At 68.3% G+C, this 55,805-nt stretch carries 57 protein-coding genes, 1 tRNA gene and 1 riboswitch (1 of these 59 running past the window's edge); of the genes, 46 read left to right on the top strand and 12 right to left on the bottom strand.

All coding sequences use genetic code 11. The features are described from left to right. A protein-coding gene (gene ligD / locus ACIP5T_RS14735; RefSeq protein ID WP_400864960.1) for a non-homologous end-joining DNA ligase crosses the window boundary here: on the bottom strand, positions 1 to 640 show its start. Its footprint begins 1,346 nt before the window's first position; the window shows 640 of its 1,986 coding nt (coding positions 1-640); it begins with the start codon at positions 638 to 640; its stop codon lies off the left edge, out of view. A gap of 58 nt (positions 641 to 698) precedes the next feature. On the opposite strand from ligD, the gene ACIP5T_RS14730 reads away from it, so the two are divergent. Next, the gene (locus ACIP5T_RS14730; RefSeq protein ID WP_400864957.1) at positions 699 to 1,559 is read left to right on the top strand and encodes a Ku protein; all 861 of its coding nucleotides are present in this window, start codon (positions 699 to 701) and stop codon (positions 1,557 to 1,559) included. Between the two features lie 32 nt (positions 1,560 to 1,591). Here the strand turns inward: ACIP5T_RS14730 and ACIP5T_RS14725 are convergent, their stop codons facing one another. Both ACIP5T_RS14725 and ACIP5T_RS14720 read right to left on the bottom strand, forming a co-directional pair. Next, the gene (locus ACIP5T_RS14725) at positions 1,592 to 2,362 is read right to left on the bottom strand and encodes a DedA family protein (RefSeq protein ID WP_400864954.1); all 771 of its coding nucleotides are present in this window, start codon (positions 2,360 to 2,362) and stop codon (positions 1,592 to 1,594) included. Between the two features lie 67 nt (positions 2,363 to 2,429). Then, positions 2,430 to 2,511 (bottom strand) — tRNA-Leu (locus tag ACIP5T_RS14720). 120 nt (positions 2,512 to 2,631) lie between these two features. On the opposite strand from ACIP5T_RS14720, the gene ACIP5T_RS14715 reads away from it, so the two are divergent. From ACIP5T_RS14715 to ACIP5T_RS14685, 7 genes are read left to right on the top strand one after another with little or no spacing between them, the layout of a single operon-like run. Next, the gene (locus tag ACIP5T_RS14715; protein WP_400864950.1) at positions 2,632 to 3,870 is read left to right on the top strand and encodes a CpaF family protein; all 1,239 of its coding nucleotides are present in this window, start codon (positions 2,632 to 2,634) and stop codon (positions 3,868 to 3,870) included. Next, positions 3,867 to 4,724, top strand: coding sequence for a type II secretion system F family protein (locus ACIP5T_RS14710; RefSeq protein WP_400864947.1), 858 nt, complete (start codon positions 3,867 to 3,869; stop codon positions 4,722 to 4,724). Before ACIP5T_RS14715 ends, ACIP5T_RS14710 begins: the two co-directional genes overlap by 4 nt. Beyond that, positions 4,721 to 5,659, top strand: a complete 939-nt coding sequence (locus tag ACIP5T_RS14705) for a type II secretion system F family protein (RefSeq protein ID WP_400864944.1) — start codon at positions 4,721 to 4,723, stop codon at positions 5,657 to 5,659. The genes ACIP5T_RS14710 and ACIP5T_RS14705 overlap by 4 nt, the downstream gene beginning before the upstream one ends. A 19-nt stretch (positions 5,660 to 5,678) precedes the next feature. Then, a complete protein-coding gene (locus ACIP5T_RS14700) occupies positions 5,679 to 5,891 on the top strand; it encodes a hypothetical protein (protein ID WP_400864941.1) in 213 nt (70 codons plus the stop codon). Positions 5,892 to 5,903: 12 nt separating this feature from the next. After that, a complete protein-coding gene (locus ACIP5T_RS14695) occupies positions 5,904 to 6,314 on the top strand; it encodes a TadE/TadG family type IV pilus assembly protein (protein WP_400864938.1) in 411 nt (136 codons plus the stop codon). Beyond that, entirely contained in the window at positions 6,304 to 6,738 is a 435-nt protein-coding gene (locus ACIP5T_RS14690; RefSeq protein WP_400864935.1) for a TadE family protein, read from the top strand. The genes ACIP5T_RS14695 and ACIP5T_RS14690 overlap by 11 nt, the downstream gene beginning before the upstream one ends. Then, complete coding sequence (locus ACIP5T_RS14685) at positions 6,735 to 7,145, top strand: hypothetical protein (RefSeq protein WP_400864933.1); 411 nt, start codon at positions 6,735 to 6,737, stop codon at positions 7,143 to 7,145. Before ACIP5T_RS14690 ends, ACIP5T_RS14685 begins: the two co-directional genes overlap by 4 nt. A 69-nt stretch (positions 7,146 to 7,214) precedes the next feature. Here the strand turns inward: ACIP5T_RS14685 and ACIP5T_RS14680 are convergent, their stop codons facing one another. Both ACIP5T_RS14680 and ACIP5T_RS14675 read right to left on the bottom strand, forming a co-directional pair. Further along, positions 7,215 to 7,772, bottom strand: coding sequence for an NUDIX hydrolase (locus tag ACIP5T_RS14680; RefSeq protein WP_400864930.1), 558 nt, complete (start codon positions 7,770 to 7,772; stop codon positions 7,215 to 7,217). Beyond that, a complete protein-coding gene (locus ACIP5T_RS14675) occupies positions 7,769 to 9,001 on the bottom strand; it encodes an MFS transporter (protein ID WP_400866972.1) in 1,233 nt (410 codons plus the stop codon). Before ACIP5T_RS14675 ends, ACIP5T_RS14680 begins: the two co-directional genes overlap by 4 nt. A gap of 108 nt (positions 9,002 to 9,109) precedes the next feature. Here ACIP5T_RS14675 and prfB point away from each other — a divergent pair, with 108 nt between their 5' ends. Further along, complete coding sequence (prfB, locus tag ACIP5T_RS14670) at positions 9,110 to 10,219, top strand: peptide chain release factor 2 (protein ID WP_400864927.1); 1,110 nt, start codon at positions 9,110 to 9,112, stop codon at positions 10,217 to 10,219. A gap of 257 nt (positions 10,220 to 10,476) precedes the next feature. Here prfB and ACIP5T_RS14665 read toward each other — a convergent pair whose 3' ends face one another. Beyond that, on the bottom strand, positions 10,477 to 11,892 hold the full coding sequence (locus ACIP5T_RS14665; protein ID WP_400864924.1) for a DUF2510 domain-containing protein: 1,416 nt from the start codon (positions 11,890 to 11,892) through the stop codon (positions 10,477 to 10,479). A gap of 139 nt (positions 11,893 to 12,031) precedes the next feature. Here ACIP5T_RS14665 and ftsE point away from each other — a divergent pair, with 139 nt between their 5' ends. The 3 genes from ftsE to smpB all read left to right on the top strand — a co-directional run bounded on the left by ftsE (position 12,032) and on the right by smpB (position 14,566). Next, complete coding sequence (ftsE, locus tag ACIP5T_RS14660) at positions 12,032 to 13,093, top strand: cell division ATP-binding protein FtsE (RefSeq protein ID WP_400864921.1); 1,062 nt, start codon at positions 12,032 to 12,034, stop codon at positions 13,091 to 13,093. Next, a complete protein-coding gene (gene ftsX, locus ACIP5T_RS14655; RefSeq protein ID WP_400864918.1) occupies positions 13,090 to 14,004 on the top strand; it encodes a permease-like cell division protein FtsX in 915 nt (304 codons plus the stop codon). Before ftsE ends, ftsX begins: the two co-directional genes overlap by 4 nt. Positions 14,005 to 14,089: 85 nt before the next feature. After that, positions 14,090 to 14,566, top strand: a complete 477-nt coding sequence (gene smpB / locus ACIP5T_RS14650) for an SsrA-binding protein SmpB (protein WP_042536531.1) — start codon at positions 14,090 to 14,092, stop codon at positions 14,564 to 14,566. On the opposite strand, the gene ACIP5T_RS14645 is transcribed toward smpB, so the two are convergent. Together ACIP5T_RS14645 and lexA are read right to left on the bottom strand one after the other, a co-directional pair. Beyond that, the gene (locus ACIP5T_RS14645; protein WP_400864915.1) at positions 14,567 to 16,426 is read right to left on the bottom strand and encodes a prolyl oligopeptidase family serine peptidase; all 1,860 of its coding nucleotides are present in this window, start codon (positions 16,424 to 16,426) and stop codon (positions 14,567 to 14,569) included. Positions 16,427 to 16,533: 107 nt separating this feature from the next. After that, complete coding sequence (gene lexA, locus ACIP5T_RS14640; RefSeq protein ID WP_400864912.1) at positions 16,534 to 17,220, bottom strand: transcriptional repressor LexA; 687 nt, start codon at positions 17,218 to 17,220, stop codon at positions 16,534 to 16,536. Between the two features lie 281 nt (positions 17,221 to 17,501). Between lexA and ACIP5T_RS14635 the strand changes: the two genes are divergently transcribed. The 4 genes from ACIP5T_RS14635 (at position 17,502) to hisH (ending at position 20,302) form a co-directional block, all read left to right on the top strand. Next, entirely contained in the window at positions 17,502 to 17,864 is a 363-nt protein-coding gene (locus tag ACIP5T_RS14635) for a LysM peptidoglycan-binding domain-containing protein (RefSeq protein WP_400864909.1), read from the top strand. Positions 17,865 to 17,955: 91 nt separating this feature from the next. Beyond that, positions 17,956 to 19,050, top strand: coding sequence for a histidinol-phosphate transaminase (locus tag ACIP5T_RS14630; protein ID WP_400864906.1), 1,095 nt, complete (start codon positions 17,956 to 17,958; stop codon positions 19,048 to 19,050). Continuing rightward, on the top strand, positions 19,047 to 19,664 hold the full coding sequence (gene hisB, locus ACIP5T_RS14625; protein WP_400864903.1) for an imidazoleglycerol-phosphate dehydratase HisB: 618 nt from the start codon (positions 19,047 to 19,049) through the stop codon (positions 19,662 to 19,664). Before ACIP5T_RS14630 ends, hisB begins: the two co-directional genes overlap by 4 nt. After that, entirely contained in the window at positions 19,661 to 20,302 is a 642-nt protein-coding gene (gene hisH, locus ACIP5T_RS14620; protein ID WP_400864900.1) for an imidazole glycerol phosphate synthase subunit HisH, read from the top strand. Before hisB ends, hisH begins: the two co-directional genes overlap by 4 nt. 83 nt (positions 20,303 to 20,385) lie before the next feature. Here the strand turns inward: hisH and ACIP5T_RS14615 are convergent, their stop codons facing one another. Next, positions 20,386 to 21,453: an AAA family ATPase gene (locus ACIP5T_RS14615; RefSeq protein ID WP_400864897.1), complete on the bottom strand. Its 1,068-nt coding sequence runs from the start codon at positions 21,451 to 21,453 to the stop codon at positions 20,386 to 20,388. Between the two features lie 628 nt (positions 21,454 to 22,081). Between ACIP5T_RS14615 and priA the strand changes: the two genes are divergently transcribed. After that, positions 22,082 to 22,828 (top strand): bifunctional 1-(5-phosphoribosyl)-5-((5-phosphoribosylamino)methylideneamino)imidazole-4-carboxamide isomerase/phosphoribosylanthranilate isomerase PriA, encoded by a 747-nt coding sequence (gene priA / locus ACIP5T_RS14610; protein ID WP_400864894.1) that lies wholly within the window; start codon positions 22,082 to 22,084, stop codon positions 22,826 to 22,828. Then, on the top strand, positions 22,812 to 23,621 hold the full coding sequence (locus tag ACIP5T_RS14605) for an SseB family protein (protein ID WP_400864891.1): 810 nt from the start codon (positions 22,812 to 22,814) through the stop codon (positions 23,619 to 23,621). The genes priA and ACIP5T_RS14605 overlap by 17 nt, the downstream gene beginning before the upstream one ends. Positions 23,622 to 23,665: 44 nt before the next feature. On the opposite strand, the gene ACIP5T_RS14600 is transcribed toward ACIP5T_RS14605, so the two are convergent. Further along, complete coding sequence (locus ACIP5T_RS14600) at positions 23,666 to 24,064, bottom strand: DUF1844 domain-containing protein (RefSeq protein ID WP_400864888.1); 399 nt, start codon at positions 24,062 to 24,064, stop codon at positions 23,666 to 23,668. 232 nt (positions 24,065 to 24,296) lie between these two features. On the opposite strand from ACIP5T_RS14600, the gene infC reads away from it, so the two are divergent. The 24 genes from infC to argH all read left to right on the top strand — a co-directional run bounded on the left by infC (position 24,297) and on the right by argH (position 49,509). Beyond that, complete coding sequence (gene infC / locus ACIP5T_RS14595; RefSeq protein ID WP_079113185.1) at positions 24,297 to 24,947, top strand: translation initiation factor IF-3; 651 nt, start codon at positions 24,297 to 24,299, stop codon at positions 24,945 to 24,947. A 72-nt stretch (positions 24,948 to 25,019) separates the two neighbouring features. After that, positions 25,020 to 25,214 (top strand): 50S ribosomal protein L35, encoded by a 195-nt coding sequence (gene rpmI, locus ACIP5T_RS14590; RefSeq protein ID WP_036278714.1) that lies wholly within the window; start codon positions 25,020 to 25,022, stop codon positions 25,212 to 25,214. 32 nt (positions 25,215 to 25,246) lie between these two features. Then, entirely contained in the window at positions 25,247 to 25,633 is a 387-nt protein-coding gene (gene rplT, locus ACIP5T_RS14585) for a 50S ribosomal protein L20 (RefSeq protein WP_029262486.1), read from the top strand. A 102-nt stretch (positions 25,634 to 25,735) separates the two neighbouring features. Further along, complete coding sequence (locus ACIP5T_RS14580; RefSeq protein WP_400864885.1) at positions 25,736 to 26,548, top strand: TrmH family RNA methyltransferase; 813 nt, start codon at positions 25,736 to 25,738, stop codon at positions 26,546 to 26,548. A 76-nt stretch (positions 26,549 to 26,624) separates the two neighbouring features. Next, complete coding sequence (locus ACIP5T_RS14575) at positions 26,625 to 27,293, top strand: response regulator transcription factor (RefSeq protein ID WP_400864882.1); 669 nt, start codon at positions 26,625 to 26,627, stop codon at positions 27,291 to 27,293. A gap of 6 nt (positions 27,294 to 27,299) precedes the next feature. Further along, complete coding sequence (locus tag ACIP5T_RS14570; RefSeq protein WP_400864879.1) at positions 27,300 to 28,676, top strand: sensor histidine kinase; 1,377 nt, start codon at positions 27,300 to 27,302, stop codon at positions 28,674 to 28,676. Continuing rightward, positions 28,673 to 29,653, top strand: a complete 981-nt coding sequence (locus ACIP5T_RS14565; protein ID WP_400864876.1) for a TAXI family TRAP transporter solute-binding subunit — start codon at positions 28,673 to 28,675, stop codon at positions 29,651 to 29,653. The genes ACIP5T_RS14570 and ACIP5T_RS14565 overlap by 4 nt, the downstream gene beginning before the upstream one ends. Before the next feature lie 352 nt (positions 29,654 to 30,005). Then, a complete protein-coding gene (locus ACIP5T_RS14560; protein WP_400864873.1) occupies positions 30,006 to 30,755 on the top strand; it encodes an amino acid ABC transporter ATP-binding protein in 750 nt (249 codons plus the stop codon). Between the two features lie 46 nt (positions 30,756 to 30,801). Continuing rightward, complete coding sequence (locus ACIP5T_RS14555; protein WP_042536552.1) at positions 30,802 to 31,710, top strand: glutamate ABC transporter substrate-binding protein; 909 nt, start codon at positions 30,802 to 30,804, stop codon at positions 31,708 to 31,710. A gap of 60 nt (positions 31,711 to 31,770) precedes the next feature. Further along, the gene (locus ACIP5T_RS14550) at positions 31,771 to 32,427 is read left to right on the top strand and encodes an amino acid ABC transporter permease (RefSeq protein WP_042536554.1); all 657 of its coding nucleotides are present in this window, start codon (positions 31,771 to 31,773) and stop codon (positions 32,425 to 32,427) included. Then, positions 32,424 to 33,350, top strand: a complete 927-nt coding sequence (locus ACIP5T_RS14545; protein ID WP_400864868.1) for an amino acid ABC transporter permease — start codon at positions 32,424 to 32,426, stop codon at positions 33,348 to 33,350. The genes ACIP5T_RS14550 and ACIP5T_RS14545 overlap by 4 nt, the downstream gene beginning before the upstream one ends. A gap of 21 nt (positions 33,351 to 33,371) precedes the next feature. Further along, entirely contained in the window at positions 33,372 to 34,007 is a 636-nt protein-coding gene (locus tag ACIP5T_RS14540) for a hypothetical protein (protein WP_400864865.1), read from the top strand. A 50-nt stretch (positions 34,008 to 34,057) separates the two neighbouring features. Further along, the gene (pheS, locus tag ACIP5T_RS14535; protein ID WP_400864862.1) at positions 34,058 to 35,098 is read left to right on the top strand and encodes a phenylalanine--tRNA ligase subunit alpha; all 1,041 of its coding nucleotides are present in this window, start codon (positions 34,058 to 34,060) and stop codon (positions 35,096 to 35,098) included. After that, a complete protein-coding gene (gene pheT, locus ACIP5T_RS14530) occupies positions 35,098 to 37,602 on the top strand; it encodes a phenylalanine--tRNA ligase subunit beta (protein WP_400864859.1) in 2,505 nt (834 codons plus the stop codon). Before pheS ends, pheT begins: the two co-directional genes overlap by 1 nt. Before the next feature lie 128 nt (positions 37,603 to 37,730). Next, positions 37,731 to 38,447 (top strand): DUF402 domain-containing protein, encoded by a 717-nt coding sequence (locus tag ACIP5T_RS14525; protein WP_400864856.1) that lies wholly within the window; start codon positions 37,731 to 37,733, stop codon positions 38,445 to 38,447. Between the two features lie 64 nt (positions 38,448 to 38,511). Continuing rightward, positions 38,512 to 39,477 (top strand): NAD-dependent epimerase/dehydratase family protein, encoded by a 966-nt coding sequence (locus tag ACIP5T_RS14520; RefSeq protein ID WP_400864852.1) that lies wholly within the window; start codon positions 38,512 to 38,514, stop codon positions 39,475 to 39,477. Between the two features lie 23 nt (positions 39,478 to 39,500). Beyond that, positions 39,501 to 39,594, top strand: a riboswitch (TPP riboswitch). Next, complete coding sequence (gene thiM, locus ACIP5T_RS14515; protein ID WP_400864849.1) at positions 39,585 to 40,433, top strand: hydroxyethylthiazole kinase; 849 nt, start codon at positions 39,585 to 39,587, stop codon at positions 40,431 to 40,433. (Overlaps the previous riboswitch by 10 nt.) Continuing rightward, a complete protein-coding gene (locus tag ACIP5T_RS14510) occupies positions 40,430 to 42,580 on the top strand; it encodes a bifunctional hydroxymethylpyrimidine kinase/phosphomethylpyrimidine kinase (protein ID WP_400864846.1) in 2,151 nt (716 codons plus the stop codon). The genes thiM and ACIP5T_RS14510 overlap by 4 nt, the downstream gene beginning before the upstream one ends. Positions 42,581 to 42,824: 244 nt before the next feature. Next, positions 42,825 to 43,877: an N-acetyl-gamma-glutamyl-phosphate reductase gene (argC, locus tag ACIP5T_RS14505; RefSeq protein ID WP_400864843.1), complete on the top strand. Its 1,053-nt coding sequence runs from the start codon at positions 42,825 to 42,827 to the stop codon at positions 43,875 to 43,877. Then, positions 43,874 to 45,031 (top strand): bifunctional glutamate N-acetyltransferase/amino-acid acetyltransferase ArgJ, encoded by a 1,158-nt coding sequence (gene argJ / locus ACIP5T_RS14500; RefSeq protein ID WP_400864840.1) that lies wholly within the window; start codon positions 43,874 to 43,876, stop codon positions 45,029 to 45,031. Before argC ends, argJ begins: the two co-directional genes overlap by 4 nt. Beyond that, positions 45,028 to 45,945, top strand: coding sequence for an acetylglutamate kinase (gene argB, locus ACIP5T_RS14495; protein WP_400864837.1), 918 nt, complete (start codon positions 45,028 to 45,030; stop codon positions 45,943 to 45,945). The genes argJ and argB overlap by 4 nt, the downstream gene beginning before the upstream one ends. Next, positions 45,942 to 47,153: an acetylornithine transaminase gene (locus tag ACIP5T_RS14490; protein WP_400864834.1), complete on the top strand. Its 1,212-nt coding sequence runs from the start codon at positions 45,942 to 45,944 to the stop codon at positions 47,151 to 47,153. Before argB ends, ACIP5T_RS14490 begins: the two co-directional genes overlap by 4 nt. Then, the gene (argF, locus tag ACIP5T_RS14485) at positions 47,150 to 48,079 is read left to right on the top strand and encodes an ornithine carbamoyltransferase (RefSeq protein WP_400864831.1); all 930 of its coding nucleotides are present in this window, start codon (positions 47,150 to 47,152) and stop codon (positions 48,077 to 48,079) included. Before ACIP5T_RS14490 ends, argF begins: the two co-directional genes overlap by 4 nt. Next, on the top strand, positions 48,079 to 49,509 hold the full coding sequence (gene argH / locus ACIP5T_RS14480; protein ID WP_400866970.1) for an argininosuccinate lyase: 1,431 nt from the start codon (positions 48,079 to 48,081) through the stop codon (positions 49,507 to 49,509). The genes argF and argH overlap by 1 nt, the downstream gene beginning before the upstream one ends. A 127-nt stretch (positions 49,510 to 49,636) precedes the next feature. Here argH and ACIP5T_RS14475 read toward each other — a convergent pair whose 3' ends face one another. Then, positions 49,637 to 50,224 (bottom strand): DUF1349 domain-containing protein, encoded by a 588-nt coding sequence (locus ACIP5T_RS14475; protein WP_400864828.1) that lies wholly within the window; start codon positions 50,222 to 50,224, stop codon positions 49,637 to 49,639. A gap of 59 nt (positions 50,225 to 50,283) precedes the next feature. Here ACIP5T_RS14475 and ACIP5T_RS14470 point away from each other — a divergent pair, with 59 nt between their 5' ends. From ACIP5T_RS14470 to ACIP5T_RS14455, 4 genes are all read left to right on the top strand, one after another. After that, entirely contained in the window at positions 50,284 to 50,928 is a 645-nt protein-coding gene (locus ACIP5T_RS14470; RefSeq protein ID WP_400864825.1) for a SatD family protein, read from the top strand. Beyond that, positions 50,925 to 51,815: a hypothetical protein gene (locus ACIP5T_RS14465; RefSeq protein WP_400864822.1), complete on the top strand. Its 891-nt coding sequence runs from the start codon at positions 50,925 to 50,927 to the stop codon at positions 51,813 to 51,815. The genes ACIP5T_RS14470 and ACIP5T_RS14465 overlap by 4 nt, the downstream gene beginning before the upstream one ends. Positions 51,816 to 51,868: 53 nt before the next feature. Continuing rightward, complete coding sequence (tyrS, locus tag ACIP5T_RS14460) at positions 51,869 to 53,170, top strand: tyrosine--tRNA ligase (RefSeq protein WP_400864819.1); 1,302 nt, start codon at positions 51,869 to 51,871, stop codon at positions 53,168 to 53,170. 93 nt (positions 53,171 to 53,263) lie between these two features. Then, positions 53,264 to 54,061 carry a DUF4184 family protein gene (locus tag ACIP5T_RS14455; protein WP_400864816.1) on the top strand — a complete coding sequence of 266 codons (798 nt, stop codon included), beginning with the start codon at positions 53,264 to 53,266 and terminating at the stop codon, positions 54,059 to 54,061. Here ACIP5T_RS14455 and ACIP5T_RS14450 read toward each other — a convergent pair. Continuing rightward, positions 54,046 to 55,374: a CoA transferase gene (locus tag ACIP5T_RS14450; RefSeq protein ID WP_400864813.1), complete on the bottom strand. Its 1,329-nt coding sequence runs from the start codon at positions 55,372 to 55,374 to the stop codon at positions 54,046 to 54,048. The genes ACIP5T_RS14455 and ACIP5T_RS14450 overlap by 16 nt on opposite strands. Positions 55,375 to 55,805 lie beyond the last annotated feature (431 nt).

The raw sequence follows: 55,805 nt of genomic DNA, 5'->3' as shown, positions 1-55,805 counted from the left end.
GATGCTCGGTCTCGATGAGTCGGGCGATCTCCTTCACGACGGCGGAGATCTCGTCGCTGGTCTGCTGACCGGGAAGAGCGGCGTACAGGTGGATGCCCTTACTGCCACTGGTGACGGGCACCGGGTCGAGGCCGATGTCGGTCAGCAGGGCGCGGGCGATGCGGGCGACCTCAGCGCACTGCGCGAGTCCGACGCCGGGCCCCGGGTCGAGGTCCAGCACGAGGCGGTCGGGCATGCCGGGCAGTCCATTCGGAGCGAAGCGCCACTGGGGCACATGAAGCTCGATCGCTGCGACCTGCGCAAGCCAGACCAGAGTCGGCACGTCGTCGACGAGCGGATACTCTTTCGGGCCGTCGGAATGCTGGATCTCGTGCCGCGGGATCCAACTCGGCGCGCCGGGCTCCAGCTGCTTGGTGAAGAAGGAATCGGCGGGGGCGCCCGCAGTTCCCACCCCCTCGACCCAGCGCTTGCGGGTGACCGGGCGACCCTCGAGGAGGGGGAGGATGTGGGGCGCGATCGCCGTGTAATAGGCGATGATCTCGCCCTTGGTGGTGCCGGTCTCGGGGTAGACGACCTTGTCGAGGTTGGTGATGCGCAGCCGACGGCCGTCGATCTGCACGTTCTGCGCCTCCGGAGCCATAGCGCCAGCGTAGTCAAGGTACTGGCCCCCACCCGGGCGGCTGGTGTTCACTGGGGTCATGAGAACGATCTGGAAGGGCGCGCTCACCTTCGGCCTCGTGAACGTGCCGGTCAAGGTGTACTCCGCCACCGAGGACCACGATGTGCCGCTGCATCAGGTGCATGAGAAGGACGGCGGGCGCATCCGGTATCAGCGCACCTGCGAGGTGTGCGGCGAGACCGTGGCCTACGCCGACATCGACCGCGCCTACGTCGACGAGGGCCATACGGTCGTTCTCACCAAGGACGACCTGGCGGCACTCCCCGCGGAGAAAAGCCGCGAGATCGACGTCGTCGAGTTCGTGCCCTCCGACCAGGTCGATCTGCTCACTCTCGACAAGCCCTACTACCTCGAGCCCGACTCGAAGTCGCCCAAGGCCTACGTGCTGCTGCGCAAGACGCTCGAGCAGACCGACCGCACGGCGATCGTGCGGTTCACCCTGCGGCAGAAGACTCGCCTCGCGGCACTCCGCGTGCGCGGCAAGGTGCTCGTGCTGCAGACGCTGCTGTGGGCCGATGAGGTGCGCGAGGCGGCGTTCCCGGCGCTGGACGAGGACGTCCGGATCTCGAAGAAGGAGCTCGAGCTCTCGGCATCCCTGGTCGACAGCTACTCGGCCGACTTCGACCCCGAGTCGTTCGTCGACGAGTATCAGAAGGAGCTCCGCACGCTGATCGACGCGAAGATCGAGGCGGGCGACACATTCGACGTCTCGGAGACGTTCGGTGAGGCCGACGGCGAAGGCGATGCCAAGAGCGGCGAGGTCATCGACCTGATGGAGGCGCTGCGTGCCAGCGTCGCTCGCACGAAGGCCGCGCGATCGGAGTCGTCAGACGAGAAGGCGAGCACCAAGAAGAGCCCGAGCAAGAAGAAGGCGGGCTGAGTCCTCAGCCCGCCTTTCTCAGTCGTTCGAGATCAGTGCTTGCCGTCGCCGTCGAAGTCGGGAGCGCGGTCGAAGACCTCACGGTCGAGAGCGAGCTCTTCGGCCTCGGCGGCGTCGGTCTCTCCCTCGCCGGCCGCCGCCTCCTTCTTGGCCTTGTGACGCTCTGAGAAGTAGTGCCAGACGGTGATCAGCGCCGTGCCGCCGACTGCGGCGAGCAGGATCAGATCGATGTAGCTCTCGACGAAGTGCGCGACCGGCGGGATGAACCCGATGGCGTAGCCGAACATGGTCAGACCGAAGCCCCAGAGGATCGCGCCGATCAGGTTGTACAGCGTGTAGCGGCGCCACGGCATGTGGCCCACACCGGCCGCGACCGGCGCGAAGGTGCGCACGATCGGCACGAATCGGGCGAGGATGACGGTGATGCCCCCGAAGCGCTCGAAGAAGGCGTTCGTCCGCTCGACGTTCTTCTTGCTGAAGAGCCCCGATTCCTTGCGCTCGAAGACCGCTGGTCCGCCCTTGTGACCGATGAGATAGCCGACTTCACCGCCGACGAATGCCGAGAGGCCGATGAGCAGGGCCACGATCCACACGTTGATGCCGAAGACCCCGTGCTCCGAACCCGCGAGCGGGTGCGACAGCAGCCCCGAGATCACGAGCAGCGTGTCGCCGGGGAGCAGGAACCCCACCAGCAGACCCGTCTCGGCGAAGACGATGAAGCACACCACGAGAAGCGCCCACGGCCCGGCCGATCCGATGATGGTGGCGGGGTCGAGCCAGGGGATGAGAGCGGCGTGATGCATGGAATTCCCGTCGTCGTGCGCTGTGCGGCGGTCAGGTCGTCGGTCGCGTGGGGATGCGACAGATCGGTGCGGAAGGTGGGACTTGAACCCACACGCCCTAGGGCACAGGAACCTAAATCCTGCGTGTCTGCCAATTCCACCACTCCCGCGCGGTGAGATAAGTCTACTGATCGGGGCATCCGCCGATGCTGGGGATCCGCCCGCAGACCGCGCCCCGTTGCTGTGGATAACTCCGACGGGCGGGGTTCGATCCTTGCGAGGATGCTCGGGTGATCCAGCCTTCCGTCCTCGTCGCAGAGCGCGTTCGGCAGCGACTCCGCGCTGAGGGCACGGATCCGACCTTCGACTCGGCGGCGGCGCGCACCGTCACGCTGGCCGAGGTGCGCAAGTTCAACGATCTGGCGCTCGCGCGCGGTGCGGCGATGATCGACGACGAAGCCGCATGCGTGCGCGACGTGCTCGCAGCAGTGAGCGGCTTCGGTGCATTGCAGTCGCTGCTCGACGACCCGGAGATCGAGGAGATCTGGCTCAACGGACCCGAGAGCATCCACATCGCGCGAGGCGGAGTCGCCGAACACATCGAGCTGCGTCTCACCGATTCGGCTCTGCGCGACCTCGTCGAGCGGATGCTGCAGTCCACCGGCCGCCGTGTCGACATCAGTCAGCCGTTCGTGGATGCATCCCTTCCCGACGGGTCGCGCCTGCACGTCGCCATCGCAGATGTGGTCCGCGGATCCTGTTCGGTCAACATCCGAAAATTCTTGCCCCGCTTCCGCACCCTCGACGCGCTGGTCGAGCACGGTGCTCTGCCCGCAGAACTCGGCGACGCACTGCGCCAGGCGATGCTCGCCGGCAAGAGCGTCGTCGTGTCGGGCGCCACCCACGCGGGCAAGACCACCTTCCTCGGCGCGCTGCTCGCGTCGTGCTCCGACCGCCAGCGGATCATCACAGTCGAGGAGACCTTCGAGCTCGCTGTGCAGGGACCCGATGTCGTCTCGTTGCAGGGGCGTCAGGCGAGTCTTGAGGGAACGGGAGAGATCACACTGCGGAGACTGGTGAAAGAGGCGCTCAGGATGCGGCCCGATCGTCTGGTGGTGGGCGAGGTCAGAGACGCGGAGGCGCTCGACCTCGTCCTCGCACTGAACACCGGTGTGCCGGGAGCAGCGACCGTGCACGCGAACTCCGCCGCAGAGGCGCTTGACAAGCTCACCCTGCTGCCGTTGCTCGCGGGGCGGAACATAGATCGTTCGTTCATCGTGCCCGCGCTCGCGGGAGCGGTCGATCTCGTCGTGCACTGCGTGCGCGGTGACGACGGAGTCCGGCGGGTGCACGAGGTCATAGCGCCGACGGGAGAGGTGAGAGACGGGCGGATCGTCTCGCGAGAGGTCTACACCCGGGACGGCGTGCTGACCCGGGACGGCGGGCGCACCCGGGACGGCGTGCCGACCGTCTCAGACGGGACCGCATGGCGACGCGGCGAGCGGCATCGTGCGGGAGGCACTCGGTGACGGTGCTGCTCGGCGCGATGTTCGCCGCCGGCGTGCTGCTGTGCGGGTCGCCATGGCTGTGGCCTCCCCGTCCGGAGGAAGAGAAAATCAGGCGCCGCGGGTATCTGTCTCGACTGCTCGAAGAGGGCGGCTTCGGATCAGTCAGTCCGCGCACGCTCCTTGTGGTGATGGCGACGGTCGCGCTCGCCGCGGCCTCTCTCGTCTGGCTCCTCACAGCCATTCCGGTCCTCGTCGGCCTTGCGGGCGCGACCGCCGCTGTATCGCCGATCGTCTTCGTACGCTCCCGCCGCATGCGGCTGCGCAAGCTGCGGCGACAGCTCTGGCCCGACGTCTGCGATCTTCTGATCGCTTCCATTCGGGTCGGACTGTCGTTGCCCGACGCCGTCGCGAGCCTGGCCGAGTCCTCGCCTTCTATGATCCGGCCCGCCTTCGTGGTCTTCGCCAAGGATCTGCGTGCCACCGGCCGATTCGACACGAGCCTCGATCGGCTGAAGTCCGCGCTGGCCGACCCCATCGCCGACCGGATCATCGAAACGCTGCGCATGGCGAGACAGGTCGGCGGAACCGAGCTCAGCGGCGTTCTGCGCGCGCTGTCGTCATCGGTCCGTGCAGACGCCGTGCTCCGAGGTGAGGTCGAAGCTCGGCAGTCCTGGATTCGCGGCGCGGCCGTGCTCGGGGCTGTCGCGCCCTGGGTGATCCTCGGTCTGCTCGTGCTGCGCCCCGAGGGAGCTGCCGCTTACGGCACAGCGGAGGGCATGCTGGTGATCTGCCTCGGGGCTGCCGTATCGGTGATCGCGTACCGCGTCATGATCCACATCGGGCGCCTGCCCGAGCCGGGGAGGTGGTTCGGATGAATCCCGTCTCCGCGGTGGCGGTCGCGGTTCTCGGCGGTGTCGCGCTCGGATCTGGCGTGCTCTGCATCCTCGCCGCACTGCCGCACTGGTCGGCATCGTCGCTGGCGCTGCGGATCGCACCATACGTACGGGACGTCGTTCCGGATGGCGACCTGCCTGACGGAGCACTCCCACGGGTCGGAGTGCTCTCCGCAGGGGACAGGACGGTCTGGCTCCGATCGCTGACGGCCTTCGAGCGTCTGCTCGGCGGTGGCGAAGCGCTGAGCCGCCGTATCCAGCAGGCCGGGCTCAGCCTGGAGCAGGGCGCTTTCCGCGGGCGCCAGCTCGGCTGGGTGCTCGCAGGCATCGTGGCCGGCGCGATCGCTGTCATCGTCCTCGCCATCGCGGGACGGATGTCTCCGCCGATCGCCTTGCTACCCGGCATCCTGGGTGCCGCTGCGGGGTTCGGATACGACATGCAACTGACGGCGCGAGTCTCGTCCCGTCGAGCTCGATTGACCGACGAACTGCCGACGACGCTCGAATTCCTCGCTCTCTGTCTGTCGGCGGGTGAGGGCTTCCTCGACTCGCTGCGGCGGGTCGCCGCAATCGGCTCCGGAGAACTCACCGGTGAGTTCCGACGCGTGGTACTCGCCGTTGGCACGGGATCACCTCTCGCTGACGCCCTCGCCGAGATGGGCGTTCGACTGCAGCTTCCGGGCCTCTCCCGCGCGATCGACCAGGTGATCGCCGCGCTCGAGCACGGCGCCCCGCTCGCTGCCGTTCTGCACGCGCAAGCCGGCGACGCGCGCGAAGACGCCAAACGGATCCTCATCGAACAGGCCGGTCGCAAGGAGATTCTGATGCTCCTGCCACTGGTGTTCCTGATCCTCCCGCTCTCGGTGCTCTTCGCCATCTACCCGGGCCTCTTCATTCTGCGACTCGGCATCGGCTGAGCGATCACGAAAGGACGACATGAACACTTCTCCGCTCGGGAGGGCGCGCTTCGCGACCTCGCGCCCTCACGATCTTCTCCAGGATCTCGTCGACGACGAATCCGGAGACGTTCCAGGATGGGTGCTGGTCACATTGATGACGGCCGGACTTGTCGTGGTGATCTGGGCGGTCGCCGGCCCCGCGCTCAGTGCGCTGTTCGAGCAGGCCATCCAGCGTGTGTCGGGGCTCTGACTGGCGTTCCCGATGCCTGATGCATCTGTACGAATCTCCCTCGCGGACGACCGCGGATCGAGCCCGGTCGAGTTCGTGCTCGTGGGCACGCTGCTCACTCTCCTCACCCTCGGTGTGATTCAGCTCGCGCTCGCCGTCTACGTGCGTAACGTCGTGCACGATGCGGCGATCGACGGTGCCTATTACGCCGCTCTGGCAGACACGAGCCCAGAGGAGGGGGCCGAGCGGGCACGGCAGGGCATCATTCGCGCAGTCGGCGAGGCATACGCCGAAGATGTGACGGTCGTTCGCTCGATGTCGCTCGCTCAGCCGACTATCGAGGTTCGCATCCGCACGACGCTTCCGCTGATCGGGCTCCTCGGCGTGCCCTTCGCGCTGGAGGTGCAGGCGCATGCACCGGAGGAGTCCTTCGATGATGGATGACGACGGGTCAGCGGCCCTCGAGTTCATCGCCGTCGGCGTCATCCTGCTCGTGCCGCTCGTGTATCTCATCATCGCGCTCGGGGCCATCCAGGAGCAGGCGCTGGGAGTCGAGGCCGCTGCACGGCATACCGCGCGAGCGATCGCGCTCGCTCCGGATGCCGCCGCGGCCGCCACCCGGAGCGAACGAGTCCTCGCGAGCATCTCGGAGCAGTACGGCATCGATACCGAATCGATCGACGTGTCCGTGACCTGTACGCCGATCGAGGTGGCGTGTCCGTCCGCGGGGGCGACCATGACCGTCGTGGTCGCGACGTCGGTCGCACTGCCGCTCATCCCGCCGATCCTCGGACTGGACGAGACCGCATCGATCGGAGTCGAGGGTTCGGCGGTGCAGAAGATCTCTCGTCTGTGGGGCGGCGGATGAGGCGGGCAGACGACGACGGAAGCGTGCTGCTCCTGACTCTCGGCTACGCGCTGCTCGCACTCGCCCTCATCTTCGTGAGCGTGTGCGCGACCGACCTCGACATCTCGCAGCGGAGACTCGATGCCATCGCCGACGCAGCAGCGCTCGCCGGAGCGGACGGATTCACGCTGGCAGTCGACGACGGGACTGCGCGCGCCGATCTCACCGATCAGGGCGTCCGAGATCAGGCCGAGGCGCTGCTCGCAGCGCTCCCCGCAGCGGTGACTCTGGAGTCCGCGTCGAGCCCGGACGGCCAGTCCTCGCGGGTGAGAGTCGCCATCGTGTGGAAGCCGCCGCTCGTGGCACCGTTCGTTCCCGAAGGGATACGCCTGGAGTCGACAGGGACGAGCAGGACCGCTCTGCGCTGACCGTGCCTGACCGCGCCTTCGCGAGCCAGCGGTGCGGAAAGGTCGTGAGCACGCGAGACCGTCAGGTCGTCAGAGTCGGCTCACCAGTCGGTCCCGCAGCCGGCGCACTCGCCCCGGAAATCCATCAGGCACCTGCGCGGGCAGCCCTTCGATCGGCCACCAGCGCACGTCCTCCGACTCCTCGCTCACGATGAGGTCGGCGTCGTCCCCGACGACCACCGCCACCCCGATGTCGAGGTGCGAGGCGCAGCGTCCGAAGGCCGATGACAGGGCGTGGTGATCGAGGTCGCACACGAGGGGCTCGACGAGAGCGGGCACGTCGACACCGGTCTCCTCCCGCAGCTCACGCAGAGCGGCCTGCGCGATGGACGTATCGTGGGGCTCGAGATGCCCGCCGGGCTGCACCCAGAACTGCCCCTTGGCGTGGAAGACCAGCAGCGTGCGGGTGAGCGACGGGTCGAACACGAGCGCCGACGCCGTGGCGTGGCGCGGGCCGTCGTCTCGGGAGACGGGTCCGTGATCGTCGGGAAAGCGGCGCGCGAAGTCGACCTGGCTCGCGCGCTCGCGCTCGGAAGACACCGCGGCACCCAGAACGAGGCGGTGCACGTCGGCGCCGAGAGCGCTCACGAGGGGTCCTGTTTCGTGCGGGGCACGAACCGCGGGATCCAGCGGATGAACCCGCCCGCACCGACGAGGCCGATCACTCCCATGGCCGCTGCCGCCACCGGCAGGGAGGCGATCGCCACGATCGCCGACACCATCAGGGGAGCGACGGCTCCTCCCGCATCCGTCAGGGTGCGCCACGAGCCGAGGAACGCAGCAGGCTCGCTCTTCGGGGCGACGTCGGCCCCGAGCGTGAGCAGGATGCCGCTCGAGAGCCCGTTGCCGACCCCGAGCACGGCGGCGAACATGCCGAACCACAGCACGGCGGCATCGAGATCATGCGTGAAGGAGAGCGCGAGGAACCCCGCACCCATCAGCACCATCGCCGGCATCGCCGCCCAGAGGCGTCCGAACCGGTCCATCACCTGGCCGCTCGCATAGAACAGTGCGAAGTCGATCGCCCCTGAGATCCCGACGACCAACGCGATCGTCGAGGCGTCGAGACCGAGCGAGAGGCCCCACAGCGGCAGCACGACCTGTCGCGCCGACCGCACAGCCGACAAGGATGCGGCGGCGAGGCCGAGGCGGCCGAGCACGCCGCGCTGCTGCCACATGGTGCGGAAGATGCCCGCGCGGGCGGCCGTGGGAATCGAGCCCGTGACAGGCTCGCCCGAATCATCCGCGAGCGCCGCGGTGCGCACAGCGGTCGTCGGCGCGATCGTCTTCTCAGGATCGGGACCGAGCAGCACGAGCAGCACCATCACGACGAGACAGCCGAGAAAGAACCAGATCGCCGCCGACTCCGAGCCGAACAGCTGCAGCAGTCCGGCCGCGACGAAGGGTCCGATGAAGATCCCGAGGCGGAAGCTCCCGCCGAGCAGTGAGAGGGCTCGAGCGCGGAAGGCGATCGGCACCCTCGTCGTCATGAAGGCATGACGGGCGAGTCCGAAGGCCGCCGCGCAGAAGCCCAGGAGGAAGACGGATGCCGCCAGCACGCCGAGCGTGGGGGCGAAGACCATGCCCACGCCGGCGCCGATCGCGATCACGCCGGCGATCACCATCGTGAAGCGCTCGCCGATGCGTCCCACGGCCCAGCCGGCAGGGAGGTTTCCGCAGAGCTGGCCGACCACGAGCGCGGATGCCACGAGTGCGGCGAAGGCGATATCTGCGCCCATTCGAGCGGCGATCACCGGAATGAGCGGGATCACCGCGCCCTCGCCGAGCGAGAAGAGCACGGTCGGGAGGTACACCATCGGCCCGAACCGCCTCAGGACCGTGGATGCGCTGCTCACACGTTTCACGCTACTCCCGTTCGAACGCCGTACCCGCCCGCACAGGCGGCACGTTAGGCTGGACGCGACATGCTCGAACTCGATCTCTCCGCCGACATCCAGGCCCTGCGACTCACCTACGGTGACATCCGCGAGGTCATCGATGTCGAGACCCTCCGCTCCGACATCGCGCGTCTCAGTGAGGAAGCCGGCGTGCCGGACCTCTGGGACGACCCCGAACGAGCCCAGAAGGTGACCAGCGCGCTGAGCCACCGCCAGTCGGCGCTCGCGAGGGTCGAGGGCATCGGTCGTCGACTCGACGACCTCGAGGTTCTGGTCGGCCTCGCGAACGAGATGGGCGACGAGGAGTCGGCTGTCGAGGCTCGCGCCGAGCTCAACGCGCTCACCGACATCATCAACCAGCTCGAGGTCCAGACGCTGATGGATGGCGAGTACGACGAGCGGTCCGCCATCATCACGATCCGCTCGGGTGCCGGAGGCGACGACGCCACCGACTTCGCCGAGATGCTCATGCGCATGTACCTGCGTTGGGCCGAGCGTCACAAGTATCCCGTCAAGGTGCTCGACACCTCGTACGCCGAGGGAGCGGGCATCAAGTCGGCGACGTTCGAGATCGACGCACCCTACGCCTTCGGCACCGTGTCGGTCGAGGCCGGCACGCACCGCCTCGCGCGCATCAGCCCGTTCGGCTCCGCCGACAAGCGTCAGACGTCGTTCGCGGCGGTCGAGGTCATCCCTCTCATGGAGGAGGCGACCGAGGTCGACATCCCCGAGAACGACATCCGCGTCGACGTGTTCCGTTCGTCGGGGCCCGGTGGCCAGTCGGTCAACACGACCGACTCCGCAGTGCGCCTGACCCACCTGCCGACCGGCATCGTCGTGTCGATGCAGAACGAGAAGTCGCAGATCCAGAACCGCGCGGCGGCCATGCGCGTGCTGCAGACCCGCCTTCTGCTCCTGCAGAAGGAGGAGGAAGCTGCGAAGAAGAAGGAGCTCGCCGGCAACATCACGGCGAGCTGGGGCGACCAGATGCGCTCGTACTTCCTCTACGGCCAGCAGCTCGTGAAGGACCTCCGCACCGGGCACGAGTCCGGCAACCCGGCCGCCGTGTTCGACGGCGATCTCGACGGGTTCATCTCGGCCGGCATCCGCTGGCGCAAGCGCAAAGACGAGGACTGAGCGAACGCTCCACTCTCAGCGGGCAGCCTCATCGAGGCGGCCCGCTTTCGCGTCTGCCCCCACGGCGATGCACGGGCCCGCTCGACCCTCCATCCCGAGTGGATCGAACTCCGACCGTTGCACGCGGCAACCCGGCAACGCGGCAAACGTGATCGGAACAGAAGCGGGCCCGTGCCGGATGCCGAAGCATCCTGGCACGGGCCCGCCGGCGATACGAACCGCCCGGCACCGCCGGCCGGTTTCGCCCTGCGCCGCGTCTAGCCGGCAGACGGGGTGACGGTGATGCGCGTGACCTCCTGCAGGAGCTCGTCGGTGAAGATCACGTCGTAGGACTCGCTCTGCGCGACGTCGAAGGTGATCTTGCCGTCGACCGTGTCGCCGGGCTCGAGTTCTTCCGCCACGATCCCGTCGACGTAGTAGTCGTACGTCCCTTCGACGCCCTCAGCGGTCTCGATGCCGAAGTTGAACGCGCTCAGGTAGCTCGTGCCCGAGACGCCGGTGAAGGTGACGTCGAGGATCACGTAGCCGCCGTTGGTCGAGGGGATGCTCGAGCCGTCGCTCGTCGCCCACGTCGCGGAATGGATCGTGACCTCGCTCGTGGCGGACATCTGAGTGATCGGCACGGGGGAGCCCATCTCGCCTTCGGCGACCTCGGGCGTGCCCGTGCCCTCCTCAGTGCCGGGGTCCGTTTCGGTGCCGGTGCCGGTGTCGCTCGAGGGCGGTGCGGTCGGCAGATCGCGGACGGCCTCGGACACCGTCGCGAAGACGATGACGAAGAACATGACGACGGCGATGATCGCACCGATCACCGAGAGGATGAGGCCGGAGATGCCCGGCCACTTCTTGCCCTTGAGGAACAGGGAGATCAGGGAGACGATGAATCCCACGCCCAGCAGGAGCCAGCCGAGCCAGAAGATCACGGGGATGCACGACAGGATGGTGCCGAGCGCCGCGAGCCCGAGCCCGACGAGGCCGAGGATCGATGGACCCGACGGCGCCGCGGGTGCCGTCGCCCCGTAGGCGGGCGGGTAGCCTGCGGGGGCGCCGTACTGCTGTCCGGCGGGCGCGTAGGCTGCGGCGCCCGGGTAGCTCGGCGCTGCGGACCCCGGGTAGCCGGCGGTGACGGGGTACTCCTGGGGCTGAGCAGGAGCAGCGGCACCGGGGTACGAGGGTGCGCCCCCGCCATACGGCTGCACGGCGTCCTCGGCAGGCGTCGCGCTGCCCGGTGCGGTGAACTCCGACTCCTGCGCGCTTGCGGGCTCGTCTGCGGAAGCCGGGGAGACCGACCAGGAGGATGCAGGCTCAGGATCCACGACCCCGTCAGCAGGCGCCTCCGCCGGAGCCTGGGCCTCCGACTCGGAGTCGGACGGCGCGGGGGTGTTCCAGGACTGGCTCTCGACGGCAGCGACCGACCCGATCGACGCGGCGGTCTCGGCATCGGCCGCGGACTCCGGGAACCCGACGGACGAGCCATGAACTGCGCTCTCCGCGGAGTCGGAGTCGGAGGTGGAACCGGCGCTCGTCGCCTCGTCGCCGGTCGAACCGACGGTCGATTCGCCCGCGGCGGATTCGGCGGATTCGACGATCGGTGCGAAATGCTCGGTCCACTGGGTGCCGTCCCACCAGCGCTGGCGTCCGGATCCGTCGTCGTACCAGCCTGCAGGCGTCGTCATGGTTTCCCCCTCGAGTCTCGTCCACGCTGATCGCATGGATCGGCACCTCCATGTATAGCAGTGCGGTGCGACACCCAGGGGGCTCCCGCGGGGTGTCGCTCGCGAGCAGACGAACGGGCGCGCTTAGGCTCGAATCGCCATGATTCGGTTCGAGAACGTCACGAAACGCTATCGCGGGACCTCACGGCCCGCTCTGTCCGATGTCGACTTCGAAGTGCAGCGCGGGGAGTTCGTCTTCCTCGTGGGCGCTTCAGGGTCGGGCAAGTCGTCCTGCCTGCGGCTGATCCTCCGAGAGGACGTGCCGACGACCGGTCGTGTCGCCGTGCTCGGGAGGGACCTGCGTTCGCTCGCGAACCGCAAGGTGCCGTACTTCCGCCGCCACATCGGATCCGTGTTCCAGGACTTCCGACTCCTGCCGTCGAAGACCGTCTATCAGAACGTCGCCTTCACGCTGCAGGTGACGGGCTCGTCGCGCGGTTTCATCCAGCAGGCCGTCCCCGAGGCGCTCGCCCTGGTCGGGCTCGACGGCAAGCAGAAGCGGATGCCGCACGAGCTCTCCGGTGGAGAGCAGCAGCGCGTCGCGATCGCTCGAGCGCTCGTCAACCGCCCCCAGGTCCTGCTCGCCGACGAGCCGACCGGAAACCTCGATCCGGCGACGTCGGTCGACATCATGCAGCTTCTCGCGCGGATCAACGCGGGCGGTACGACCGTGCTCATGGCGACTCATGAGGCAGGCTTCGTCGACCAGATGCAGCGGCGAGTGATCGAGCTCCGCGATGGCGAGATGGTGCGAGACGAGGTGCACGGCGGATACGGCGACACATCGAACATCCCGCGCCTCGTCCCTGAGGAGGTTCGGGGTGCCGCAGCTGCCGCCGCCCTGACCGCCGTGCAGGAGGTACAGCGCCAGACGGCCGACCTCTCCGTCGTCCGTGCGGCGCTCGCGGAGGAGCTCAGTGCGCAGCGCAAGGCCGCGGGAGCATCCGCTGACGCCGTGCCGACCGCATCCGAGACCCCGGAGGCCCAGGCAGCGCCGATCGAGCCGCCCGTCGCCGAAGAGCAGCCCATCGTCGTCCAGCCGCCGGCCGCGCCTCGGACGCATCCCATCGTGATGCCGCAGGTCGACGTCGCCGAGCTCGGCGTGGCCGACCGCCTCGGCCTCTCCGACGAGGGCAACGAGGAAGTGGGGCCGACATCATGAGAATCGGACTCATCCTCACAGAGGCCCTCGGGGGTCTTCGGCGAAACATCTCGATGGTCATCTCCGTCGTGCTCGTCACCTTCGTGTCTCTGACGTTCGTCGGCGCCGCGATCCTGATGCAGGCGCAGATCGGCACCATGCGCGGCTACTGGACCGAGCGGGCCCAGGTCGCGGTGTACATGTGCTCCGACATCTCCGAACAGGACACCTGCGTCGATGGGGGAGCCTCGGAAGAGCAGGTGGACGCGGTCCGAGCCCAGCTCGAGGGCGAGGCGCTCGCTCCTCTGATCAGCGAGGTCAGCTTCGACTCCAAGGAAGACACCTACGCCAAGCTCGTCGAACAGCTCGGCGAAGACCAGGCGAGCGTGATCACCCCTGAACAGGCGTTCGAGGTCTTCTTCGTCACCATGAAGGACCCCGGCCAGTCGCAGGTGATCTCCGAGGCGTTCAACGGCGTCGCCGGTGTCGAGCAGGTGCAGGACCAGTTGCAGTACCTCGAGCCGCTCTTCTCGGCCTTGACGGTCGCGACGTACATCGCCGTGGGCATCGCCACGCTGATGCTGATCGCTGCGATCCTGCTGATCGGCACGACCATCAGACTCTCCGCCTACGCCAGGCGCAAGGAGATCGGGATCATGCGTCTGGTGGGTGCATCCAACCGCTTCATCCAGACGCCGTTCGTGCTGGAGGGCGTGTTCGCGGCTTTCCTCGGCTCCGCTCTCGCGAGCGCGGCGGTCGTCGCCGGTGTGCATTTCGGCGTCGACGGATACCTCCGAGGACGTGTCCCGTTCATCACGACCTGGGTGTCGATGCAGGATGCGATCGTCGTCGTCCCGGTGCTGATCGGCATCGGCGTCGTGCTGGCCGCACTCTCCGCGGGCTTCGCGATCCGGCGCTGGCTTCGCACCTGACCGGTTCGCCGGTATAGACTGACAGGCTGTCGTGCGCCCGGATCGGGCTCTGAAATTACCGCACGACACGGATCAGGAGAGAATCATGCCCAGGGAACGCGGGGAGAAGGTCATCGCGACCAATCGTCGCGCACGTCACGACTACAACATCGAGAAGTCGTACGAGGCGGGGATGGTGCTCACCGGCACCGAGGTCAAGTCGCTGCGCCAGGGGCGCGCGAACCTCAGCGACGGGTATGCATTCGTCAAAGGGAACGAGGTCTTCCTCGATTCCGTGCACATTCCCGAGTACTCGCAGGGGCATTGGACCAACCACTCCGCCAAGCGCGTCCGCAAGCTGCTGCTGCACCGCGAGGAGATCGCGAAACTGCAGCATGCCGTGTCCGCGGGCGGATACACGCTGATTCCACTCAAGCTGTACTTCTCCGACGGTCGCGCGAAGGTCGAGATCGCGCTCGCCAAGGGCAAGAAGGAATACGACAAGCGTCAGACGCTGCGTGAGCGTCAGGACACCCGCGAGGCCGACCGCGCCATGCGCCTGCGCAACCGCGTCGGCGAGTGATCAGCGCGCGGGCGTGAAGCCGAACACGCGTCCGAGAAACGCCAGCTCCCGCTCGAGGGCGTCGACGATGGTCTCGCTCGCGCGGAAGCCGTGGCCTTCACCCGGGTAGAGGACATACTCGTGTTCGACGCCTCGGCGCGCCAGCGCATCGCGGATCGCCTCGGACTGCGACGGAGGCACGACACGATCCTCCGCTCCCTGCATCAGCAGCACCGGCACGTCGATCCGATCGGCGTGGGTCAGGGGCGAACGATCGACATACACAGCCTCGGCTTCGGGCAGCGGCCCCACCAGTCCCTCGACGTAGTGCGCCTCGAAATCGTGCGAGTGCTCGCTCAGCATCCGCAGGTCGGCCACGCCGTACCCGCTGATGCCTGCGGCGAACGTCCCGCCCCGCACCAGCGACGAGAGCACCGTCCAGCCTCCGGCCGAGCCACCGCGGATCGCGATGCGATCGGGGTCCGCGAGCCCTGCGCCGGCGAGGCCCCGCGCGGCGGCAATCACGTCGTCGACGTCGACCACACCCCACCCGCCGTCGAGGCGCGCTCGGTACGAGCGTCCGTAGCCGGTCGATCCGCCGTAGTTGACGTCGAGCACGCCGATGCCACGGCTCGTCCAGAACGCGATGGCTGCTGATGCTGCGCCCGTCACATGGGCGGTGGGGCCGCCGTGCACCAGCACGATGTACGGCGGGAGTTCGCCTTCCGGCGCTGACTCCGATGGATTCGTCGGCGGGTAGACGAAGGCGTGGACGCGGCCGTGCGCGCCATCGACCAGGAACTCGGATGCTGCGGGCATCCATGCCGGATCCGCCGCAGCCCCTCCCGTGACCACCTCGACATCGCCGGATTCGACGTCGACGCACCAGACCCCGGGCGTCGTCGTCGAGCTGTTGCCAGAAAGCAGAACACGGGAGTCCGCGACATCGTCGACGCTGACATGGCCGTCGGCGGGGACGAGGATGCGGCGGGCGCTGCCGTCCCGTTCGATGACGACCACCTCGTCGCGTCCGTTCGTGCGCACCGCCACGATGCGGCCGTCCGCGAGAGGCCGGTACCAGCGATTGCCGAGCACCCAGAGTCCGTATCCCGTGTCGGCGTCGGTGTGATCGATCTGCTCCGCGCGACCGAGAGCGTGCAGACCGTCCACGCGCTGACGGTGCAGCGCCCACCGACCAGAGGGGTCATCCGCGTACAGGATCTCGCCGTCATCCGTCCACTCCGGCTGGAGCGCAGCCCGCGTGGCCAGTTCCGTGCGCCCGAGACCGTCGGAGAGCACCAGCGAGGCGTGCTGCCACGGCATCCTCTCGCCGGTCCACTCGACCCACGAGGCGCGAGTCCCATCCGGAGACAGCGCCGGATGTGCGTAGAAAGACTCTCCCTGCACCAGCAGCTGCAGCAGCGCCGGATCGTCCGACGCCGATCCATCGGTCGGGATCTCGACGATTCCGCGCTGGTGAGGATCGACGGAGAGGTCCTCCCGGACGGCGAACAGCCGACCGTTCTGCAGGCGCAGGCCGCCATGTGCCGGTCCCGCGGGAGTGAGGGGCTCCGGGGCGCCCCCGCGTGGCATTCGGTGCACACGCTGGTCCTTGGCGTCGACGAAGTACAGCGTGCCGTCGGCATCCGCCGTCCACGCTCCGCCCCCGTACTCGTGCACCCGCGAACGGGCGCTCCAGGGTGCGGGAAGGATCTCGGCGCCGCTCGAGCTGCGCACGGTCAGGCGCCCGCCCTCGGAAGGCACCGACTCGCCCCACCAGATCTCATCGCCGACGAACGCAGCGCCGTCGATCCTCGGAGAGGATGCGGCGATCCGGTCGGGAGTGAACGGAGAGGGCCAGGTACCGAACGGCGACGACATGCTTCGAGCCTATGGTGCACCGGCGCGCAGCGTCATCCATGGCGGACCGAGGCGGCATTGCCGGAGTTTCCGGGTGCGGCCGATTCGCGGGACCCGGGTGACGGGGTTCAGACGGCCCTGAGCACCGCGACGATCTTGCCGAGGATGACGGATTCGTCGCCGAGGATCGGCTCGAACGCTGAGTTCCGGGGGAGCAGCCAGGTGTGGCCGTCGCGTCGGCGGAGCACCTTGACGGTGGCCTCGCCGTCGAGCATGGCGGCCACGATCTCGCCGTTCTCAGCGCTGCTCTGCGAACGGACGACGACCCAGTCGCCGTCGCAGATCGCGGCGTCGATCATCGACTCGCCCGACACCTTGAGCATGAAGAGGTCGCCCTTGCCGACGAGCTGACGGGGGAGCGGGAAGATCTCCTCGACCTGCTGGTCGGCCGTGATCGGGACGCCGGCGGCGATGCGGCCGACGAGAGGAACGAGCGCGGCGTCTCCGACGGGCGTCGCCACGTCAGCGGGGTTCTCACCGCTCGTTCCGGGAAGGTCGATCAGGACCTCCATCGCGCGGGTCTTGCCGGGATCGCGCCGCAGATAGCCGCTGAGCTCGAGCTGACCCAGCTGATGGGTCACGCTGGACAACGACTTGAGCCCGACGGCGTCGCCGATCTCGCGCATGCTCGGCGGGTACCCATGCCGGCTGATCGACGTCTGGATCACTTCGAGGATCGCCATCTGCTTGGGGCTGAGGCTCTTCCGGCGGCGAGTGCGCGGAGCCTCGGACTCGGTGGCGGAGTTGTCGCTCATGGTGCTCCTCAGGTGTGCGATCCGGCGTCTCAGTTCGAATGTCGGAGGCCCGTGGTGGGGTGTTCTCATCGAAACCGTATCCGAGAATCGCGCCGAAGTGGAAGATCTGTTCGAGCGTGTCGGTCGATTCCCGCACTTCTGTTTCGAAGAACGCTTGACAGATGTTCGAATTCGAAGATAACTTCGGAACGTAGCTTCGCATCCACGGCTCCCGGCCGAGGCGCGGATGCGAACGCTACGCCAACTTCACCGCCCACGCGGTAGATGCAGAGGAGCACGACATGAGCACCATCACCTTCAGCAGCGCAGCAGTCCTTCCGGTTCGTCCGGCGACGCGGCTCCGGCTGACGGCGCGTGGTCGACGCGTCGTGCTCTCCGTCGCCGCGCTTCCCCTCGCCGTGGGAATCGCCTTCGCAGCACTCAGCGGGGGCAGCGCGATGGCGTCGGGTGAGCAGGCCGCCACGGCGTCGTTCGCGACCGTGACCGTGATGCCCGGCGACACACTCTGGTCGATCGCAGAGGGCATCGCACCCGAGGCCGATCCGCGCGAAGTGATCGGTGACATCACGCGTCTCAATCTGCTGCGCGGCGGAGAGCTGCAGATCGGTCAGGAGCTCGCGATTCCGGCGCAGTACTCGGAGTGAGGCCCGCGGCAGCCGGTCGGTCGAGCGACGCGGGTGAGGTCAGCTTCATACTCGGGTGCCACGGGCGTCCACAGAGCGAAGGCGGCCTACCATGGGAAGGGTGACTGCATCACTCGACGACCTGCCGCTTCGCGACGACCTCCGGGGGCTCACGCCATACGGAGCGCCTCAAGCGCCTCTCCCCATCGCACTGAACGTCAATGAGAACACGCATCCGGTTCCGGACGCCGTAGCGAGCGACATCCTCGACGACATCGCGGTCGCCCTCCGCGACGTCAACCGCTATCCCGACCGCGAGTTCACCACTCTGCGCGAGGGCTTTGCCGAGTATCTCGGCCACGGGCTCGAGGCCGAGCAGATCTGGGCGGGCAACGGGTCGAACGAGGTCCTGCAGCACATCCTCCAGGCTTTCGGGGGGCCGGGTCGTACCGCGTTCAGCTTCAGTCCGACGTACTCGATGTACCCGCTGATCGCGAAGGGGACCGGAGCGCGCTGGGTGGCCGGCACCAGGCAGCCCGACTACACGATCACTCCCGAAGAGGCGGCGGCGCAGGTCAGGGACGTCGACCCCGATGTCATCCTCCTGTGCTCCCCGAACAATCCGACGGGCACGCCTCTCGGCCTCGACGTGGTCGAGGCTGTGTACGAGGCATCGACGGGGGTCGTGGTCGTAGACGAGGCGTACCAGGAGTTCGCACCGCGCGAGGCGGCATCCGCTCTCACTCTGCTCGATGGGCGCCCTCGTCTCGCGGTGTCGCGCACCATGAGCAAGGCGTTCGCGTTCGCGGGTGCGCGCGTGGGCTATCTCGCGGCCGATCCTGCGTTCATCGACGCTCTGCGGCTCGTGCGTCTGCCTTATCACCTCAGCGCTCTGACTCAGGCGGCGGCGGTGGCGGCACTGCGGAACTCCGGCGTGATGCTGGGCATGGTCGAGGAGATCGTCGAGCAGCGCGACCGCCTCTCTGCGACGCTCGAAGCCCTCGGCTACACGCCGCACGAATCCTGGTCGAACTTCGTCCTGTTCGGCGGGGTCGCAGAGCCCGCGAAGGTCTGGCAGCAGCTCTATGAGCGGGGAGTCCTCATCCGCGACGTCGGGATCCCCGGTCACCTCCGCGTCACAGCGGGCACCGAGGCCGAGACCACCGCGTTCCTCGATGCTCTCGCCTCGATAGGATCGGCTTCATGAGCACCCCCGCCCAGAACCCGCGCACCGCCACGCGTGTGCGCAGCACATCGGAGTCCACCGTCGAGCTGGAACTGAACCTCGACGGCAGCGGTGCAAGCCGTATCGACACGTCGGTGCCGTTCTTCGATCACATGCTGACGGCGTTCGCGAAGCACTCGCTGACGGACCTCACCGTCCGCGCTTCGGGCGACACCCACATCGATGCGCACCACACGGTGGAAGACGTCTCGATCGTGCTCGGCCAGGCGATCCTCGAAGCACTGGGCGACAAGTCCGGTATCTCCCGCTACGGCGACGCGCTCGTGCCGCTCGACGAGGCGCTCGCGCAGGCGGTCGTCGACATCTCGGGCCGCCCGTACCTCGTTCACACCGGGGAGCCGGCGGGCTTTGAGCACCACCTGATCGGCGGCCACTTCACCGGGTCGCTGGTGCGCCACTCCTTCGAGGCGGTCACTTTCAACGCAGGGCTGACGGTGCACGTGCGCGTGCTCGGGGGCCGCGATCCCCACCACATCGCCGAAGCCGAGTACAAGGCGTTCGCTCGGGCATTCCGTCAGGCCAAGGCGCTCGATCCGCTGGTCGACGGCATCCCGTCGACGAAGGGCGCGCTGTGAGTTCGGCACCCAGGGTCGCCGTCTTCGACTACGAATCCGGCAACGTCCACTCCGCAGTGAAGGCTCTCGTCGCAGCGGGTGCTGACGCGGTGCTGACGCGCGATCGCAAAGAGGCGCTCGAGGCGGACGGTCTCGTGGTGCCCGGTGTCGGTGCATTCCAAGCTGTCCGGGATGCGCTCTTCGCGCACGGTGGCGACGAGATCATCGACCGCCGCCTCGCAGGAGGGCGCCCCGTTCTCGGCATCTGCGTGGGGATGCAGGTTCTCTTCACTCATGGTGTCGAACGAGGACACGACTCCGAGGGCCTCGGCGAGTGGCCCGGCGCTGTCACCGAGCTGAACGCGCCTGTGCTGCCGCACATGGGATGGAACACGGTCGAGCCCGGAGCTGATTCCGTGCTCTTCAAGGGCATCGAGAACGAGCGCTTCTACTTCGTCCACTCGTACGCCGCGCAGTCGTGGGAGCTCGACGTCATTCCGCCGTTCCCGCAGCCGGTGCTCACGTGGTCGACGTACGGGGATCCGTTTCTCGCCGCCGTCGAGAACGGGCCGCTCTCGGCGACCCAGTTCCACCCCGAGAAGTCGGGGGAGGCCGGAATCCAGCTGCTCCGCAACTGGGTCGACAGCCTGCGAGCCTGACGGGCGCACCAGAACACTCCGTTCCGATGGGTCGAGCGCGCGACAGGTGACGCCGCGATCGGCGATCAGCTGTCGCGCGCCGCTCAGAAACCGCGTGCGACTGCGGCGGCGGCCGAGAGCCAGGATCGCTGCGTCGGCGCCGCGAGTGCCCGGAGACGAAGGTGGCCGTCGACCATCTCCCGGTCGAAGGGGATTCCGACGACTTCGCGCGCGAGGGGCTGGTAGCCCGCGATGACATCCGTGACCTCTGCGGGGGATGCCTTCGGATCCGCCTGGCTGACGACGACCACTGACTCTCGGGCAAGCCGCGCCGATCGCTCATCGCGGTCCTCAAGCGCCTCCAGCAGCAGAGCACCGGCCTCGGCGTGGTCATCCCGCGTCGTCGTCGCGACGACGATCTGGTCGGCGAGGTCGATCATCCGCAACCACATGGGGTCGGATTCGTCGTTGCCGGAGTCGATGATGATCAGACGGTAGAACTTGGCCGCGATGGCGTGGATGGAGTCGACATCAGTGGGACGGAGTCGATTCTCGTGCGCGAGTCGGATCGGCTTCGACCGCAGGACGTCGTACTTCTCCTGCGGCTGGTGGTGCACGAAGTGCGCGAGATCCGCGGACTGTCCCTGAGCTCCCAGCAGACGCTGCGTCTGGGGGAGGAGCTCGAGCAGCGTGCGGTCATGAGACCCGGTCTCGGTGCGCCAGCCGAGCGTGCCGCGCGTCTGGTTGTTGTCCCAGGCCAGCACCCCGGCTCCGCCGTATTGAGCGAAGACCGCTGACAGCAGCACGGTGGCCGGCGTCTTGCCTGCCCCGCCTTTACCGTTGACGACCGCGACCGTGCGGGGCCCCGGCCAGTGACGGCTCACCGCGTGCTCGTCGTCCCGGACGGCTCGCTCGCGGGCGTTCGGTCCGAGGGAGAATCCGACGCGATTGAGCAACCCTCGTCCGCCCTGACGCGCGGGCTCTTCGCGGCGCTCTTCCTGCAGGAAGGAACGGCGTCCCACGCCTTGCTCACGCTGCTGGCGACGCGATGATGCCGAGGACGCCGACTCGGCGGCGGCGGCGTTCGGAGCCGACGGAGCCACGGTGGTCGAGAGTGGCAGCGGCGGGGTGGGCGGCACACCGGGGGCCTGGTTCTGCGGTGCGGTGCTCACGGGCGCCGTCGCAGGCGGGATGCTCGGGAGCGGGGCCGGAGCCGGGTTCGCGGTTCTCGGCGCAGGATGTGGCGCGGCAGTGGCGTCAGGGGCGCCGGCGCCCGGAACGACGGTGGCCGGCGGCTCCGACCACGCGGCGGAAGAAGGGCGGGGAGTCGAGGGTGCGGCCGGTGCGGCCGGTGCTGCCGGTGCTGTGGGCGGGCGGGAGACAGGAGCCGAGGGGCTGGCCGGTCGTGGAGCGCCGGTCGGCGGAGTCGCGGCGGAGGCTGCCGCCCACGCGGCCGCTGCTGCTGCGCGTGTGCCCGGCACGGGCGGGATCGATGGTTCGTCTCCGGTCACCGCCCGGGGCCGTTCGTCGACGGGCACCGCGTCTGGCGTGACCGGCAGCTGTGCGCTCTCATCCGGAGTCTCGGGAGGCAGCGAATTCCCGCGCCGCAGGGGTCTGCCTCCTCGCGCTTCCGCATCGCGCACCATGCAACATCTCCTCACCGACCGAACAGGGGCGTCATCGAGGCTACCGCGTGGCACACGATGTTCTCAGCCGTCATCGTTTTGGAGCGGGCGGATGCGCGGGCTAGTGTCGATTCTCGTGCCGGTGAATCGGCTATCCATCTCACCTGAGGATGTCATGAACGACTTCGCGCAGTCACCTTCTCTCACTCTGCTTCCCGCCGTCGATGTCGCCGGGGGTAAGGCAGTCCGTCTCACCCAGGGTGAAGCCGGCACCGAGACCAGCTACGGCGACCCGCTGGACGCTGCGGGGGAGTGGGTCGAGCAGGGCGCGAAGTGGATCCACCTCGTCGACCTCGATGCGGCCTTCGGTCGCGGCAGCAACGCCCCGATCCTGCGCAAGGTCATCAAGCAGTTCAAGAACGTCAGCGTCGAGCTGTCGGGAGGCATCCGAGACGACGCGACGCTCGAGGCGGCTCTCGAGAGCGGAGCGACCCGGATCAACCTCGGCACGGCCGCGCTGGAGAACCCCGAGTGGGCCGCCGATGTGATCGGCCGCTTCGGCGAGGCGATCGCCGTCGGCCTCGACGTCCGCGGCACGACGCTTGCCGCGCGCGGCTGGACGAAGGAGGGCGGCGACCTCTGGGAGGTGCTCGAGCGCCTCGAGGATGCCGGCTGCAGCCGTTACGTCGTGACCGACGTCACCAAGGACGGAACCCTCAAGGGCCCGAACCTCGAGCTTCTCCGCGAGGTCACTGCACGCACTCCGAAGCCCGTCGTGGCTTCCGGGGGCATCTCGAGCCTCGACGACATCGCCGCGCTCCGCGAGCTGGTGCCGCTGGGCGTCGAAGGTGCGATCGTGGGCAAAGCGCTCTACGCCGGCGCCTTCACGCTGGCTGAGGCTCTGGATGTCGCAGGAGACTGACGACGCCTGCGGCCACGGCTCGCAGGGCCACGGCGCGCCGGAGCAGGGCGACTCAGCGGGGGTGCCCTGGGAGGGGCGCAGCTTCGAGCCGAATCCTCATGCGGCGGACGATGGCTCCGCCGACCCCGCGCTTCTCGACGCCCTTCTGCGCTTCCGTGCGGGGGAGGGCGCTCAGACGGAGGTCGTGGACGCCTTCCGCACGGCCCGGGTGCTGATCCCACTCATCGCCGAGAAGGGAGAGGAGGGCGTCGCCCCGAACGGTCTCTCGGTCGACAAGACGCAGGAGCTCTCCATCGTGACCGTCGCCGCGCCGGACGGTCGTCGGGTGCAGCCGGTGTTCTCGTCCGTCGAGGCGATGCAGCGCTGGGACGCCACAGCCCGACCGATCCCGGTCGAAGCTACGCGCGCCGCACTCGCAGCATCCGCAGAGGACACGGACCTCATCGTGCTGGATCCTACGTCCGACACGGAGTTCGTCTTCCGTCGTCCGGCCGTGTGGGCGATCGCGCAGGGGCATCGCTGGGAGCCGAGTTTCCTCTCTCCCGAGGTGTTCGTCGCCCTGCAGGAGAGCGTCGCACACGAGCTCGCCGTGATCGACGTGGCTGTCGCAGCGGGCGACCCCGATGCCCGTCTGCGGGGCCCGGAGCTGATCGTCGTCCTGGAGCTGGTCGACGGACTCGAGCGCGGAGTGCTCGATTCGGTCCTCGCGCGTCTCGCGCAGCGGTGGGCGGCAGATGACCGCATCGCCGTGCTCGCGGACTCGCTCACGGTGAAGCTGCGCCGCTCGGCCTGACCGGCTCGGCGATGTCGCCGGCCGGCCCCAGCCGTGCGGAGTCGCTAGTTGACCGGCCCGGTCCACTTCTCGCCCGGCCCCTTGCCGATCGGGTCGGGGATGGTCGAGGCCTCGCGGAACGCGAGCTGCAGCGAGCGGAGTCCGTCACGCAGCGAACGCGCGTGCATGTCGCTGATCTCGGGCGCTCCGGCGGTGATGAGACCGGCGAGAGCGTTGATCAGCTTGCGGGCCTCGTCGAGGTCGAGCTGTTCTGCCGCGTGGGGGTCGTCGGCGAGCCCGAGCTTGACCGCCCCTGCGCTCATGAGATGCACGGCCGCGGTCGTGATGACCTCGACCGCAGGCACATCTGCGATGTCCCGAGTGGCGGAGGACGCAGCCTCCTCCTGTCGTGCCCAGCGCTCTTCGCGCTCGCGTGCAGCCTCATCCGATGCCTGGTTCGTCACTTCGCCTTGCCTTCTGTTAGACTGTGTCGGGCTCCGGAGCGTCATGCTCCGGTACGAAAGAGGATTCACTTCCCACCCGCGCTTGCCGTTCCAGGCTACCGGGTCTTGCACTCCACCGGATCGCGTCGTCAGACTCATCCGGCAGGCAGGGTGCGGAGCCGGCGTCTGAATGCCGGTGGGTGGGGGACGATTCTGATTTCGCCCGGGATGCTGACTGCGTCCTGGTGGCTGAATCCCATCGTCTAAGGAGTTACGCATCAGCGATCCCCGCACCAATGAGCGCATCCGCGTCCCCGAGGTCCGCCTCGTCGGTCCCGCGGGTGAGCAGATCGGCGTCGTCCGCATCGAGGCGGCGCTGCGCCTTGCGCAGGAAGCCGACCTCGACCTCGTCGAGGTCGCACCGAACTCGAAGCCGCCCGTGGTCAAGATCATGGACTACGGCAAGTTCAAGTACGAAGCCGCCCAGAAGGAGAAGGAAGCTCGCCGCAACCAGGCGAACACCATCCTCAAGGAGGTTCGCTTCCGCCTGAAGATCGAGGCGCACGACTACACGACCAAGCTCAAGCGCGCCGAGGGCTTCCTCAAGGCCGGTGACAAGGTCAAGGCAATGATCCTGTTCCGCGGTCGCGAGCAGTCGCGGCCCGAGCAGGGCGTCCGCCTCCTCCGCAAGTTCGCCGAGGATGTCGCCGAGCTCGGAACCGTCGAGTCGAACCCGACCATCGACGGTCGCAACATGGTCATGATCGTGGCTCCGCTCAAGAGCAAGTCCGAGGCCAAGCAGGAGCAGAACGCGGTTCGCGACGCGCAGCGCGCAGCGAACAAGCAGGCCGCCCGCGAAGCCAAGAGCGACACTGACGCACCGGCCGAGGCCGCAGCGGAGTAACTCCCGCCCCCAGACTCCCGCACCGCGGGTTGACACCGTCGCCTGAGAAGGCGCCATACGAAGGAAGAGAAGATGCCGAAGCAGAAGACCCACTCGGGTGCTAAGAAGCGCTTCAAGATCACCGGCAGCGGCAAGCTGAAGAAGCAGCAGGCCGGCATGCGCCACAACCTCGAGCACAAGTCGAGCCGGCGCACCCGTCGTCTGAACCAGGACCAGGTGCTCTCGAAGGCCGACACCAAGACGGCCAAGAAGCTTCTCGGCCGCTGACGCGCCCGACGCACGAATAGGAACACAGGAAAATGGCAAGAGTCAAGCGGGCGGTAAACGCCCACAAGAAGCGCCGGGTCATCCTCGAGCGCGCAAAGGGTTACCGCGGTCAGCGTTCGCGCCTGTACCGCAAGGCCAAAGAGCAGGTCATCCACTCGCTGGTCTACTCGTACCGTGACCGTCGCAAGCGCAAGGGCGACTTCCGTCGTCTCTGGATCCAGCGCATCAACGCCGCTGCACGCCAGAACGGCATCACGTACAACCGCTTCATCCAGGGCCTCGGTCTCGCGGGTGTCACTGTCGACCGTCGTATGCTCGCCGACCTCGCGGTCAACGACGCAGCGACCTTCACGACGCTGGTCGAGACGGCGAAGAAGGCTCTGCCCTCTGACGTCAACGCTCCGAAGTCCGCTGCGTAAGCAGCTCTTCACCACAGAGGACGCTCTCCTTCGGGAGGGCGTCCTCTGTCGTTCGCCCGGCGTTTGCGCAGGAACGGCTCTGCCGTTCTCTAGACTGTGAACGTGCTGGAGAACCCCCGTTCGCCCCGAGTCCGTGCCGTCGCCAAGCTGACCAAGCGCAGCGCGCGAGCGGAGACAGGGCTGTACCTCCTCGAAGGGCCTCAGGCGGTTCGAGAGGCGCTGATCTACAGCCCTGAGGCGATAGTCGAGCTGTTCGCGACGCCGACAGGCTGGGAGAAGCACCCGGACATCCGCGCGAAGGCAACGGATGCCGGCATCGATGTCGAGTACGTGACCGAGTACGTGCTGAACGCGATGGCCGACACGGTCACGCCGCAGGGACTCGTCGCCGTCGTCCGGCAGGCGCCCACCTCCGTGCGCGACATCTTCGCGGGCTCTCCGCGTCTCGTGGCGATCTGCGAGGAGATCAGAGACCCGGGAAACCTCGGGACGATCATCAGGGCCGCCGATGCCGCGGGGGCCGACGCCGTCGTGCTCACCGGACGCACGGTCGACCCTTACAACCCGAAGGTCGTGCGTGCCACGACAGGGTCGCTGTTCCACCTGCCCGTGTCGGTGGGTGCCGAGCTCGCGGATGTGGTCGAGAAGGCGCACGCCGCAGGTCTCCGCATCCTCGCTGCCGATGTGAAGGGCGACGACCTTCTTCGCGCACGAGCCGACGGAGTCCTCGCCGAGCCGACGGCGTGGCTGTTCGGCAACGAGGCGCGCGGACTTGAGGATGATGCGCTCGCCCAGGCCGATCAGGTGCTGAAGCTGCCGATCTTCGGCCGAGCAGAGTCGCTGAATCTGGCCACTGCGGCGAGTGTCTGCCTCTACGAGAGCGCGTTCGCACAGCGGGCGGCAACCTCGGCCTGATCGCGGCCGGCCAGGCGGGCTTTCGCTCTGCTGGTAGGTTTATGCCTGCTCGAGCGGAGAAGGGGACCCAGGGTCGATGCAGATTCTGATCGTGGAGGACGACGAGCGCGTCGCCGCTGCACTCGAGGCGTTCCTCGCCCGATCGGGATACGCGACCGTGCGCGCGGCGGACGGCGCATCCGCCCTCCAGCAGCTGGGTGCGGACACCGAGGTGGTGCTTCTCGATCTCGGTCTGCCCGACGTCGACGGCATCGATCTCTGCCGCCGGATCCGCGGTCGCTCGGAGGTGCCGATCGTCATCGTGACAGCACGGAACCAGGTCACGGAACGCATCAGGGGATTGCGGGCCGGAGCTGACGACTTCGTCATCAAGCCGTACGACGTGCACGAGCTCCTGGCTCGCATCGAGGCCGTCACCCGCCGTTCGCGACCGGTGCGACCGGAGTCCGAGGCGCGTGTGCGGCTGCAGGACGGCGATGTGGAGATCGACCTCGTAGGCCGGCAGGTGCTCATCGACGGGGCTCCGATCGAGCTCACCCGCAAGGAATTCGACATCGTCGCCGTGCTCGCCCGATACCCCGGCGTGGCCGTGCCGAAGGAGAGACTCATCCGTGAGGTGTGGAACACCGACTGGCGCGGGTTCGGACACTCTCTCGAGGTGCATGTCGGGGCGATCCGCAAGAAGGCGGGCCGTCGACACCTGATCGAGACCGTGCGCGGTGTCGGCTACCGGCTGGCTGGGTAGCCGTCGATGCGCAGACGTCTGGTCGTCGTGTTCCTCGTGCCTCTCGTCGCGATCCTGCTGTCGCTCGGCGGTGCGACGGCGTGGAGTGCGACCCGCAGCATCCAGCAGGCGTTCTACACCGAGCAGCTCGGAGACCTCGGGTACTTCGTGACGAGCGCGCGACAGGCGCTGCGGTCGGGGAGCGCGACGGTGATCGACGCTGAGGTGAGGCGCTTCCACGAGGTGTACGGGATCGACGTCGTCGTGTTCGATCTCGCCGGCGGCGTGTGGGCGTCGGGAACGGACACGGCCGAGGTGCTGCCCGACGACGACGCCGCACGAGTCGGCCTCGCTCTTTCCGGGCGGCGTGCTGAAGCTCCTGAACCGGTGTTCCCCTGGATCGCGGCGGAGTCCTCCCTCGTCGAGCCGGTCTTCGATGACGGCGACGTCATCGGCGCTGTCATGCTCTCCGCAGACGTCGAGGCGCCGAGGACCGAGATCCTGCGCCAGATCCTCGTGCTGACGGCGGTGTCGACGGTGTCGATCGGGCTGGGGGTGCTGCTCGTGTTCCAGCTTGCTCGGTGGGTGCTCTCTCCGGTGCGCCGTCTCGATGAGGCGATGATCGCGATCGAGCGCGGCGAGATGGACGCCAGGGTCGCAGAGGACACCGGTCCACCGGAGCTGCGCCGGATGACCCGCGTCTTCAACGGCATGGCGGATGAGATCGAGCGCGTCATGACGCGGCAGCAGGAGTTCGCTCTGAACGCCTCGCATGAGCTCCGCAATCCCCTCAATGCCCTTCTGCTGCGTGTCGAGCACCTCTCGACCGGCTTGGACGACGACTGGAAGGACGACATCGAGGAGACCAGGGAGGAAGGGCGCCGCATGGCGCGCATCCTCGAGACGCTCCTCGGACTCGCGCGAGGCGGACGCTCAGACACCACGATCTCGGCTGTCGACCTCACGACGCTCGCGGCCAGACGCGCCGATGCCTGGAGCCAGGTGGCGTCCCACCGGGGGATCCGGACCGTCCCGATCGGGGTCGACCCGGTGATGAGCATCACCGATCGTACGATCGTCGAGAGCGCGCTCGATGCTGTCATCGACAACGCGGTGAAATTCTCTCCCCCCGACTCCGTGGTCGAGATCGGATCGCACCGCGGCGACGGACTGTGCGCGCTGACCGTCCGCGATCACGGCCCAGGCCTCACACGGGAACAGGCCGCGAACGCCGCCGATCGATTCTGGCGGAGTGACGACAGCGGCGGGGTGCCCGGTTCCGGCCTCGGCCTCGCGATCGCGACCGACCTCCTGGAGGCGATCGGCGGGGAGCTGAGGGTCGACACACCGGAGGACGGCGGACTGCTGGTCTCACTGCTGCTGCCGGACGGAGCGGCGGAATGAGCCGGCACGGCATGCGCGGCGCTCGCTGTCGCAGGATCGCGGCCGCGGCGGCGGTGCTCGTGCTCGCGGGCACGAGCAGCGCCTGCAGTGCTCGATCGGCCGAATGGGGCGACTCTCAGTACGAGATCGCCGGAGGGGGATCGAACGGGGTGTACTACGCCTACGGTGCGGAAGTCGCTCGCGAGCTCTCGGAGTCGCTGGGCGTCAGCGCGGCCGTGGCCGAGACCGCCGGGTCGGTCGACAACCTCGTGCGAGTGAGCTCAGGGGAGGCGCTCCTCGGCTTCGCGCAGGGGGATGCCGCGGCAGACGCGGTCGCGGGTGCCGGGGCCTTCGACGAGGCGCTGCCGGTGCAGGCCGTCGCGCGCCTGTATGACGAGTACCTCCACGTGGTCGTGCGCGCCGATTCGGACATCGTCGAACTCGGAGACCTCGCAGGGAAGACCGTGTCGCTCGGCGCGGAGAACTCCGGCGTCAACGTCATCGCCGCACGAGCCCTGGATGCTGCAGAGGTCGACATCACGTCGATCGAGGATCCCCAGCTCGACCTCAGCGAGTCGATCAGTGCGCTCGAGGGATCGAGCATCGACGGATTCTTCTGGGTGGGCGGCATCCCGACGCCCGGCATCGCCGAACTGGCGAAGACGGCCCCCGTGCGCCTGGTGCCGGTGGAGCAGAGCTGGGTCACTGCGATCAACACGCGCTACTCCGACGCGTACCGTCCGTCCGACTTCCCTGTGGGCCTCTACGGACTCGACGAGTCGGTGCCGACGATGGCGGTCCCGAACTATCTGGTCACCTCGTCCGACACTCCGGACGGCGTCGTGCGAGACGTGCTCACGAGCCTCTTCGACGCCCGCACGGAGATCGCACAGCGGGTGCCGGTCGCTTCGCTGCTCGACCGCAGGCAGGCGATCTTCACCGGGCCGGTCGACCTGCACCCCGGCGCGATCGAGTACTACCGAGACCAGCGCGACTGAGGCCTCAAGAAATCCTCAAGAAGTGTCATGCCGGCATGCCGCTCTGCCAATCTGGGGGTCGATCGCGCACGATTCGACGGAGAATTCAGATGCCACAGAGCCCACGCCCTTCACTCGGGCGCGCTCGCGGTCATTCTCGGGGATCGTCGTGCGATCGGATCCGGTCGGAGGCTTGCTGCCACGTTCTACTCGGGGGAGGAACGGAGCAGCAGGGACGCCCCCACGGTCCGCGGGGGCGGACCGTGGGGCACTCCGGCGTTCGGGCTGATTCGGCCCCTTCGCGTGGTTACGAACGTGTAAATGTCGACGCATCAATGTGGAGCCACGTGATCGACCTGGCTAGTTTGGAGAAATGATGACCTCTGGTAAGCCTCTCGTCGTGGTCGACAACGTCCAGAAGCACTATGGCGACTTCCAGGCACTCACGGATATCGACCTCACCGTGAACGCCGGCGAGGTGGTCGTGGTGATCGGCCCCTCCGGCTCCGGCAAGTCGACGCTGTGTCGCACGATCAACCGGCTCGAGACGATCACGAGCGGCACGATCAGCATCGACGGCAAGGCGCTGCCGGCTGAGGGCAAGGGGCTCGCGAACCTGCGAGCCGACGTCGGCATGGTGTTCCAGTCGTTCAACCTCTTCGCGCACCTCACGATCCTCGAGAACGTCACGCTCGGCCCGATCAAGGTCCGCGGCATGAAGAAGGCCGATGCCGACAAGGAGGCGATGATGCTGCTCGAGCGCGTCGGCGTCGCCCAGCAGGCGTCCAAGCTCCCCGCCCAGCTCTCGGGCGGACAGCAGCAGCGCGTCGCGATCGCCCGTGCGCTCGCCATGCAGCCCAAGGTCATGCTCTTCGACGAGCCGACCAGCGCGCTCGATCCCGAGATGATCAACGAGGTCCTCGACGTCATGGTCGAGCTGGCCCGCGACGGCATGACGATGATCGTCGTCACCCACGAGATGGGTTTCGCGCGCAAGGCCGCCAACCGAGTCGTGTTCATGGCGGACGGGAAGATCGTCGAAGAGGCGACCCCCGAGGAGTTCTTCACCCACCCGAAGAGCGACCGCGCCAAGGACTTCCTCTCCAAGCTCCTCACGCACTGACGAGCTTCACAGACCTTTGCACACACAGCACACGAAGGAGACGCACATGCGACGCACACGCACACTGGCAGGAATCGGGATCGCGACGGTGGCACTGTTCGCGCTGACCGCCTGCAACAGCGGCAGCCCGTCCGACCCCGGCGCCGGAACCGGCGGCGACGAGGGCGAGGACTCCACCTGGTTCGAGGTCGCCGAGGACGTCCAGCTCGAGGGCAGCCCGACGTTCGACGCCATCCAGGAGCGCGACAAGGTCGTCGTCGGCGTCAAGGAGGACCAGCCAGGTCTCGGCTACCTCGACGTGACGACGGGGGAGCGCACCGGCTTCGACGTCGACATCGCCCGCTGGATCGCCGCCTCGCTCGGCTACGACGAGGACAAGATCGAGTTCAAGCCGATCGCTTCGGCGAACCGCGAGCAGGCGATCACGAACGGTGACATCGACTACTACGTCGGCACCTATTCGATCAACGACAAGCGCAAGGAACTCATCGACTTCGCCGGTCCGTACTTCATCACCGGCCAGGGACTCCTGGTCGCCGCTGATGCTGACGACGCCGAGGCGCTCGAGGACTTCAACGGCAAGACCGTCTGCTCTGCGACCGGCTCGACGCCGATCCAGAACATCAAGGCGAACTTCCCCGAGATCAAGACGCAGGAGTACGACCTGTACTCCGCGTGCGTCCAGGACCTCATCGACGGCAAGGTCGACGCGGTGACCACCGACCAGGCGATCCTGATCGGCTACGCAGCGCAGTACCCGGACGACGTGAAGGTCACCGGCGGCCTCTTCACCGAGGAGCGCTACGGTGTCGGCCTCACGAAGGGCGACGACGCGCTGCGCACGCACATCAACGAGCTCTTCACCGACAACGGCGACATCTGGCAGGCGATCTTCGACGCGAACCTCGGTTCCAGCGGCATCGAGGTCGAGCAGCCCGAGGTCGACGCGTACTGATCGACATGGGCGGCCCTCCTCGGGAGGGCCGCCCACCCATTCTGAAGAAGGGAGGGTGGCGTGGACGTCATCTTCGGCAACCTCGACCTGTGGGGACAGGCGATCAGCAACACGCTGATCGTGTTCTTCGCCGGCGGGATCATCGCGCTGATCCTGGGCCTCATCGTCGGGGCGATGCGTGTCTCCCCGGTGCCCATCGCGCGCGGCGTCGGCACGGTGTACGTGAACACCGTGCGCAACACCCCGCTCACCCTCGTCTTCTTCTTCTTCATCTTCGGTTACCCGCAACTCGGGCTTCCCGATCTGTCGAACCTCGTGCTCGGCATCCTCGCCATCGGCATCTACACGGCGACGTATGTCGCCGAGGTGCTGAGAGCCGGAATCAACACGGTGCCGGTCGGCCAGGCTGAGGCCGCTCGAGCGATCGGGCTGCCTTTCGGCCAGGTGATGGGCCTTGTGATCCTCCCGCAGGCCTTCCGATCGGTGGTTCCGCCGATGATGAGCGTCTTCATCGCTCTGCTCAAGAACACGACCGTCGCAGCCGGATTCTCGGTCGCCGAGCTCGCGGCGCTGCGGTCGACGATCAACGACTCGGCCGACCGCCCCGGCAACCCTATGGAGGTCCTCCTCTGGGTCGCGGTGGTGTTCGTCGCCCTGGTGCTGCTGTTGAGCTGGCTGCAGCGATATCTCGAGAACCGATGGAGGATCGCGCGATGAGCTCTGTACTGTACGACGTCCCCGGACCCCGGGCGATCGCCCGCAACCGGGTCATCGCGGTCGCCACCATCGTCCTCGTCCTGGTCGCTGTCGGCTTCATCGTCCTTCGGATGGTGGAGACGGGGCAGTTCTCGGCTGAGAAGTGGTTCGTGTTCACGTTCTCCAACGTCTGGATGGGCATCTTCAAGGCGCTGGGCAACACGCTCGCCGCGTTCGCCCTGGCGGCGGTGCTCAGCATCGTCGTCGGGTTCGTGCTCGCGATCGGGCGCCTCTCGGAGCACGCCTGGGTACGGATCCCGGTGACTGCGATCACCGAGCTGTTCCGTGCCGTGCCGGTGCTCGTCTTCATGATGCTGCTCTATTACGGGCTTCCCGTGGTCGGCATCAAGATGGACCCGTATTGGGCGGTCGTCATCGCGCTGATGGCATACAACGGCTCCGTGCTCGCAGAAGTGCTCCGGGCCGGTATCGAGTCCCTGCCCCGAGGGCAGAAAGAGGCCGGTTACGCGATCGGACTCCGCAAGAGCGGCGTCATGCGTCTCATCCTGCTGCCGCAGGCGATCCGGGCGATGCTCCCGGTGATCGTCGCCCAGCTGGTCGTGACGATGAAGGACACCGCGCTCGGATTCATCATCACCTACCCCGAGCTGCTGTACTACGCGAAGCAGCTGACGTCGCAGCAGGGTCGCCCGATCCTGCAGTCCGCCTTCGTCATCGGCGGCATCTACATCATCATGTGCCTCATCCTCTCGGGCATCGCGAAGTGGGTGGAGATCAGCACCCGTCGTTCGCCGAAGGTCAAGGCGATCCAAGCGGCGGCAGACCCCCGTCAGCACGGAGATGGCACCGACACCGAGCTCATAACTCTGCAGCGTCGCGGCAGCGGTCTGGATGGCACCGCGGGCGGGGGCGGCGCGATCTGATCGTCTGACAGGCTTGTGGCCGTGAAAGTCGAACCCGTCTCCGCCTATCCGTCTGCGACGAGCCGAACGCTCGCGGAGTGGCTGGATGCCGATCTGGCCGCGTTGCATGGGTCGGAGTGGCGGTCCCGGCTGCGTGAGATCGCCGATGCACGAGCGATGCGTCGAGGCATGTGGGCATCGTTCCTGGCGATCGGCTCGTCAGCCGTGGTCCTCGGTGCGGTCCTGCTGGCGGTAGGCGCCCCGGCATCCGCGTATGTGCCGACGATGATCGTCGGCGGCCTCATCGCCGCCGCTTCCGGTCTGTTCCTCGCACGCGTGAGACGCTGGCTGCCGAAGCCCGGCACGTCGTACACGACTCGGGGCGCCGGCTCGCTCGGAGGCGGCCTCGTCGCCGCGGCGAGCCTCTTCGGTGCGATCAACGTCTTCCTGATCCCCGGGATCGTCTCCTCGGTCGATCCGGTGCCGCTCCTCGTGCTCGACGCCGGCGTCGCACTCGTGCTCGTCTCGGCGTTCGTGATCCCGGCCGCGATCATCGGTCGGGGACGGCAGACGCTGCGCCGCGAGGTGAAACGAGACCAGCAACTCGCGGCGGCGCTCGAGCGCGATCGGGTCACCTGGGTGCCCCGAACCGCGGTGCCGATGTTCGGCCCGCTCTGACCCTGGCACTGAGGTAGGAGCAGTCCACGGCCCCGGTAGACTCCTGTCTCGTGTCTGAGTCTCCCGAAATCACCCCGGAAGCGGTCGAAGCCGCCGTCGCGGCCGCGCTCGAAGCGATCGCCGCAGCAGCCGATACCACCGAGCTGAAGGCGGCGAGAGCCGCTCACGTCGCTGACGGCTCTCCGCTCGCCGTCCTGAACGCCTCGATGCGGCAGGTGGCTCCTGAGAACAAAGCGGCCTTCGGCAAGCTCGTCGGCCAGGGGCGCGGCCAGGTCACCAAGGCCCTCGCCGCGAAGGAGGAGGAGCTGGCCGCCGCCGAGGTCGCCGCGCGTCTCGAATCCGAGCGCATCGACATCACCGCTGTTCCTTCCCGCACGCGCGTCGGTGCTCGGCATCCGCTGACCCTGCTCAGCGAGCAGATCTCCGACATCTTCGTCGGCATGGGCTGGGAGATCGCGGAAGGGCCTGAGCTCGAGCACGAGTGGTTCAACTTCGACGCCCTGAACTTCGACGTCGACCACCCCGCTCGCCAGGAGCAGGACACCTTCTACGTCGACCCGCCCTCGCGGCACCTCGTGATGCGCACGCACACGAGCCCCGTGCAGGTGCGCTCGATGCTGGAGCGCGACGTGCCGATCTACGTGCTCTGCCCCGGTCGCGTCTACCGCACCGACGAGTTCGATGCGACGCACCTCCCCGTCTTCACGCAGTTCGAAGGCCTGGTCGTCGACAAGGGCATCTCGATGGCGCACCTCAAGGGCACGCTCGACCATGTCGCGCGCCAGCTCTTCGGGCCGGAGGCGAAGACGCGCTTCCGCACGAACTTCTTCCCTTTCACCGAGCCGTCCGCCGAGCTCGACCTGTGGCACCCGACCTTCAAGGGCGGCGCCCGATGGATCGAGTGGGGCGGCTGCGGCATGATCAACCCGAACGTGCTCCGCGCGGCCGGGATCGACCCCGACGTGTACAGCGGCTTCGCGTTCGGCATGGGGGTGGAGCGCGGACTCATGTTCCGCAGTGATGTGCAGGACATGCGGGACATGGCAGAGGGCGATGTCCGTTTCAGCGAGCAGTACGGGATGGTGGTGTGATGCGCGTCCCGCTTTCGTGGCTGCGTGAATACGTCGATCTGGCAGCGGATGCGACGCCCGAGGACGTTCTGGCGGCGATGGTCACCGTCGGATTCGAGGAAGAGGACATCCACCGCTTCGAGATCTCGGGTCCCGTGGTGGTCGGACAGGTGGTCTCCCTCGAGGGCGAGCCCCAGTCGAACGGCAAGACGATCAACTGGTGCCAGGTCGACGTCGGCGAGGCGAACGGCGGCATCCGCGGGATCGTCTGCGGAGCGCACAACTTCGTCGCCGGCGACAAGGTCGTGGTGACCCTGCCCGGTGCTGTGCTGCCCGGGCCGTTCCCGATCGCCGCACGCAAGACCTATGGTCATGTGTCCGACGGCATGATCGCCTCGGCGCGTGAACTGGGTCTGGGCGACGAGCACAACGGCATCCTCGTGCTCGCCGATCTCGGAATCGACGCCCCGGTGGGCACCGACGCGATCAGCCTGCTCGGTCTCGACGATGTCGCGGTCGAGATCAACGTGACGCCCGACCGCGGGTACGCGTTCTCGCTCCGCGGCGTCGCGCGCGAATACTCGCATGCCACCGGAGCGACATTCCGCGACCCGGCGGAGCGAGACTTCGCCGAGCTCCAGCCCGGAACCGGTCACACCGCGATCGTCGACGACGCCGCCCCCGTGCGCGGCCGCGTCGGCGCGAGCGAGTTCGTCACCCGTGTCGTCCGCGATGTCGACCCGTCGCGCCCGACCCCGCCGTGGATGATCGCGCGCCTGTCGCTCGCCGGCATGCGCTCGCTCGGCATCCTGATCGACATCACCAACTACGTGATGCTCGAGCTCGGCCAGCCGCTGCACGGATACGACCTCGACAAGCTCGCCGGTGGCATCACGGTGCGCCGCGCGACCCCTGGCGAGAAGATGACGACTCTCGACGGCCAGGAGCGAAAGCTCCATGTCGAGGACCTGCTCATCACCGATGGGTCGGGACCGATCGGTCTTGCCGGCGTGATGGGCGGCGGCACCACCGAGATGAGCGACACCACGCACAATGTGCTGATCGAGGCGGCGACGTTCGACCCCGTGACGATCGCTCGCACCGCACGTCGGCACAAGCTCCCGAGCGAGGCGTCAAAGCGCTTCGAGCGGGGCGTCGACCCGCTCGTTCCCTTCGTCGCCGCTCGTCGGGCCGCCGACCTGATGGTGGAGTTCGCCGGGGGCACGCTCACCGAAGAGGGCGGCGCGCTGTTCGCCGAGGTCTTCGTCGCCGACATCGAGCTGCCGAGAGGATTCGTGCAGGGGCTCATCGGCGTCGACTACTCCGACGACGAGATCGTCGGTGCGCTCACGACGATCGGCGCCGAGGTCACCGAGGCGGATGCCGGCTGGACCGTGATCCCGCCGACCTGGCGCCCCGACCTCACCGACAAGTGGTCGCTCGCTGAAGAAGTGGCGCGCATCCACGGCCTCGACCGCATTCCGTCGGTGCTGCCGACGCCTCCCTCCGGCCGTGGCCTGACGCCGCACCAGCAGGGGCGCCGTCGCGTCGCCGACGCACTGGCGGCTGCGGGGCTCGTCGAGACGCCCTCGTTCCCCTTCACCACCGAGGCCGAGAACGACCTGCACGGTTCGGCGTCGGGAGAGCACCTGCCCAGCATCCGGCTCGCGAACCCGCTCGACGGCTCCGCTCCGTTCCTGCGTCGCTCGCTCATCCCCGGGCTGCTGCAGACCGCGCACCGCAACATCTCGCGCGGCCTCACCGACCTCGCGCTGTTCGAGACCGGAGTCGTGTTCCTGCCCGAGCCCGGTGTCGAGTACGGCACCGATGAGGTTCCGCCGCTCGGCGTCCGTCCGTCGGACGAGACCCTCGCCGCGCTGAACGCGTCGATCCCGCCGCAGCACCGCCACGTCGCGGCACTGTTCACGGGCAACATCGTCGCACGACAGCCCGGCCGCCCCGCCGAGCCGTCCGGACTGTCGGAGGCGCTGGACGCCGCTCGTGTCATCGCGGCTGCTGCCGGCGTGGACATCGATGTGGCGCAGAGCGAACGCGCGGCACTGCACCCCGGCCGCACCGGCGTACTCGTGGTCGGCGACGTCGAGGTCGGATACGTCGGAGAGCTTCACCCCGACGTCGCAGCGGGCGCCGACCTGCCGGGTCGCGCGACCGTGCTCGAGATCGACCTCGACGGCATCCTCTCTCTCGGGGGAGGCCGTGCTGTCGCCGCGTCACTGTCGACCTTCCCGGCGGCGACGCAGGATGTGTCGCTGGTGCTGGGCGCCGATGTGCCCGCGGGCGCCGTCCGTGCCGCACTCGAAGAAGGCGCCGGCGCTCTCCTCGAGGCGATCCGACTCGTCGACGACTACCGCGGCGACGGTGTCGCCGAGGGGCAGAAGAGTCTCACCTTCGCGCTGCGGTTCCGCGCGGACGACCGCACGCTGACCGCGGCGGAGGCGACGGAGGCGAAGCTCGCGGGCGTCGCTGTCACGGCCGAGCGCTTCGGCGCGACTCTGCGCGACTGACCCATCGCTTCGCGAGCCGCACCCGAGGGCAAGCGGTTCGCGAAGCGATGGTCGCGGCGTCGGATCCGGATGCGATCGCCCCGCCGAGCCGACCCGAATCCCGCGGGCGCCCGAGGTAGCGTGTCGTGATGAGCATCCTTCCCCACAGCACGCCTGCGGCGGTTCCCGACGGTGTCCGACCGATGGGCGAGGCGCCCTTCCTCGAACCGGGCGATCAGATCGCCTGGCACTACCGGAAGCCGGGCTGGCAGCCCGGAGACGCGTCGACGATCACGCCCATGCGAGTGGTCCGCGACGATGAGCACGGCCTCGTCGCCTGGCTCGCGCCCGGAACCCTCCAGGAAGGGCAGGGCACTCCTGCAGGCGAGCGCGTCCGGACGGTTCCGCTCGATCGACGATGGCTGGAGCCGCGGACGCGAATCGTGGAGGAGTGGTGGGGCAACGGCATCCTGAGGATCGCCCCCGCAGGCGCCGCGTGGTCGGTGTGGCTCTTCTGGAGCGACGTGAGCGGTTCGGACTGGGACTTCGCCGGCTGGTACGTGAACCTCGAGAACGCGCATCTGCGCACCGACCACGACACCTATTCGTCCGACCACATCCTCGACGTGGAGATCGAGCCGGACGGTCGAGTGCATCTGAAAGACGAGGACGAGCTGATCGCGGCCGTCGAGCAAGGCCGCCTCACATCCGAGCAGGCGGCGCAGATCGAGCGGCACGCGGACGCGGCGATCGAGTCGTTCCGTGATGCAGACTGGCCGTTCGCCGAGGAATGGCGCGAGTGGCGCCCGGATCCCTCGTGGACCGTCCCGGAGCTGACAGGGCTGTCCGACCTGCGCACGCGCTGAACCAGGTATCCGCCGTGAGCGGAAGGCACTTCCCCTCACAGACGGATGCTGATGCCATGGGTGCATGACAGATGTGCTGATCCTCGGTGGAACGGGCTGGTTGTCGAGCCGGATCGCCCGACGGATGCTGGTGAACGGAGCGACCGTGATGTGCCTCGCCCGGGGCGGACGTCCGTCTCCCGAGGGAGCGAGCCTCGCGCTGGCCGACCGGGAGGATCCCACGGCGTACGATGCCGTGTCGGGTCGGGACTGGGACCACGTGATCGACATCTCGTCGACTGCCGCTCACGTCGAGGCGGCGGTGGCCGTGCTCGGGGAACGGGCCGCCCGCTGGACCTACGTCTCGTCGATGTCCGTGTACTCCGACGACACGGCGGTGGGAGCCGATGAGACGGCGGCCGTGCACTCGCCGGCGGAGCCCGGTGACGAGTACGAGTACGGCGCGCAGAAGGTCGCGGCCGAGAACGCCGTGCGCGGGCTGGGCGAGCGAGCGCTGATCGTGCGCCCCGGGCTGATCGTCGGCGAAGGCGACCCGAGCGATCGCTTCGGATACTGGGCTGCGGCTTTCGCACGCGCGGTCGATGGACCCGTTCTGCTTCCGCGCACCGAGGGGCGCGACGTGCAGGTGATCGACGTCGACGATCTCTCGGAGTTCGTCGCCACCACGCGCGCCATCGGTGTGGTCAACGCGATCGGTGACCGGCATCCGCTCGCCGAGGTGCTCGCGACCGTGCGACGGAGCACCGGACATCGTGGCGACACGGTGATGGTCGATGACGAATGGCTGATTGAGAACGGCGTCGAGTACTGGGCGGGGGAGCGTTCGCTGCCCCTGTGGCTGCCCGCCGACATGACCGGCTTCATGACCCGCACCAACGCCCGGTATCGCGCCGCAGGCGGCACCCTGCGACCGCTCGACGAGACCGTCGCGGCCGTCATCGCCGACGAGCAGGAGCGAGGGATCGACCGCGACCGGCGCGCCGGCCTCACCCGCGCCGAGGAACTCGAGCTGCTGCAGCGACGAGGATGACCGTGGGGCGTCGCTAGACTTCGAGCAGTGACACGGGGTGCCGCATCCGCGGCTGAGAACAGACCCGTCGAACCTGATCTAGTTCGTACTAGCGAAGGGATGTCGCATTGAGCGATCGTCTGCGTCCAGAATCCGAATCGAACCTCGCGGCCTCGGCCGCCGAGCTGCTGTCCGCGCTCCGTGAGTCACCACCGCTGACCCACTGCATCACCAACACCGTCGTCACGGGCTTCACAGCCAACGTGCTGCTGGCTCTCGGGGCAGCACCCGCGATGGTCGACATCGTCGACGAGGCGGGTCCCTTCGCGGGCGTCGCGTCCGGCGTGCTGATCAACCTCGGGACTCCGACCCCCGAGCAGCGGGCCGCGAGTCTCGAAGCCGTCGCCGGTGCCGCCGCCGCGGGTACTCTCTGGGTGCTCGATCCGGTCGCGATCGGTTCCCTGCCCGTGCGCACCGCGCTCGCGCACGACCTCGTCGCCTCCCGCCCGACGGCGATCCGCGGGAACGCCTCCGAGATCCTCGCCCTCGCAGGCCTCACTGCCGGAGGTCGTGGGGTCGATGCCACCGACACCACGGATGCCGCCTCCGACGCCGCCCTCGCGCTCGCCGCCCGTCACGGTTCCGTCGTCGCTGTCTCGGGACCGGTGGACCTGATCACCGACGGTCGCCGTGTCATACGGATCGCGAACGGCGACGAACTGCTCACCAGGGTCACCGGCGGCGGGTGCGCACTGGGTGCCGTCATGGCCGCGTTCCTGGGGGTCGCGCGCACAGCCGGGACAGATGCGCTGACCGCCGTCGCCTCCGCGAACCTCGTCTACACGATCGCCGCAGAGCACGCCGCCGCACGGGCTTCGGGTCCCGGCAGTTTCGCGGTCGAACTCCTCGACGCACTCGCCGCGTTGCAGCCGCACGACCTCGCGGATGCGGCACGCGTCGAGGAGCGTGCACTGTGATCGCGGATCTCTCGCTGTATCTGGTCACCGACCCGGACCTCTGCGGGGAACGCGGTGTCGTCGAGACCGTCCGTCGTGCCGTCGACGGGGGTGTCCGGATCGTGCAGCTGCGGGACAAGACGGCGACGGATGCCGAGACCACGGCGCAGCTCGTCGAGCTCTCCCGCGTGATCGACGGTCGTGCACTGCTGGTCGTGAACGACCGCCTGGACGCTGCCCTCGCCGCGCGGGAGCAGGGCGCGCGGGTCGATGGCGTGCATCTCGGGCAGGGGGATGCGTCGGTGCTGCGCGCGCGCGAAGCTCTCGGCGCCGAGGCGCTCATCGGCCTCACGGCGAACAGCCGGAAGCACTTCGAGGCTGTGCGCGCGCTGCCGCCCGGCACAGTCGACTATCTGGGCGTCGGCGTCATCCGCCCCACCAGCACCAAACCCGACCACCCGCCGGCCCTCGGCGTCGAGGGCTTCCGTGCCCTCGTCGCGACGACCGTGCTCCCGTGCGTGGCGATCGGAGGGGTGGGCATCGACGACACCGAGCGGCTGCGGGCTGCGGGGGCGGCCGGCCTCGCCGTGGTCTCGGCGCTGTGCGCGGCCGCGGACCCGGCCGAGACCGCAGAGGCGTTCGTGCGTCGCTGGCGCGCGGCGGGTACACCGCGGGTGCTCAGCATCGCCGGGAGTGACCCGTCCGGCGGAGCGGGGATCCAGGCCGACCTCAAGTCGATCGCGGCGAACGGCGGCTACGGCATGGCTGCGCTCACCGCGCTGACCGCCCAGAACACCACCGGCGTGCGGGGTGTTCACGTGCCACCCGCGACCTTCCTGCGGGAGCAGCTCGACGCGATCTCCGACGACATCGTCGTCGATGCGGTCAAGATCGGGATGCTCGCGAACGCCGATGTCATCCGCACTGTCGCCGACTGGCTCGATGCCGTTCGGCCGCCGATCGTCGTCCTCGATCCCGTCATGGTCGCCACCAGCGGCGACCGGCTGCTCGACCAGGATGCCGAGGCGGCACTGCGCGAGCTGCTCCGGCGTGCGCACGTCGTGACTCCCAACCTCGGCGAGCTCGCCGTGCTGGCCGGGCGGATGATCTCGGGATGGGGCGACGCGCTCGCCGCAGCGGAAGACCTGTCGACGGCGACCGGGGTGGCGGTTCTCGTCAAGGGCGGGCACCTTGACGGGGACGACGTCCCCGATGCGCTCGTGGACGCTGCACGGGGCGTGCGGCGCGAGTTCCCGGGCCGTCGGATCCGCACCGCGAACACCCACGGCACGGGGTGCTCGCTCTCGTCGGCGCTGGCCACACTTCTGGCTCGCGGCGAGACGGCCGTCGATGCCGTCGCCTCGACCCGGGCATGGCTGCGTGAGGCACTGCGCGAGAGCGCGGCGCTGCGCGTCGGACGTGGTCACGGACCGGTCAGCCACTTCTCGGGTCTGTGGGAGCGCGGCGGGCTCGATACGAGACCGACGCCGGAGCAGATCCGCGCCGAGTGGTGGGCGCGGACGGCCGACGTGAGGGCGGGGATCGACGACCTCCCCTTCATCCGCGGCTTGGCCGACGGCACTCTCGCCCGGGAGCCGTTCCTGTTCTACCTCGCGCAGGACGCCCTGTACCTCCGTGAGTACGCCCGTGTGCTCGCCGAAGCCTCACGCCTCGCTCCGACTCCGCTCGAGCAGGCGTTCTGGGCGCGCTCCGCCGAGGGGGCGATCATCGGCGAACTCGAGCTGCATGCATCGTGGCTGACCCCGGGTGAGGGTGTGGATGCGGCGATGTTCTCCGTCGCTCCCGCTCCGGCGACCGTCGCGTACCTCGACCACCTGCGCTCCGTGGCGTTCGGCGGTGATTACGCCGAGCTCGTCGCCGCGGTGCTGCCGTGCTTCTGGCTCTACACCGATCTCGGGCAGCGGCTGCACGCGGGGGAGTTCGGCGAGAACGCGCAGGATCCCCGGCATCCGTACGCGTCCTGGCTCGCGACATACGCGGACCCGGCGTTCGAGGATGCGACGGATCAGGCGATCGCCCTGGCCTCGGCGGCCGCGGCGACCGCCGCCCCGGCCGCACGGGATCGGATGCTGCGCGCCTTCGAGGTGTCGAGCGCCCACGAGCTCGCCTTCTTCGCCGCACCGTTCGCATCTGCTGCCTCTGCATGACGGACCGGATTTGCGCATGCCGCGACGAGCGCGCTATCGTCGCGGCATGCCTTCGGCCGCCACCGCTACTCTGACGCTCGCTCCGAGCGTCATCGCCGTGCGCCGACGCCGCAGCGGCCGCCGACTCTAGGCGACCCTGCGCTTCTGCCTGCGTACGCACGGCGGTCGAGTGCCGGTGTCGCCGCCCCGGTTCCCGACACTGCACCCCGCGTTCGACGAGGGGTCCGACCGTTAAGGTAGAAGCATGACGTACTCCGTCGCCGTCTCCGGCGCATCCGGCTATGCGGGCGGCGAGATCCTGCGCCTCCTCGCGTCTCATCCCGACATCGAGATCCGCACCGTGACGGCTCACTCGAACGCCGGCCAGCCGCTCGTGCAGCATCAGCCGCACCTGCGGTCGCTCGCGCACCTCACCCTGCAGGACACCACACCCGAGACACTCGCCGGGCATGACATCGTGTTCCTCGCCCTGCCGCACGGACAGTCCGGGCAGTACACGGACGCGCTCGGCGACACCCCGCTCGTGATCGATGCGGGAGCGGACCACCGACTCACGTCGCAGGACTCGTGGGATGCCTTCTACGGCGGTGACTTCCACGAGCCCTGGGCCTATGGTGTCCCCGAGCTCCTCGTCGGCGGTGTCAAGCAGCGCGAGACGCTGCGCGATGCGAAGCGGATCGCCGCGCCCGGCTGCAACGCCTCGACCGTGAGTCTGAGCCTCGCGCCGGGCGTCGCCGCAGGTGTGATCGACCCGGGAGACATCGTGTCGGTGCTCGCCGTCGGTCCCTCTGGTGCGGGGAAGAGCCTGAAGACCAACCTGCTCGCGAGCGAGATCCTCGGCAGTGCAAACCCCTATGCGGTCGGCGGCACCCACCGGCACATCCCCGAGATCCGCCAGGCGCTCGCCGCGGCATCCGGTGCAGCCCCCGACGGCATCCGCATCTCCTTCACCCCTGTGCTCGTTCCGATGTCGCGGGGAATCCTCGCCACCTCGACCGCACCGATCGTCGATGGCGTCAGCGACGCGGAGATCCGGGCTGCGTGGGAGAACGCCTACGGTGACGAGACGTTCGTGCAGCTGCTGCCCGCCGGTCAGTTCCCGCGCACGGCAGATGTCCTCGGCGCCAACACCGCGCTGATCGGTCTCGCGATCGATCGTGCCGCGAACCGCGTGACCGTGGTCACCGCCGTCGACAACCTCGTCAAGGGCACCGCAGGCGCTGCCATCCAGTCCATGAACCTCGCGCTGGGACTTCCCGAGTCCCGCGCCCTCTCAGCGAACGGAGTCGCACCGTGAGCGTCACCGCCCCCGCAGGATTCGAGGCGGCCGGAGTCGCCGCCGGCCTCAAGTCGACCGGCAAGCCCGATGTCGCCGTGGTCGTCAACCGCGGCCCGCGCAAGGTCGGCGCCGCCGTGTTCACGAGCAACCGTGCCAAGGCCAACCCGATCATCTGGTCGCAGCAGGCGGTGGCGGACCGTGTCGTAGAGGCCGTCGTGCTCAACTCCGGGGGAGCGAACTGCTTCACCGGCAGCTTCGGCTTCCAGACGACGCACCAGACCGCCGAGAAGGCGGCCGAGCTGCTCGGCGTCAGCGCCGGCGACGTGCTCATCTGCTCGACGGGCCTGATCGGCGTGGGCGACGAGGTCTTCCGCGGCAAGGTGCTCGCGGGCACCGAGCAGGCGATCGCCGAGCTGTCGGCCGACGGTGGCGAGGTCGCGGCTGAGGCCATCATGACCACCGACAGCGTCTCGAAGACCGCCGTCGTGAGCAGGGACGGCTGGACCATCGGCGGCATGGCGAAGGGCGCGGGCATGCTCGCACCGGGCCTTGCGACGATGCTCGTGGTCATCACGACGGATGCCGTGCTCGAGCCTCTCGAGGCCGACGCCGCACTGCGGTTCGCGACGGGCACGACCTTCGATCGGCTCGACTCCGACGGCTGCATGTCGACCAACGACCAGGTCACGCTGCTCGCCAACGGCGCCTCCGGGGTGACTCCCGACCTCAAGCACTTCTCGGCGGCCCTCGCCGAGCTCTGCCTCGAGCTCGCGGTCAAACTGCAGGGCGACGCCGAGGGCGCGAGCCACGACATCACCATCGAGGTGCGGCACGCCGCCACCGAGGGCGAGGCCGTCGAGGTCGGTCGCTCGGTCGCTCGCAACAACCTCTTCAAGGCCGCCATCTTCGGCAACGACCCGAATTGGGGGCGCGTGCTCGCCGCGATCGGCACCACGAGCGCCCAGTTCGACCCGTACGACGTGGATGTCTGGATGAACGGAGTGCGCGTGTGCAGCGAGGGCGGCCCTGACCGTCCGCGAGAAGAGGTCGACCTCACCCCTCGCGCCACGCACCTCGTGATCGACCTCAAGGTCGGCGAGGCCACTGCGACGATCCTCACCAACGATCTGACCCACGACTACGTGCACGAGAACAGCGCCTACGCCTCATGACCGATATCCAGGACACCACGCCTGACGTCGCCGCCGTCAAGGCCGCGACGCTCATCGAGTCGCTCCCGTGGCTGAAGAAGTTCCGCGATCAGATCGTCGTCGTCAAGTACGGCGGCAATGCGATGGTCTCGGACGAGCTCCAGGAGGCCTTCGCACAGGACATCGCCTACCTGCGTTACGTCGGCGTGCTGCCGGTCGTCGTGCATGGAGGCGGACCGCAGATCTCCGACATGCTGCAGCGCCTCGAGATCCCGAGCGAGTTCAAGGGCGGCTACCGCGTCACCAACACCGAGGCGATCAGCGTGGTGCGCATGGTGCTCACCGGTCAGGTGAACCCGCAGCTCGTTTCCAAGATCAACTCGCACGGTCCGATCGCGACCGGGCTCAGCGGTGAAGACGCGGGGCTGTTCGGCGGGCGCCGTCGCGGTGTCGTGATCGACGGCGAGGAGATCGATCTCGGTCGTGTCGGCGACGTCGTGGAGGTCGACCCGACGCCCGTGCTCGATCACCTCGCGGCGGGACGCGTGCCCGTCGTGTCGAGCATCGCGCCCGACCTCGATCATCCCGGCCAGTCGCTCAACGTGAACGCGGATGCTGCGGCGGCCGCCCTCGCGGTGGCGCTCAACGCTCGCAAGCTCGTCATCCTCACGGACGTACCAGGCCTCTACGCAGACTGGCCCAACCGCGACTCTCTCGTGTCGCACCTCACCTCGGACGCTCTCATCGAGATGCTGCCGACCCTCGAGTCAGGCATGATCCCGAAGATGAAGGCCTGCCTGGACGCTATCGAGGGCGGCGTCGATGCCGCCGCGATCATCGACGGACGCGTGCCGCACTCGGTGCTCGTCGAACTCTTCACCAGCAAGGGAATCGGAACAGAAGTGGTCATGGGAAGCGCAGGAGTGAAGGCATGAGCAACTGGCAGGATGACGCAGCGAGCGATCTGGTCCTCAACGCAGGGCCTCGACTGGCCATGCTCACCCGCGGTGAGGGCTCGTATCTCTGGGACTCCGAGGGCAAGCGTCACCTCGACTTCCTCGCCGGCATCGCCGTGACCTCGCTCGGTCACGCGCATCCGGTGTTCGTCGAGGCGGTCTCGAAGCAGGCGGCGACTCTCGCGCACGTGTCCAACTACTTCGCCACGCCCTCGCAGCTCGCGCTCGCCGCTCGGCTCAAGCGCCTCGCCGGCGCCGGTATCGACGGTCGGGTGTTCTTCTCGAACTCGGGCGCCGAGGCGAACGAGGCCGCGTTCAAGCTCGCCCGTCTGCATGGCGGAACCGAGAAGCCGCGCATCATCGCTCTCGAGAACGGCTTCCACGGACGCACCATGGGGTCGCTCGCGCTCACAGCGAAGGCGTCGATGCGCGCGCCTTTCGAGCCGATGCCCGGGGGCGTCGAGCACATCCCCGCGACGATAGAGGCGCTCGAGGACGCGATCGACGACCGCGTCGCAGCCGTCATCGTCGAGCCGATCCAGGGTGAGGCCGGTGTGGTCGAGCTGCCGGACGGATACCTGCAGGCCGCTCGCTCTCTCACGCTGAAGCACGGGGCGCTGCTCATCGTCGATGAGATCCAGACCGGTGCAGGGCGCACGGGCGCCTGGTTCGGTTTCAGCCACGAGGGCATCACCCCCGACGCCATCACGCTCGCGAAGGGCATCGGCGGCGGCTTCCCGATCGGCGCGCTCGTCACGTACGGCGCCGCGAGCTCGCTCTTCACACCGGGGTCGCACGGTTCCACCTTCGGGGGCAACCCGCTCGCGACCGCTGTCGCCGACGCAGTGCTCTCGGAGATCGAGAGCGCGGGGCTCGTCGACAACGCCGCCCGCCGTGGCGACGAGATCCGCGAGATCATCTCCGGGATCGGTTCGCCTCTCGTCACGGGAATCCGTGGTCGAGGGCTCCTGATCGGAGTGGCGCTCGGCGCCCCCGTCGCGAACGACGTGGTCGCCGCTGCTCAGGAGCGCGGTCTCATCGTCAACGCAGCCAACCCCGAGACCGTGCGCATCGCGCCGGCACTCACCATCGGAGACGCCGAACTCGCCGAGTTCCGTGAGCTCTTCGCCGCGTCGCTCGCCGACGTCCAGGCATCCCTCACCGAATCCGGAAAGGCCCTCGCATGACCCGCCACCTGCTGCGTGACGACGATCTGACCCCCGCAGAGCAGGCGGAGATCCTCGATCTCGCCATCGAGCTGAAGAAGGACCGCTGGGCGAACAAGGCCCTCGCCGGCCCGCAGACGGTCGCAGTGATCTTCGACAAGTCGTCGACCCGCACACGGGTCTCCTTCGCGGTGGGCATCGCCGACCTCGGAGGCTCGCCCCTGATCATCTCGACCGCGAGCAGTCAGCTGGGCGGCAAGGAGACTCCGTCCGACACCGCGCGGGTGCTCGAGCGTCAGGTCGCGGCGATCGTCTGGCGCACGTACGCGCAGGCAGGTCTCGAGGAGATGGCCGCCGGCACCACGGTGCCCGTCGTCAACGCGCTCTCCGACGACTTCCACCCGTGTCAGCTGCTCGCCGACCTGCTCACGATCCGCGAGCACAAGGGAGACCTGAAGGGCCTCACGCTGACCTTCTTCGGGGACGGCCAGAGCAACATGGCTCACTCCTACGCGCTGGCGGGTGTGACGGCGGGCATGCACGTGCGCATCGCCTCGCCCGCCGACTACGCGCCGCGCGCGGACGTCGTCGAGGCCGCCGACCGCCGTGCGGCCGAGACCGGTGGGTCCATCACTCTCTACACCGACGCCGTCGAAGCCGCGGCCGGGGCGGACGTCGTGGTCACCGACACCTGGGTGTCGATGGGCAAGGAAGAGGAGAAGCTCGCACGCATTCGTGATCTCGGTGGCTACAAGGTGACGCCCGAGACGATGGAGATCGCCGACTCCGAGGCCATCTTCATCCATTGCCTCCCCGCCGACCGAGGGTACGAGGTCGACTCCGAAGTCATCGACGGACCGCAGAGCGTCGTCTGGGATGAGGCGGAGAACCGTCTCCACGCGCAGAAGGCACTCCTCGTGTGGCTGCTCGACAAGAAGGACGCATGATGGCCGACTCGAAGAACGAAGGCACGAACGAAGGTGCACTGTGGGGTGCTCGCTTCGCGAGCGGACCCTCGCCCGAGCTGGTCGAGCTCAGCCGCTCGACGCACTTCGACTGGGTGCTCGCACCGTACGACATCGCCGGATCCCACGCCCACGCGACGGCGCTCGCGGCCGCCGGATACCTCGAGCCCGACGAGGCGGCGAAGATGCACGAGGGGCTCGATGCCGTGGCGCGCAAGGTCGCCGACGGCACGCTGCAGCCCATCCCCTCGGATGAGGACGTGCACGGAGCTCTCGAGCAGGCTCTGATCGCCGAGCTCGGGCCCGAGCTCGGCGGACGTCTTCGTGCCGGCCGCAGCCGCAACGATCAGATCGCCACACTCGTGCGGATGTACCTGATCGACCATGCCCGGGTGATCGCGCGAGACCTCCTGCGCGTCATCGACGCCCTCGTCGCACAGGCGGAGGCTCACCCCGACGCGATCCTGCCCGGACGCACGCACCTGCAGCACGCGCAGCCGGTGCTCCTCGCACATCACCTGCAGGCCCACGGCTGGCCGCTCGTGCGCGAGCTCGAGCGCCTCGTCGACTGGCGTCGTCGCGCCGGTGTGTCACCCTACGGCGGGGGGGCGCTCGCGGGCTCGACGCTCGGCCTCGATCCCGCGCTGGTCGCGTCGGAGCTCGGACTCGACCGCCCGGCCGAGAATTCGCTCGACGGGACCTCGGCGCGTGACGTCGTCGCCGAATTCGCGTTCATCACGGCGATGACCGGGGTCGACATCTCGCGTCTGAGCGAGGAGATCATCCTCTGGAACACTCGCGAGTTCGGCTTCGTCACCCTGCATGACGGGTACTCGACCGGCTCGAGCATCATGCCGCAGAAGAAGAACCCCGACATCGCGGAGCTCGCTCGCGGCAAGTCGGGGCGCCTGATCGGCAACCTGTCGGGGCTGATGGCGACGCTCAAGGGACTTCCGCTCGCATACAACCGCGATCTGCAGGAGGACAAGGAGCCGGTCTTCGACTCGGTGCAGACCCTCGAGGTCGTGCTCCCTGCTTTCGCGGGGATGATCGCGACGCTGCGCTTCGACACCGAGCGCATGGCCGCTCTTGCGCCCCAGGGCTTCTCGCTCGCGACCGACGTCGCCGAGTGGCTCGTGAAGCGCCGCGTGCCGTTCCGTGACGCCCACGAGATCTCCGGCGCGCTGGTGCGTGCCTGCGAAGAGCAGGGCATCGGCCTCGAAGACGCCTCCGATGAGCTGCTGATCTCGGTGTCGCCCCATCTGGCGCCCGAGGTGCGCGAGGTGCTGACGATCGAAGGATCCGTGGCCTCGCGCACGGGTGTCGGCGGAACGGCTCCTGTCCGGGTCGCCGAGCAGCGTGCAGAACTGGTCGCGAGAGCACAGGCCGCCGCGCACGCTCTGGGTCTCTAGCCGACGGCATCCGAAGCGCGGCGATCGGCATGATCGCAGAACGGCCCGCAGAGCTCTCGTCGAGAGTGTCCGCGGGCCGTTCAGCGCTTTGTGGAGCGTTCGCTCCGTGGGTGGGCGTCCGTGGCGCTCAGTGCAGTGCGACGTCTGCAGCCGAGCGCGTCCAGCGGGTGAAGCGGACGACGAGTCCGGAGCGGGTGGGGCCCGCGAGGAACGGGCCGGCGGATGCTGTCGCCGTGCCGTCGAACGGTGCCACCCGCACCAGGCGCCATTCGCCCTCGCCCGCGCGTGCACGCACGATCACGGCGTCCGACCAGCGGCTCACGCGGACCGTGATCTCGCTGCCGTGCCATTCGTCGACGTAGCCGACCGACCAGTCCGAGCGGACGTCGGTGACGACGGCCCCGAGCCCCAGGTGTCCATCGGCGTACTCGACGCCGGCCTTGATCCAGTGCTCGTCGTCGATGCGCACGAAGACGCCGGCTTGGTCGAACTGTCCGTCCCACGGCGCGCGGAACGATACGTCCATCGCCTTGCCCACCGCGAGGGGAGCGAGCAGCGCGTGCTCGGTGTCGTGCACGAATCCGTAGGCGGTGTGCCGCCAGGCGTCGCTGCCTTCGACGGCGGTCGCGTCCAGGTGGTCGTCGTCGACGGCGAGGTGAGCGGGTTCGTGGGTCCAGGAGCCTTCGGCCCAGGGGATGATGTCTGATTCAGGCATGTTCCCATGCTATAACCAAATAGGGCATAAATGAAAGGTATTCGTGATACGGTTATCACATGGTCATCGCCGTACTCGCCGACATCGTGGGCTCTCGTCAGCTCGACGATCGGTCGGCGGCGCAGCGCATCCTCGACGACACGATCGCTCGCGTCGAGCAGCAGCTGCCCCTCGCGCATCATGCGCTGACGCCCACGGTAGGGGATGAGCAGCAGGGCGTCTACCTCGAACTCCCGGACGCGATGGTCTCGCTGCTCATGATCCAGCTCGCGCTTCCCGACGGTATCGCCTTCCGGTTCGGGATCGGCATCGGTGACGTGCGCTCGGTCGACTCCGTGCACGGCGAACTCGCCGACGGACCGGGGTGGTACGCGGCGCGCGCCGCGATCGAGACCGTGCACGCGAGGGAGAGTCGCACCGTGCCGCGCACGCGCACGTGGATTGTCGGTGCTCCCGGGCAGGATGAGGTCATGGACAGCGTGATCGCCGCATCGAACGCCTACCTCCTCGTCCGCGACGAGCTGGTCGGGTCGATGAACGAGCGTGAACGCCGCCTGACCTACGGACGCCTGATCGGCAGATCGCAGCACGACCTCGCGGCCGAAGAGGGCATATCGCAGCCCAGCGTCTCGAAGTCGTTGCGAAACGCCGGCAGCGCAGCCCTCATCGAAGGGGTCGCCGCACTGAGAGGGACGGGCGCATGATCGTCGCCGGATTCATCCTGCTGGCTGTGGGTTCAGCCGATCTCGTCCGCCAGTTCGCTCCGCATCGATGGATCGGCTACCTCACCGTCGCGGTGATCCTCCTTCTGTTCGGCAGCGTGAGCGACGCGCTGCTGCCCATGATCCTCGGGCTCGGGGTGGGAGCTCTGTGGGTGTGGTGCATGCCGTCCGCAAGACGCGCACCACTCGGGTTCTGGCCCGCCGTGCTGCTGGGTGTACTGAGCATCGGATCGGTCGTGTGGTTGGGTGCTCGCACGGATGCCGGTCTGATCGGTTCCGTGTGGAGCGTGCGCTCCCCGTTCGGAGAGGTACCGTTCGATCTCGCGATCCTCACCGTGGGCACGGGGGTGTTCCTCCTGGAATCCGCGAACCTCGTGGTCCGTGCCGCGCTGGACGGCGAACACACCTGGCGTCCCGCCGAGCTGCGACGGCCCGCGGTGCTCGACACCGCGGACTCCCAGGCGGCTGCGTCCGACGCCCCGGTCGCGCATCCGGTCGTCCCCGGCGTTCAGGCGGACGAGGGCGCGACCGGAGTGATCGGCGTCGGTGCTTCAGAGACGGCGACGGCAGAGCAGGCAGACCCGGCGGGCGATGCCAACGCCGTGCCCGCACGCGATCCCCGAGCCGGGTTCAAGGGAGGCCGGCTGATCGGTCCGCTCGAACGAATCCTCGTGATGCTCCTCACCCTGGCCGCCGCGTATCCGATTCTCGCCGCGATGCTGGCAGCCAAGGGAATCGTCCGCTTCCCCGAGATCTCGCGCGACGGCGAGACCGGGGCGCGAGCCGAGTACTTCCTCGTCGGCAGCCTCGTGAGCTGGGTCATCGGGCTGGGCGCAGCCTTCCTGGTGTGGTGGGCGGCGCACAGCTGATCGGTCGTGGTAGCGGCGATTCACGTGCCCCGACCGCTGATAGCCTGGGGCGCGTGTCGAATTCCGCTCTGACGACCGCCCCACCGGCGATCGACCCCACGTTCGAGAACGTGTGGGACGAACTGCTGTGGCGCGGCCTCGTCCACGTGTCCACTGACCAGGAGGCGCTGCGCGCCCTTCTCGCCGGGGACCCGATCACGTATTACTGCGGTTTCGACCCGACAGCTGCCAGCCTGCACCTCGGAAACCTGGTGCAGCTGCTGACGCTGCGCCGCATCCAGCTCGCCGGTCACAAGCCGCTCGGCCTCGTCGGCGGCTCCACCGGTCTGATCGGCGACCCTCGGCCCACGGCGGAGCGCACGCTGAACACACGCGAGACGGTGGAGGAGTGGGTGGGGCGCCTGCGGACGCAGGTCGAGCGCTACCTGAGCTTCGAGGGCGAGAACGCCGCACGCATCGTCAACAACCTCGACTGGACGGCGCCGCTGTCGGCGATCGACTTCCTGCGCGAGATCGGCAAGCACTACCGTGTCGGCACGATGCTGAAGAAGGATGCTGTCGCCGCGCGTCTGAACTCGGATGAGGGCATCAGCTACACCGAGTTCAGCTACCAGATCCTGCAGGGGATGGACTTCCTCGAACTGTACCGGCAGTACGACTGCGTCCTGCAGACGGGTGGTTCCGACCAGTGGGGCAACCTGACCAGCGGCACCGACCTCATCCGTCGCGCCGAGGGGGCGTCCGCGCACGCGATCGGCACGCCGCTGATCACCAACAGCGATGGGACCAAGTTCGGCAAGAGCGAGGGCAACGCGATCTGGCTCGATGCCGAGATGTGCAGCCCCTACCGGATGTACCAGTTCTGGCTCAGCACGTCGGACGCCGACGTGATCGAGCGGCTCAAGGTGTTCACGTTCCTGACTCGCGCCGAGATCGAGGAGTACGAGGCTCTGGTCGAGTCCGAGCCGTTCCGTCGTGCGGCGCAGAAGCGCCTCGCGCTCGAGGTCGTGGCGACCGTCCACGGAATCGATGCGACAGCCGCCGTGATCGCGGCATCCGAAGCGCTCTTCGGTCAGGGTGACCTGGCCGCTCTCGACGCGTCGACGCTGCGCACCGCCCTCGAAGAGCTCCCGCACGCGACAGTCGACGCCGGTTCGCCGGTCGTGGATGCGCTCGTCGCCACCGGGCTGGTCTCCAGTCTGTCCGAGGCGCGCCGCGCGATCAGTCAAGGCGGGGTGTCGCTCGACGGCGCACGCGTCGAGGACGACTCGGCCACTGTGCAGGGCACTCTGCCCGGCGGGGTCTCCGTGCTTCGTCGTGGCAAGAAGACTCTTGCCGGAATCTTCCTCGCCTGAGGATCCGTCGTTGATCGCATGACGGCGGTCGTCCGAGGAATCTCGGGCGACCGCCGTCACGTATCTCATCGCCACAGCTCGTCAGGAGAGCCGATGCCGTTCACGCCGAGCCACGCGCTGGTCGCCCTGCCCTTCATCCGCACCCCGCTCGTGCCGGCAGCGATCGCGATCGGCGCCATGACCCCGGACCTTCCGCTGTTCCTGCGGGGAATCGGCCTCCAGTACTCGTTCACCCACACGTTCGGCAATGTCCTCTGGACCGCGCTGGTCGCCTTCGTGCTGTTCCTGGTCTGGCGAGTGGTGCTGCGTCCGGCGGTCGGCGAGCTGTCGCCGCTCTGGCTGGCTCGGCGACTGCCCGCCGGCTGGTCGGAGTCCGGCATCGGGGCTGCGAGAGCGGCTGTCGGCGTCGGGGCGCCGAACCGGCTCTATCCGGTCTGGCTCGCAGCGTCGCTGGTGCTGGGCGTCCTGACGCACATCGTCTGGGATCTCTTCACGCACGAAGGGCGATGGGGAGTGGATGCGCTCCCAGCTCTTGGCGACATGTGGGGGCCGCTCACCGGGTACAAGTGGCTGCAGCACGGATCGAGCGTGATCGGGTTGCTCATCATCGGCATCTGGGCCATCCGCCGGCTGCACCGTGCTGATGCTCGCGAAGGCGTGGAAAGGGTGATGCCAGGGGCGGTCCGCGCCGCATGGTGGCTGTCGCTTCCCGTGGTGCTCATCACTGCCTGGCTCCTGGGATACGCGGCATACGGACCATTCACCGAGCAGTTCACGTATCAGCATCTGGCCTATCGGATGCTGCCGCCCGCGTGTGCGCTGTGGGGTGCACTCACGCTCGCGCTCTGTCTCTCGCTGCCGCTGTTTCGCCGCGTTCACCAACGCGGCTGATCGGATCCCCAGCGATGGGGAGCTGCGAACTCGAGGCCGGGAAGCACCGACGCGGCTGTGGTGACCTTCTGCCCGCCGACCTCGAATGCGGCGGTGTGGGCGGCGAGGTCCGACTCCCGCATCACTTCCGGCTGGGAGGACCGCGGCATTCCGAGAAGCTCGGCCGCGACCCGACGCAGTGAGGTGCGCACCACCCAGCCGCCGCCCTCACGCCGTTGACGTTCGCGCAGCGAGAGGACTGCGGTCGCGAGGAGATACCCGGCACTGTGGTCGAGAGCCTGTGCAGGCAGAACTCCGGGGCGGTCCCCGTCGAGGGTCTCGATCATGGCGATACCGGACTCGGCCTGCACCAGACTGTCGAATCCGGCGCGGGACGGCTCGTCGATGCCCCACGCACTGAGTTGAGCGATCACGAGGTTCGGATGGCGTTCGAGCAGTGCCGAGGCCGAAAGACCGAGCCGATCGAGGGATGCCGGGCGGTACCCCAGAACCAGCACGTCGGCCGCTGCGAGCAGTTCCTCGAACCGATCGGTGCCGGCGTCGAGCAGTGCAGATCTCTTGCCATGACCGGTATCGAAATGCTGCCAGTCGGGTTCGACCAGATGCGGAGGGTCGAGGCGAAGCAGGTCAGCGCCCAGAAGTGCGAGAGTGCGGGTGCAGACGGGGCCGGCGATCACCCGGGTGAGGTCGAGCACCCGCACCCCGGCGAGCGGCGCGTGACGATCTCGATCATCGGACACGTGGTGTCCGTCACGAGGGGACGGGCCCATCCGCTCGACCTCGAGCAGGGGAGCAGCGCGCAGGCGCGCATCGTGGTTCGGGTTCTCCGGAAGCACGGGAACGGTGAGTCCGCGCGCCGACGCGATCCGATCGACCGCTTCAGCGGTCGTCAACGGGAGGATGGTGGCGCGCACATCGTCGATGTCGTCGCCCGCCGCGAGGCCGAGCCCGGTCCGGAGGCGCCTCGCGTGGTGCGGATAGTTTCCGTGGGTGCGGATCCATCCGTCGGATGCGCGGAAGAACCCTGAGTACGGCGACCAGACATCCGGTGGGAGACCGTCGATGGTGAGAGCCCGATCACTCCGATAGGCGACGGCGATGCGGTCGGGGTCGGGAAGGGCGCGGATGCCGGAAGCCATGCACACGGCGCGCACGCTCGCCCACGCAAGATCTCCGGTCGCCAGGCGTGACGGAAGAGGCACGGGACGCGGGGGTGGGGTGCCGATGTCGGCGACGTCGGGCTCGATGCCGAGGTCTGCCCACACCCTCTGCAGCAGCACGGTGGCGGGGGAGGGATTCATGGGCTCGTTCACGCTGCGATCGTACTCGTGGCACCGATCGGGACGGAATACCGCCGCTGGACTGGGAAAAGCCGCGCCGGGGTGGGCAACGACACGCCCGGGGGTGGTGGCCCGATTTGCCAGAAGCCCGGAACCCACGTAACTTATTACCTGTTCGCCCCACAGGGAAGCGGAGGAGCCAAGAGCTTCACCCCCCTCAAGCGGAGAACCACCTCCCGATCCACTCACTTGTGAGAACAGACGCCTGCGTCTAGGATGGGAGATCCACCCCATCTGCGGCTGTCACCGGCTGCGCAGCGGATCCAAGATCCGCACGGCGCGCTGATTTGACAAGCGGGACGGGATGGCTAAGATAGAGAAGTTGCCCTTCGGGCCTGGTTGTGATGACTGGGTCGTGGGAGCATCCGATCCTTGAGAACTCAACAGCGTGCACTTGTCAAATG

This window comes from Microbacterium sp. NPDC088619 (assembly GCF_044752825.1).
Taxonomy (GTDB): domain Bacteria; phylum Actinomycetota; class Actinomycetes; order Actinomycetales; family Microbacteriaceae; genus Microbacterium.
This window is presented reverse-complemented; position numbering and strand designations above follow the sequence as displayed.

Bases quoted from the DNA above. Each gene is read 5' to 3' on its own strand.
- ACIP5T_RS14730 (WP_400864957.1), top strand. From the start codon at position 699: ATGAGAACGATCTGGAAGGGCGCGCTCACCTTCGGCCTCGTGAACGTG.
- ACIP5T_RS14725 (WP_400864954.1), bottom strand. From the start codon at position 2,362: ATGCATCACGCCGCTCTCATCCCCTGGCTCGACCCCGCCACCATCATC.
- ACIP5T_RS14705 (WP_400864944.1), top strand. From the start codon at position 4,721: ATGAATCCCGTCTCCGCGGTGGCGGTCGCGGTTCTCGGCGGTGTCGCG.
- ACIP5T_RS14700 (WP_400864941.1), top strand. From the start codon at position 5,679: ATGAACACTTCTCCGCTCGGGAGGGCGCGCTTCGCGACCTCGCGCCCT.
- ACIP5T_RS14695 (WP_400864938.1), top strand. From the start codon at position 5,904: ATGCCTGATGCATCTGTACGAATCTCCCTCGCGGACGACCGCGGATCG.
- ACIP5T_RS14690 (WP_400864935.1), top strand. From the start codon at position 6,304: ATGATGGATGACGACGGGTCAGCGGCCCTCGAGTTCATCGCCGTCGGC.
- ACIP5T_RS14685 (WP_400864933.1), top strand. From the start codon at position 6,735: ATGAGGCGGGCAGACGACGACGGAAGCGTGCTGCTCCTGACTCTCGGC.
- ACIP5T_RS14675 (WP_400866972.1), bottom strand. From the start codon at position 9,001: ATGGTGTACCTCCCGACCGTGCTCTTCTCGCTCGGCGAGGGCGCGGTG.
- prfB (WP_400864927.1), top strand. From the start codon at position 9,110: ATGCTCGAACTCGATCTCTCCGCCGACATCCAGGCCCTGCGACTCACC.
- ACIP5T_RS14665 (WP_400864924.1), bottom strand. From the start codon at position 11,892: ATGACGACGCCTGCAGGCTGGTACGACGACGGATCCGGACGCCAGCGC.
- ftsE (WP_400864921.1), top strand. From the start codon at position 12,032: ATGATTCGGTTCGAGAACGTCACGAAACGCTATCGCGGGACCTCACGG.
- ftsX (WP_400864918.1), top strand. From the start codon at position 13,090: ATGAGAATCGGACTCATCCTCACAGAGGCCCTCGGGGGTCTTCGGCGA.
- smpB (WP_042536531.1), top strand. From the start codon at position 14,090: ATGCCCAGGGAACGCGGGGAGAAGGTCATCGCGACCAATCGTCGCGCA.
- ACIP5T_RS14645 (WP_400864915.1), bottom strand. From the start codon at position 16,426: ATGTCGTCGCCGTTCGGTACCTGGCCCTCTCCGTTCACTCCCGACCGG.
- lexA (WP_400864912.1), bottom strand. From the start codon at position 17,220: ATGAGCGACAACTCCGCCACCGAGTCCGAGGCTCCGCGCACTCGCCGC.
- ACIP5T_RS14635 (WP_400864909.1), top strand. From the start codon at position 17,502: ATGAGCACCATCACCTTCAGCAGCGCAGCAGTCCTTCCGGTTCGTCCG.
- ACIP5T_RS14630 (WP_400864906.1), top strand. From the start codon at position 17,956: ATGGGAAGGGTGACTGCATCACTCGACGACCTGCCGCTTCGCGACGAC.
- hisB (WP_400864903.1), top strand. From the start codon at position 19,047: ATGAGCACCCCCGCCCAGAACCCGCGCACCGCCACGCGTGTGCGCAGC.
- priA (WP_400864894.1), top strand. From the start codon at position 22,082: ATGAACGACTTCGCGCAGTCACCTTCTCTCACTCTGCTTCCCGCCGTC.
- ACIP5T_RS14605 (WP_400864891.1), top strand. From the start codon at position 22,812: ATGTCGCAGGAGACTGACGACGCCTGCGGCCACGGCTCGCAGGGCCAC.
- rpmI (WP_036278714.1), top strand. From the start codon at position 25,020: ATGCCGAAGCAGAAGACCCACTCGGGTGCTAAGAAGCGCTTCAAGATC.
- rplT (WP_029262486.1), top strand. From the start codon at position 25,247: ATGGCAAGAGTCAAGCGGGCGGTAAACGCCCACAAGAAGCGCCGGGTC.
- ACIP5T_RS14575 (WP_400864882.1), top strand. From the start codon at position 26,625: ATGCAGATTCTGATCGTGGAGGACGACGAGCGCGTCGCCGCTGCACTC.
- ACIP5T_RS14570 (WP_400864879.1), top strand. From the start codon at position 27,300: ATGCGCAGACGTCTGGTCGTCGTGTTCCTCGTGCCTCTCGTCGCGATC.
- ACIP5T_RS14565 (WP_400864876.1), top strand. From the start codon at position 28,673: ATGAGCCGGCACGGCATGCGCGGCGCTCGCTGTCGCAGGATCGCGGCC.
- ACIP5T_RS14560 (WP_400864873.1), top strand. From the start codon at position 30,006: ATGATGACCTCTGGTAAGCCTCTCGTCGTGGTCGACAACGTCCAGAAG.
- ACIP5T_RS14555 (WP_042536552.1), top strand. From the start codon at position 30,802: ATGCGACGCACACGCACACTGGCAGGAATCGGGATCGCGACGGTGGCA.
- ACIP5T_RS14545 (WP_400864868.1), top strand. From the start codon at position 32,424: ATGAGCTCTGTACTGTACGACGTCCCCGGACCCCGGGCGATCGCCCGC.
- pheT (WP_400864859.1), top strand. From the start codon at position 35,098: ATGCGCGTCCCGCTTTCGTGGCTGCGTGAATACGTCGATCTGGCAGCG.
- ACIP5T_RS14525 (WP_400864856.1), top strand. From the start codon at position 37,731: ATGAGCATCCTTCCCCACAGCACGCCTGCGGCGGTTCCCGACGGTGTC.
- ACIP5T_RS14520 (WP_400864852.1), top strand. From the start codon at position 38,512: ATGACAGATGTGCTGATCCTCGGTGGAACGGGCTGGTTGTCGAGCCGG.
- argC (WP_400864843.1), top strand. From the start codon at position 42,825: ATGACGTACTCCGTCGCCGTCTCCGGCGCATCCGGCTATGCGGGCGGC.
- argB (WP_400864837.1), top strand. From the start codon at position 45,028: ATGACCGATATCCAGGACACCACGCCTGACGTCGCCGCCGTCAAGGCC.
- ACIP5T_RS14490 (WP_400864834.1), top strand. From the start codon at position 45,942: ATGAGCAACTGGCAGGATGACGCAGCGAGCGATCTGGTCCTCAACGCA.
- argF (WP_400864831.1), top strand. From the start codon at position 47,150: ATGACCCGCCACCTGCTGCGTGACGACGATCTGACCCCCGCAGAGCAG.
- argH (WP_400866970.1), top strand. From the start codon at position 48,079: ATGGCCGACTCGAAGAACGAAGGCACGAACGAAGGTGCACTGTGGGGT.
- ACIP5T_RS14475 (WP_400864828.1), bottom strand. From the start codon at position 50,224: ATGCCTGAATCAGACATCATCCCCTGGGCCGAAGGCTCCTGGACCCAC.
- ACIP5T_RS14470 (WP_400864825.1), top strand. From the start codon at position 50,284: ATGGTCATCGCCGTACTCGCCGACATCGTGGGCTCTCGTCAGCTCGAC.
- ACIP5T_RS14465 (WP_400864822.1), top strand. From the start codon at position 50,925: ATGATCGTCGCCGGATTCATCCTGCTGGCTGTGGGTTCAGCCGATCTC.
- ACIP5T_RS14455 (WP_400864816.1), top strand. From the start codon at position 53,264: ATGCCGTTCACGCCGAGCCACGCGCTGGTCGCCCTGCCCTTCATCCGC.